The organism is Desulfopila sp. IMCC35006 (assembly GCF_005116645.1).
Lineage (GTDB): Bacteria > Desulfobacterota > Desulfobulbia > Desulfobulbales > Desulfocapsaceae > Desulforhopalus_A.
On record NZ_SWCM01000025.1, the window covers coordinates 1 to 42335 of the forward strand.

Sequence of the window (42335 nt, forward strand, 5' to 3'; positions counted from 1 at the left end):
AATAGCTCAAAGAGTAATTATGGCACTACAATTGAATCCTAACACAACTGAATTTGAAATTATTGAATATTTTTTGCGCAAGGGAGCAAAAAAAGATGGGTTTTGCACTGATCTTGTTAAACATGGGTTAGTGAGAAAGTGATAGATTTTAGCTGTTTCTGGGTCTTTATACGTGACTAATCTGAGATTGGTTGTCATCCCTTTTAGCCTGATTCTTTTGTCAGATTCGACGTTGTCACATTGACTGTTCCGCCATTTGCCGAGGTGTTCGACAACTGCATTTCGCTTTAAACGAGTGACAAACGTAATCTTTTTTTTCGCCAGCGTTTGATACCAGGAGTAGTCGTTGTATCCTCTGTCAAAGACAACACAGGACCCTGGAGGTAGGGTGAGTGCTCGAGCCCATTGCATTTCGTGGCTTTTGCCACTACTCAGGTTCATGATGGTTGGTAAATAGCCGTCAGCATCCAGACCAAAGTGTAATTTAATTGCACCTTTGGCCTTTCTGAATTCAGCCCAGGGAAAAACCTTGAGGCATAAATCTATGGTGGTGGCATCAAGGAGGTAGACTTTTCCTTTGAAAGAGAATTTGTGTTTTGGAGCATATCCTTTACATTTGTTAAAAACCTGGAAATACAATCGTTTGTACATTTGATAGGGCTGCTGATCATTTACTCTAGCCAATGTTGCTCTACTGGTTTTCCTCATACCCAGATGGTAGATACGATGCCCCTGAGCTTTGATGTTTGTGGTAATATCCCGAAGACTTTTTCTTCCGGATAGCTGCGCAATTGTCATAGCAAGAAACTGACTCCAACGACTAAATGACCTGAATTTTGTCCTGTGTGATGGCTTTTTGCTAATTTCTCAAAATCATGTCTCGGGAAAAATGCAGCGATTTGACTGAGTATTGTGTTAGAATGCGCCATGGCTCGGATCTCCTTGTGATTATGTGTTATTTCGCAATTTCAATATAACACAAAGAGCTCTCCGGGCCTGCATTTATTTGATATTCTTCACATAGTTATGAGACAGCAGTGATCTTAAACGAAGGTTCCTACTTTGATAACTTTTGCAGTCAATGCACCTCCGATTCCGAAGAGTCAATTAAACTTGCTGAGGATTGGTCGTAATCGGATCTTATCATTTGAGCCTAAAATAATCCCGCTTGATACTAATGCCCAAAAAAGATATTTCAATTGGGGACTAAACATTGAAACAGTAAGCATTCCAAGACTAAAAACTAAACATCCGGTCAGTACCCCCACAACTAGAGGTCCTTCCTTTGTCTCTCTAGATTTTTTAATTGCCTCCAATAATGTTTTGTATATTGAAAGATGTAAAATTAGCTCTAATGATAATCCAACCCAGCCGTATTGTACCAGGTGTGAAGCCCAGGCACTATCCCAACTAGAAAAACCTTGACTCATCACTTGCCCACCACGTTCTTTTTCAAAATAACTCGAGATATCCATTAAGGAAGTCGATTGACCACCGTATCCTAAGAGAAACCTTTCGGAAGATTCATTTGTTTTTGCGAAAGCTACTTTCCATAAAATAATTCGATATTCGGCAGAAGCGTCTTCTTTTCCTTCGTGAGGCAATACAGTATTCAAGTATTCGACAATGGTAGTTCTTACACCTGGATTGAAAACTAGAGCAAATGATAGGATAAGTCCTAATGCAAGTAGCCTCTTCTTGGTTTGCTTGTCACTCAGAAAAAGTAGAATAAAACCAGTTAAAATAGCCAGTCCCCATGGGCCACGACTGAAAGAAAAATAGCATGAACAAATTTGAAGTGTTGTTAGCAGGAAAAAAAGAAATTTTTCACTTTGTTTCTTTGAATTTAAAATTAATAGAAACGATACCGGAAAAATCATCGCCATTATATAGCCTAAATGAATCTGATGCTGAAAGCTGCCAATAACCGCGCCTGTTCTGTCAATAGCAGCATGTGCAGGAAATAATAAGGTCACATAATTCACACCTTCATAGTATTCAAAAAATGTGAGCAGTGCAACGGCCCCAAGGCCAAGCGAAGCCGAAATCAAAATGTTAATGATATCAGATTTATTATGTATCGTATTAATAATTATGATAAATAATAGAAAATTTTCGAAAAAAGTAGCTAACAGATCTTTAATACTTAACCCTGGGTCGATCGAAAAAATCCCCGATAACAAATTGGAAAAAAATATAAGAATTATTAAACGAAAAAAGGGAGTGTTTAATTGGATCTTTCTTAAAATATTTTTTTGTATTGCGATAGAAAATAAAATCAATATAACTATCCGATGAATTGTCATCTCTGGCAATACACCTGGTAATTCAATTCTTATGCAATGAGGCAAGGACACAAGGAAAAAAGTGGCAAAAGCCATGCCTTTTGCGTAATTTTTGTTCGCAACAGCAAATAGTAGTATTGAAACGATTGTTATTACAAAATAATTCATCAAAAAGTCTTTCTTATTACTCCTGAAATTCAGTAAAACCAAAAAATCATAGGGTAGTCACTGTGTGATACCCTTGGTGTGTCATAAGATCCCAGTGTTATTTGAATGTATTAGTAAAAAGAGGAGGCCTCCTCATGGCGGACAGCTCATAATAAGCGATAAGCCTAAATAAATCGCCACAAGTCAGATCCTAAAGGATGTGAGTGTGCCCTGACACTGGGGGATTTTGGACACGCATAACCACTGGGCCATTGATACTTAAACAACTTTTCCCGGCAATTTTCTTCAGAGCCATATGCTCTTAGGAATTTAGGCAGGCTGTACCCTTTTTGAAACTGAACCGAATTCTTTACCATGTCATCTCCTCATTTTTTTTCACAAGCTGAGTTTTTTCAGGAGTAATCAGAAGTAGTTTTGCGGAGGCAAGTGTAAGACAGCACTGTTTCGATTTAATGATCCTTTCAGCATGGGTGTCAGGGTTAACTCAATATTGATCATGCAGTAGTTACACTGCCTCTTCCACAGCTTTGGTCGAATCTTGCTGAGGAATATCGAGGGATGTTCAGATAAATAATTTGATTTTCGTAAACACGTTCTTTGCTGCATAGATTGTAGTCGAACTAATAGATTCACTTTCAATCTTCACATTTACCTAACAACCTTTTCAAAAAAATTCAGAACTGACTGAATCACGGCTGGCATCGTTGCCTGTAGCTTTTCTTGCAAAATCTGACGATTTAAAAAATGCTGATCTATGATTTTTATAATTTGATCACATTCAAGTAAGCGAAGATCAGCCACCGGCAATGACTCATCAATCGTTTGGAATACCCCTATAAACTTACGGCTATAAGCAAGACCAATCGTTGGTACATTTTGTGAAATCGCAGCGATACAGGCATGCATACGAGACCCTAAAAAGAAATCACACTGTCCTATGATACCTTTCAGCTGGTGATGATTAAAAGAAATTTCGAAACGATGGAGCCTTCCATTAAATTCTTGATTAAATTCATTATATAATTTCTCAATGGCAATTGAATCACCCTCGGATTTTTCCCCTTTACCGTAAACATGAGGTATGAGTAGCAAGTGTACACCATCTTGATTCATAAAGTATTTAATCAATTGGTGAATAACTGTAATGTAATCGGATTTCAGTCCAAACATATTTTGTTTCGTATATCCTCCCATATAAAGGAGACCACTGACATTTAGGCCAATCAACTTACCTTTTGTTTTCAGGCCATTGAGATATCGCATAATCTCATCGACAGGTGGAACAGGGGGAAGTGAAAAGCCCATGTCAAACGAAATATTTCCAGGATGCCGAGCTTTCCCCCTAGTTAAGTCTTGGACAAGTAATAGACTTTCTTGGTCTCGTGCATAAATTTGATGCGATCGATTTAATACGAATTTTGCTATTATTTTAGAAATGCCCATATTAAATGGGCCATAGGTTTGGGGCAACTGTATTAGAGGTCGCCGCAATAACATTGTTAATAATTGGGGTAAGGTAATATACAAAAGCCGCCTAAAGCCGTAGATGTCACTAAAACTGTCTCCTCCTGCCATCGATACAACCCAAGTGGCGTCGATAATATTTTTTAAAAATGGGTTTCGTTTAAGAAATCGCACCCGTTTATTTTTGCCTGGGATGCATAAAGCGAATAGTGATATTACAAGAAGTCGAACAATACTATTTTGCAATAATATTTTTTTTGTGAAACGTAAGTTAACGAGTTTTACGATACTTTCACCAGCAGGATGCGGGACTTTATATTCGGCGGGTTCTCTACTAAAATCAACAATATAAATTTTTGCATTAGGAAAGCTATTATAGATGGCGGCAATCGTCCCACTAGCAAGTGCGGCCACCCCCATATTGCCAGTGGTAAAACCAGCTCCTAATAAACAAATAGTTATTTCATCGTCTTTTTTTAAAATAAGCCGGTTTCGAGAATTTAAATCCACTTTTAGACCATCCCTTCCATACTGTTTTAACTGTACATAGTGCCATAACAATTTGTGCCTACTCTTGCAACAATTTGAAAAACCTAAAAAAAAATTAATGGTCAGGAATTCAAGGAAAAATTGCCTTTATTTTACCTTGTAATACTCGTTTAATTGAAGCTAATTGTTCTTTTTTGAGGTAGGACTCAAGTTCTACTGTTGCATCTCGAGGGGCCCTGGTGACCCATAATTTCCCATAAGCAAATAAGCGTATAAAGGCGCTAATTATTCGAGGAGATTGCTGCCAACGCCTGAATGCCTTAAGTACAGCAAAAAGAGGGTACGTTCCAATATGGTATTCAGTCATGCCTGCACGATAGGCAATATGTATTCCCGTGCGAGCATTTGCTGTGTCCACTGGTTTATGGTGATAAACAGGTAGATCTGCAAAAGATCTGGTCTCCCAGCCTCTCATTCGGGCATTCAGTTCCGCTAATGAATCAACACCACCAACAGTTGTTGGTTGATACCCTTCAATAGCCTCAAAACAGCTTCTTCTCCAAAACTGTACAGCACCAACGGCATGGTTTAAGCTGGACAAGGTCCGTTTAAAGCCATAATCTGTCTTGTCCAAGCAGACACCACTTGCAACGCCTAATTGTGGATTACGACCCATTTCTTCAATCATTCTCTCATAGTAATTAGTTTCAAAAGTAACATCACCATCCAAGTTGCCAATGTAATCGTAATCCAAATTTTGAACTACATTATAACCTTTTCTAAACGCTAAGGCTTTAGATCCAAAACTACGTTTCGATTTTTTTTCAAGTCGAACCAACTGAACAAAAGGATGTTGTTTTGTTTTCAAGATGACAATACGTTCTGTGTCATCAGTTGATCCATCGCTTACAATTACCCATTTCATGGGCAAAATGCTTTGCCTTAATACTGAGTCAATTAACTGCCCGATATATTCTTCCTCATTTCGAACTGGTGTAATAAGAACATAGGTTTTCATTTTTGATCCTAAGCAAGTTAATTCGCATTACGGCGTTTTTTCTGTTTCTGATTTTGCACTGCTGAATGTTCCGCAGTTTGTTGTGTAACCTCATTCCGAATTTGATTCCGAAACTGCCGTACACGACGAATAGAAACAGATACTCCGAACCCAACTCGTACTAATTGTTCTAGATGTGTTTATTCCGCCTGTAGTGACATAGAGTAACCTCATAAACCATGTAGTTTTAACTTAACCTTTGTCTAACTATCTTGAAAAGATACTGAGGCATATAAAGCCAATCGTATCCGCCATCTATTTTAGCTTTGAATAAATTGATGTCATCATCCGAATTTATTGGTATACGCTTCATGTAATATCTTGCATCCTTTAAAGAGGTAGATCCCAAGCGGGTACTCACACCAAATTTAAAATGGTTTTCTATAAGAAGACCTTCCAAAAAACTAGTAAATACTTCATCGTTTTCAGGAAACTTGTAAGGGTATGAAAATGAATTAGGTGATTTACCAAGTTGATTCTCAATTTCTTTAGTTGAATATTTTATCTCTTTCCTGACTCGCTCATTATCTAGTAATTTTAACTGAGGATGGGTGGCAGTATGCGAGCCAAAACATATCCCTTCATTGGAAAGAGCTCTCACTTCAGACCATTTCAAAAATTCTTTATCCTTAAATTTTTCACTTCCAATTCCTATAGCCTCTGTAACAAGAAAAACTGTTGCAGTGAATCTATATTTCTTTAATACAGGGAATGCTTGTAAATAAAAATCGCGAAATCCATCGTCGAATGTAATTACCACATATCTTCTTGATTGGTTTAAAGTTTTGTTCTTTTCTTCCTGAAATAGAAGCGGCAACGAATCAAGCCCGACAACGGAATATCCTTTTGAATACAAATACTCCATATGTTGTTCAAATACTTCAGGTGAGGTGTTCACTCGATAGTACGGGTGAACACCACTTTCATCTCCATTGGATATGCTGTGGTACATAAGTATTGGAATTCTTAGCCCCTGCCAATTTTTAATAAATCTCTTGAAGGGGTGAAAAAAATATAATGTTAACAGACGATCAATACGGGGCATTTTCATATAACTATGGATCCACCCAATCAACTACGCTCCAGGCTGTAGTAAAAAAGAGGCAATTTCACGAGAGAACGTATTTATTCCCCTGCGAGCGATTTTACAATTGTCAAATACTCATTTTGTTTGACATTCCAGTTATTCTTTTCAATATATTCCAATCCATTCTTGATAAGCTCATTTCTTCGGGTTTCATCGTCAGCCAGACCCATAATCTTTTCACTTAACTCCTGCACATCTTCCGGCGTGAAAAATTCCACCAAATCATCATTAAAATAATATTGGTCAATGGTGGTTTTCGATACTATCTGCGGTACACCGAGGGCCATAAATTCAAGAATTTTGGTGCTGAACGCTTGGCCACCGAAACTGCCATCCCGCTTAGGCACTAAGCCAAGGTCAGCGTATGCCATCCGTTCCGCCATCTCTTCGATGGAAAGCATCCCTTTAAATAAAACTACATCGGTCACCCCAAGGTGTTCAGCAATTTTTTTCAGGTTTTCTTCCTCGGGACCCTTACCGTATAGATGCAACTGAATTTTTCGTGAAACATTCTTTGCTTTTTTTATGCGGGCAATGGCTTGAATTGCTATATCCAAGCCTTGATGCCAGGCGAAAGTGCCGGGATAGAGTATCACGAACTCAGGTTGATGCGGGTGCAGAGCATTGTCTCTTTTGTGGAAAAGGGAAGGGACAGGGTAATTGAGTATAACCGTACATTTGTCAAGCCGAACCGATCTTTGTACCAGCTTTTTATACCAAATATCGTTAGAGATGATGACATGGTTCGAGAAAAAACATGAAAATCGTTCCATCCAGAGGAGGGCTGTCGATATAAATGTACTATTCCCGGCACTAAATTTTTCTGCATAAAATTCCGGAACTATATCATGAATATCCAGTATGATTTTTGACCCAAAAATTTTCGGTAACAATGCTGCAAACACCTCGAAATCAGGTACCGAGTGTACATGAATCAAATCATAAGGTTTTTTAAAGCAGCTCAGGGATAAAAACAATGTTGATTTCAGTAAAAATTTTACGATACGAAAAAAATAGGAGAATTTCCCTCTTTCATTGATTTCACGATCTTGTATTCGATATAGGGTAACACCTTTTATGATCTCTTTCTTTTTCTGTTTACCCCTGTTCAGAGCTATTGCATCAACATGCCAACCCTTTTCTACCAGTGTTTCCGCATATCGTCTAACGCGATTATCCATCTCGTAAAACGAATAGGCGACCATACATACTCTCATAATGCTCTCTATAGGTGTGGGAAAAACATGCAATCAAATTGCCAACTTCAGTTGGCGAACCACAGTTTAACCAATATTTTCTCGCATAAAACAAGCTATTTCCCGTGGTAATACATGCCAATACTGCCCTTCATATTTCGACTTGATGTATTCCAACAGCTCAGTATAAAAACGTACCGGATACTCTTCCTGGCCAGGGAGCCCCTCACCAAAGTTCATATAATCGGGATGGGTCAAAACCAACGCCATGCCACCCTGTTCAGCGATCCAATCCAATTTCTTTTTCCAGATGGCAATATTTTTTTCCTGCATCAGGACAAAAAGGGTGAAATCCTGCGGCAGGGTATATGGCAATTCTATAAATGCATTACCAAAACCATTCGGCTCAACCCAAAAAGGAAAGATTGTTCTTCTGCTCTCCGGTTTTGGTTCAAAAGGATCGGTGTCAAAGGTTGAGGCATCATATTCGATATGTAATTGTTGTATCCAATCAAGATTACAGTGCATGGAACCTGATCGAAACCCTTTGCTTTCCCATTCTTTGAGATATCTGTTGATTCGCTGCGCTCCTTCAGTAAAAGTCGCTGCAGATTTAAAAAGTTTACCATCATGCTTGAGGTCATGCACGCCTATTTCAAAACCGTTACTTTCAAACTGCTGCCTGAACTCCGGCGACGGGGAATAATCACGCTCGGGAACAAAGTTAAAAGCTGCTCGAAATCCCATCTCCTGGTCAACCTTCATAAGCGCTGCGGCGTTATCAAATCCCTTTCTGGTATCGACATCGTGGGTGAGAACCAGCGCAAATTTCTTGTTATCCGGCCAGCCTGTCCAGTTATCCGGAGGTCTCGCACTCCCGGCATCAATCGGCCATCTGTCAGCACAGTTTTTAAGTATATTGAATGCCAACTTTCTTCTTAAAAAGAGTTGCAGTTTCCTCGGGAAAAAAGGCTTTACTTTATAAAAAGAATCTACAAAGGATTTGTGTATCACAGATGAGTCATCCGATATGTTTGTAGAAGATTTTGCCCATAATTTTCAATATTGGCAAAGGTAATTTTTTAAAAACATTTGTGTGATAGCCGTCAACAGTGGGTACAGTGGTGGTTGATCTTTGGTGTTGAAAAAAATATCGATAGTAATTAATCGTCGTTTCTTTGGCACCCCAGCCGGACTTAAATTGTCTTAATCCTTCATGTCCCTTGTCTGTTCTGCCAAGATTAAAACTGCAAAATCCCTGCTGAGAATAGTAGTCTAATGCTTTCCATAAAATCAGATTATTTGCTCTCAAATTCTGGAATCGTTTATCTGATGCAGCGTACTTATATATTGCTTTATCACCAAACTGAAAGCAGAGTGCACCGGCAACTACTTTTCCCTGGTGCCGGGCGAGCAAAAGGAGCCCATGTTTTTGCTCAATGACGAATTGATGTATATTTTTAAAAAACCAAAAAGGTTGTGGCGGAAGCCCATGCCTCTTTCTTGTTATGACATTCAATCGGTAAAATTCTTTTATTAACTCCAGCGAATCACCTGCGCTTACTTCTACTCCGAGCTTTTGGGCCTTTTTGATATTCCTCTTGTGACTGTCATGAAAATTACTATAAACGTCTTGCGTATCTTGAGAGAGAAAGATGCTGTGTCCATAACACCAGGAAGAGAGCGGAATATTTTTGCTTAAGCCATTTCCGCCTCGAATCTCAATATATTTCCAGCCAGCCTTTTCTCCATACTCCCTGATAGTCTCCCAAATTTTATCAGCCCTAATTGTATCACTGATAATGGGCTGACAAAAATCGGTGAATGGGAGAGACACACCTCTCTTACCGGTCAGAAAACTATCAATTTCCATCAACGGAATGAGGGCTGAGATATTGCCATTGTCTCTTACCGTAAAATAGAGGGGTTTATAGCCATAGGTGGCGTATAAAACCCTTGCCCAATGCGAGGAATGAAAAAAGGTGCTATGTGGTTCTGTTAGTAAAAGTTCATCCCATCCGGTACATTGTAGCGGGTTTATAATTTCGACTGTGCTGGTTTCGCTCAAGGAATCTTTTTGATCTCTGTCTTGTTACCGCCATTTTTCAGGGACGTAGAGGAAGCCTCGAGGATTTGTACCACCCGCAGGCTTTCTTCTGCACCTGATATAGGGGTGTCGCCGGTCTTGATGCAGTCGAGAAAGTGCTGACACTCAATTTTTAATGGTTCATCCTGTTTGATATAGGGGGAATACATGTCGCCATAGTGATAGGAGTGTTGGAATTCGCCGAAGGTGTCATAATGGGGTGGTGTCTCTACCCGCTTATCGTAGATTTTAACCTTCTCGTTTGGTTCGATATCATTATAGACCAGCATTCTCTTGCTGCCTACGAAAGTCATCTCTCGTATCTTGTTGGGATCAAGCCAGCTGCTTTTAATAGTAGCAAAGCCCTTGTCCTGAAAATTAATGGTCATGTTGGTTATATCTTCTATTCCCTCATGCACATTGGCTTTGCCCTGGCAGTTAACCGATACCGGTTCTGATTCCATGATATTGAGGATAATGGAAATATCATGAGGCGCCAGATCCCATGCCACATTGATATCTTTCTGAAATAAACCAAGATTTAAACGACGGGCGCTGATGTAGAGGATCCTGCCGAGATCACCGGCTTTGATAATTTCTTTTATTTTCCGAACCGTTTGCGAGTAGAGAAAGGTATGGCCCACCATCAGGGTAAGTTTGTTCTTCTCAGCCAGTTTTTTTAACTGTACACATTCTTCCACTGAGGAAGCCATGGGCTTTTCAATGAGGATATGTTTTCCTGCTTCCAGACTTTTTTTTGCCAATTCGAAATGCATATGCACCGGCGTTGCAATGGCAACGGCATGAATCTCCGGATCGTTGACAATGACATCAAAATCGGTGACCGTCTCCGACCCAGGGTAGAGACTCTTCATGCGTGCCAATCGGTCTTTGTCGATGTCGCAGATTGTCTTGACCCGGCATTCCTTGAGTGCGTTAAAGTTACGAATGAGATTCGGGCCCCAGTAACCGCAACCCACAATACCAATGTTAAGCATTCCTTCTCCTTATCCTCAAAACAAGGTGTTCATTAAATACTATTGAATTTCAGCATATTAGTGCATTTTTTTTTAACTACTGATTGTTGTTATAGCACAAAATCAGACAACTCTACAAATTATTTTTGTTGTTCTTTTATTGTCTTTATTTCGGTGGCTCTTTTCCCTCTTGCAATTTCATTCCGATTAAAATGGCTCTTCCGCATGCGGCGTGCTTTTGTTATAGTGGTCAAATAGCAAGGTAATGTATTGCATTGAGAAGGACGGTTTCGTCTCCCACCAAAGTATGCTCAATCTTGAAGGAATAATGTTATGGTCATTAATCAACACACCTCGGCAAGCCGGACTCATTTTAGTGCTCATCTGATGGGCATAAGTACCTTCACGCAATTTTGCCTGCTTCTGATTCTCTGTGCTGGTCTTTTCAGCGCTTGCTCCTCGCCGGAAAAAGACAAGAAGATGTATTATAACAATGCCCTTGAGTACATAAAAAAGGGTGACCCGAAAACGGCAATCCTGGAGTTGCGCAATGCCATTCAACTGGATGCAAAGTTCGGCGAGGCTCGATACCAGCTGGGTTTGCTATATTTGAAGGAGGGTGAACCGAAAAAAGCCTTTGACGAGTTGATCAGGGCGGCCGAACTGCTTCCCGATAATCTGGACGCAAGTCTGAAAGTGGCATTCTTTTATCTCATGTCCGGTAAAAAAGAAGAGTGCCGCAAACGACTCGATCATATTCTCACCAAGGATCCCACATACCGCGATGCTCTTGCCTTGTTGGCTCAGCTTGAATTTTCCGAGGGCCATTATGACCAGGCTCTGGCTGCACTAGAAAAAATCGGTGAGGAACTTGATAAATCCGCCGAATTGCAAAATCTTAAAGGCCGCATCCTGGCCGCCCAAAAGCAATGGGAAGGGGCGGAGAAGGCTTTTCAGAAGGCCATTGCCATTGATGATGCTGCTTTTGCCAATTATCAAACACTGGTACTTTTCTATGAGACGAGAGGGGAAAAAGACAAAGTCCAGACGTTGTTGACTGAAATTGCGAAGAAATTCCCGAACGATGCCGGAGCCCACCTCCTGCAGGCCAGTTATTATGGTAAGGCAGGTGAGATAGAAAAAGTTGAGGCAGAGCTGGAAAAAGTTATTGCTCTTGAGCCGAAGGACCTTCGCTTCCGGTTGCAACTCGCCGATTATCTCAAGCAAAGCGGTAAAAATGATCAGGCCGAGAAAGTTCTGATCAAGGCGCGGACTGATATACCAGACAACCCGGATCTGACGGCGGCGCTTGCCACCTATTACTTTGATCGAGGCAAGTTTGACCAGGCCAAATCACTTCTAAAGGAGATGGAGGCAAAGAATTCAGGGCATAGCGGAACTCAACTTCTCCAGGCTCGTTTTTTGTTGAAAGAAGGCAAGGCTAAGGAAAGTATGGTTATTTTACAGGGATTGAATAAGGATTTCCCCAATCTTCCTGAGCCTTTTTTCTATCTTGGTTTGGCCCATTACCGTCTAGGCGAGATTGATTTTGCGCAACAGGCAGTGGCCACCGCAATTCAGAAAAACGGGAAAAATCCCCAATATCATACCTTTATGGCCGAACTTTATCTGGCCAAGGGTGCATTTGAAGATGCCAGAAATGAAGCGGCGACCGCGCTCCAGCTCAATAAGAAGAATGTAGCCGCGGCACTTATCCTCGGGCGCGCCCTGATCGGCACCAAACAGTATGACCAGGCAGTTACCATCCTTACCGATATGAATCGGCAGATTGCCGGCAATAAAGACATTCTTGGGAATCTGGCCCTGGCTTCTCTCGGGGCCAAAGAACCTGAAAAAGCGGTGGAGTTCCTGACCGAACTGCTGGAAATCGATCCAGGTAATGTTCAGAGCGTGGCGTTGCTTATTGGGTTCCGTTACAAGGATGACTATGTAGGTGCCGAAACCTTTGTCCGGCAGCAGATTGCCAAGGCGCCGAAGGACTCTCGTCTCTATATCCTGCTTGGTGAACTTTTGGAAAGGCAGAAAAAAGATGAGGAGGCGCTCGCCGCCTATGACAAGGCCCAGGAACTCAGCCCGGACAACAGCCAGTCACTGCTCGCCGCCGCAAAATTACTGACTCGACTTGGGAAAAACAAGGAAGCGATGGCAAAGTATGAAGCAATGGTTGAAAAAGATCCCAAATCGACAGGTGGTCTCATGGGTATTGCGGCATTGTATGTTGCCGAAGGGAGCAATGACAAAGCTATCGAGCAATATAAAAATATCCTGCAAATTAACGATAAAAACATCCTGGCAGCTAACAATCTAGCCTGGTTGATTGCCTCAAAGCCCGATGGCGATCTCGGCAAGGCACTGATGCTGGCCATGAATGCTAAACGCGCCTTACCCGATGATCCGAGTATCGCTGATACCCTTGGCTGGGTGCATTATCAACGAGGTTCGTACAGTCTGGCCCTGTCTCAGTTTGCATTTGCTCTGCAGCACAAACCGGACGATCCGGTTTTTACCTATCATCTGGCGTTAGCACAAAAAGGGGATGGTAAAAAAGAAGAAGCCACGCAGACTCTTGGTAAACTGCTTGAGCGCAAGGTAGAATTTGCTGATCGCAAGAAAGCTGAGGAGCTGTATAGCGAATTACAGAAGAAGTAAAAGAGGCTTCTTGATCCGTGGACACATCATTAAAGAGTAGTGTGTCCACGGATTATTATCCTTACGGGTTGTATGGAGTAACGGCAATGTAGCCGCCAATTTCGGCAACATGACGTGTTTCTCTATTCGCTGACTGTTCCTCCATGATTGTCATCCCGGTATCGGTGACGGAAAGATCGCTCATGCCGATTATTGCCGTATCCATGCCATTGGCACTCTGCATATCGGCCAGGATGAAGGGGATAGTGGGGAATTGCTGCTTGAACGAAACTGTCGATGTTTTGTCGGTGAGGATCTTTTCGGTTGTTCCTGCCTCGACCATAAGACCATCCACCACGCCTGACCACTTTTCCATAGCAATGTAGCATATTGTTTCTTCAGCATGTTTCCTATCGTTTTTTTCCTGCTCCTGCATGGTGATGTAAGAGCTATTGGAAGTTATTTTTTTGATCCGGAGGATTGCCGCATTGGCCTCATTTTCCGTCACAATCGATGCCAAAACGACCGGTTGGCCGGTAAAGGAATTGGCAAATTTTATTTGTTTGAAGGTGTTGAGACCTGAGAGGTTGGTGCATTCGGCGGCGGCATAAACCTTATCAGCTATCTGATGGCGGCCCCGTTCCATTGCCATAAAGGAGACTGTCTCTTCCGCATGAAAACCACCAACGTAATCCCAGTTGCGGATCCGGATATCGAAACCTTTGCTGGTCAGTTTGCGGATGGACACAATTCCTGCCTCAGCATCGTTCATGGTGTTTAATTTGGCGATCACCGCCGGCGATGTATATTCATTGCTGAAATCGACATGTTGCCAATCTGAAGTGACCAGCAGTTCGCCTAATTCGAAGGCAAGATCATTGGTTGTTTTATTTATGAGGATAGTGAGGGTACCGCTGTTGGAAGCAGCAGTTCCGTCTGTTGCCAAAAAGGTAAACAGGTCTGCACCGGAAGCATCACCGTTCGGGGTATAGGTAAAGGCACCATTGTCGGCAAGAAGAAGAGTACCTTTTGCGGGGGCCGTTGTTATGGAAAAGTGCACGATATCCCCATTTGCATCGGTGGCAATAAGTTGTCCGCTGTACGGAGTACCTTGATCGACTGAAAAACTGTTATTTTGCACGACGGGGGCTATGTTAACATGTTGTATTGTAATATCCACCTGAGCTGTATTTGAAGCAATTCTGCCATCGCTCACCGTGAAAGTAAAAGAGTCGGTACCGTAAAAATTAGGCTGAGGTATGTAGGAAAACGATCCGTCTGGAGTAATACTCACCGTACCTTTTCCAGCTTGCTCTACCAAAGAGTAAAAGAGGTTGCTGTCTTCAACGTCACTTGCCGAGAGCTGTCCGGAATAGGAAGTGTTTTCATTTATGAAAATGCTTGTGTTGTCAGCAACCGGGGGATCGTTAGCCGGGTTCAAATGAATGGCTACGGTAGCAGCTTTTGATGTTCCTCCACTGTTGTCGGCTGTATAGGAAAAGGAGTCGTCGCCCGAGTAATTGAGTGCAGGGGTATAGGTAAAGGAACCAGTATCTTTGTCTACTGTTACCGAACCATGGCCCGGCTGCGAAGCAACCGTGAATGTCAAGTTGGAACCCTCGGAGCTGTCGGCGTTCAGCTGGCCAATCAACACCATGTCTTCGTTACCCTGCAGTGATATATCGCCGGCTATGGGTGGTAGTGGGGGAGTGGTTGTACCACCAGGTACCGTGTAGGCGACCTCAGCGGAGTAGTCGCTCACCTCGGTTGCCGAGTAGGCCGTTGCTGCAAAATAGTATGTATTGCCTTCCTGTAATCCCTGTACCGTCTTGATGATATTGCCATTGACCGCAGCCGGCAGGCCGACATCAATCACCAAATTGTAATTGTGACTGCTTGTTCCGTAATGGATTTTGTAACCGGAAACGGGTTCAGAGTTTGCCGTCCAGCTGAAGGTTGCGTCAGCCGCCTGTGCTGCAACGGTTGTTAAGCAAAGGAGGATAATGGAAAAAATAGGGGGTTGCGTTTTTCGGTAAGTTGCCATGGGTTGTCTCTTTCGGTGACCCCGCTACCGTATATCTCAGGTGAGATACTTAGGCCGGTTAGTTTTGCGTCACGCCCTTTCGGGAAACGTTTTGCCTTTATCGGGAAATATCCCGGTGGGTAAAAATCCTTATTAAAGTTTCGGATTATTGCATATCAGGTTGATAGCAAGTTTAATGCCATGTCGTAAATCGTGTGTTGCGGGATTATTGCGAGGGACCACTTCTGCACCCGTTTCTCGCAGAGACGTCCCCTATTTTTTATCTTCTATTTTAAGATAATTCGTTTGATTATCGGCGCCGGCGTACCCACCGTGTAGACAACCTCGACAGAGTAATCGCTCTCTTCGGTTGCCGTATATGCAGTTGCCGAGAAGTAGTAGGTCTGTCCTTCCTGTAATCCTGATACTGTTGCAACGATGCTGCCGTTGACCGCCTTCGGCAGACCGGCGTCAACTACGAAAGTGTAGTTATGGCTGCTTGTTCCGTAATGGATTTTGTAACCGGAAACGGATTCGGTGTTTGGTGTCCAGCTAAAGGTTGCATCAGCTGCGTGGCTTGAGATGGCGGTAAAAAACAAAAGAAAAACGGAAAGATTAAGGGTTTGAAAAATTTTGTGAAGTGCCAATGGTTACCTCTTGGTATGCTCCCGCTCACCCATTATTGCTCTTTTAGGAAATGGAGGCAGGTAAGTTTGCGTCTCGTTCTTTCGGAAATCGCTTTGCCGTTGTCGGGGAATTCCTCAGTGTATGGACCACTGATAAGAATATTTGATATTGTAATTCGTTTTTAATCAATGCAAGTTTAGTGCCATGCTGTAGGCGCGGAGTCTTGAGGAGTGGGGCTGTAATAATTGCAGTTGTTGCTGATCTTGCGGTTATGCTCCTGCATGGACCAGCAGAGGCTGGCCAGGCGTTCCTTTTCTCCCTCGGGAAGATCGAGTGTGGCTACCTGTTCAATCAGGATATCAAGGGCCCTGGAGTTTTGACCGATAGCATGCAATGATCGGGAAAGCTGGCTGTTGAACGCGTTGATTTTTTGCGCCAGTTCTTGTCCCGCATCCTTTTCGCGCAGGTGGATAGTTTTGTCCAGGTGCCCCTGCTGCATGTGGTCCAGGATCGACTCAAAGCGAAACATCGGGCCGGTTATCTTGTGCGAGAGGAGAAAGGAGCCGGCAATGATCAGCATCCCGCCGCAGAGGCTGAGATACCAGCTCGGTGTCAGTAAATGTCCTAACAGCACCGTAAACAGCAAGCCGCCTCCCCCAATGAGCAGGAAACAGCCGAGGATCTCTCTTGCTTGCAAGCTGTTGTTTCTGAAAAATCTTCGGCGATTTTTTTTATTTTCCATGAGTGTTCCTAACCATCACAAATTTTCGGTTATTACGAGTCTGCCAATTGTGCATTGTATGGAAAAGAGGCGCTGTTGTAAATGGAGCAAATTAACCATATCGCGAAATTTGTTGAAATTGCAAGAATAGGATATGATAATGCATCTGTTGCGGCGATTTTATCCATAATTCGTGCGATTAACCATTTGGCGTGCGTGGCAGTGCGCTTGGGAAAATTATTCCCATGCTGCCGGATTTGGGGTAAGGTGCGCCAGTTTTTCCTTAACCATCTCAACTTGAGGTTTTTACGAGTTCATCATTCATGACTAAAGCCAATTTTCTTATCTCTATTGCTATCGCTGTAGTTTCCATCAGCTTCTGGGGCCTGTTGAACCAGCCCGAGATGGAGCCGCCCTGGCCCAGCCGTATCCAGGGGTTTTCCTTTTCCCCAATGCAGGCCGGACACGATCCGACGAAGAAAAAGCAGCCGACCGAGGCGGAAATCGAGGCCGACCTGAAACTGCTCGCCGACACCACCAACGCGGTGCGGAGTTATACGGTGGAAGGCAGCCAGGCGAAGATCCCTGTTCTTGCCCGGAAATATGGCATAAATGTGACGCTGGGTGCCTGGATCAGCGAAGATCTGAAGGCGAACGAGGAGCAGATTAACACGGTCATTCGTTTAGCCAAGGAGAACTATCGGAATGTTATCAGGGTCATCGTTGGCAATGAGGTCCTGCTGCGCAACGAAATAACGGTCAAACAGCTTGAGGAGTATCTGGATCGGGTCAGAAATGCCCTGGATATACCGGTCAGCACGGCGGAACCATGGCATATCTGGCTTAAAAACCCCGACCTTACCGAGCATGTCGATTTCATCGGCACCCATATGCTGCCCTATTGGGAGGGTATCCATGTCGATCGTGCGGTGGATTTTGTCGTCGAACATATGGCTATGCTCGAAAATGCCTTCCCGGATAAACCGGTGGTTATTGCCGAGGTCGGCTGGCCCAGCAACGGCAGGATTCGCCGCCAGGCTGTCGCTTCCCCTGCCAATGAGGCGACCTTTCTGCGCCGCTTTATCGAGCGGGCCGAGCAGCTCGGCTATATTTATTACGTTATGGAGGCCTTTGATCAACCCTGGAAAAGAGTTACCGAAGGGGCGGTTGGCTCCTATTGGGGCGTCTATGACGTGCAACGGCAACCGAAGTTCCCCTTTACCTCGCCCATTGTCGAGGTCCCGGAGTGGCGTCTTCTGAGCGGTATTTCCATCGCTATTGCCCTGATCACCTTTGCCCTGTTGCTGATCGACAGCAAGACCCTTAAAAAAGGCGGCCGCGGCTTTCTGGCGTCCGTTGCCTTTATTGCCGCAACCGGGGCGGTGTGGATTATTTATAGTTATTCCCGACAGTACCTGACTATTACGGCTATTGTTGTCGGCGGTCTGATGCTTTTGGGGCTGATCGGCGTAGTCATCGTGGTTCTGACGGAGGCGCATGAATGGGCCGAGGCAATCTGGTCCAAAGGCTCGCGGCGGGCCTTTGATCCTGTCCACGTACCGGACGATATGCTGCCCATGGTCTCGGTGCATGTCCCGGCCTATAACGAGCCGCCGGACATGATGATCGAGACCCTCAATGCCCTGGCTGCCCTCGATTATCCCCGGTTTGAAGTTATTGTCATGGACAATAACACCAAGGACCCCGAGGTCTGGCAGCCGGTGGAGCAGCACTGTAAATCGCTCGGTCCGCGGTTTAAATTTTTTCATGAAGACCCGCTGGCCGGCTATAAGGCCGGGGCGCTGAATTACTGCCTGGCGAAAACCGATCCGGCGGTCGAGGTGGTGGCGGTTATCGACAGCGATTATGTGGTGACGTCCAACTGGCTGCGCGATCTGGTTCCCCAGTTCTCCATACCCTCCGTGGCAATTGTCCAGGCCCCGCAGGACTATAGCGATGACGGCGAAAACCTGTTCAAGGCGATGTGCTATGCCGAATATCGCGGTTTTTTCTATATCGGCATGATCACCCGGAACGAGCGCAACGCTATTATTCAGCACGGGACCATGACGATGGTGCGCAAATCGGTGCTGGAAGAGGTTGGCCGCTGGGCGGAATGGTGTATTACCGAAGATGCGGAACTGGGCCTGAAAATTTTTGAGAAAGGCTATGAAGCCCAGTATATCTCCAAGAGCTACGGCAAGGGCGTGATGCCGGATACCTTTATCGATTTCAAGAAACAACGCTACCGCTGGGCCTACGGGGCGATCCAGATTATGCGCCACCATGGCCGCACCCTGCGGCGAGGCGGCCGGAGCAGTCTGACATACGGGCAGCGCTACCATTTTATTGCCGGCTGGCTGCCATGGCTGGCCGACAGCATAAATCTTATTTTTACCCTGGCCGCCTTATGCTGGTCGACGGCCATGATCCATAATGCCGCCAAGTTCGACCCGCCGCTGATCATTCTGTCGTCGGTGCCTCTGACGTTTTTTGTCTTTAAAATAGCCAAGATGTTTTACATCTACCGCAGCCGGGTGAAGGCGACAATGACCCAGACGATTGCCTCGGCCCTGGCCGGGCTGTCATTGTCCCATACCATCGCCAAGGCGGTCATCTTTGGTTTTATGACCAAGAGTCTGCCCTTTTTCCGCACGCCGAAAATAGTCAAGGGCAGAAAGTTCTGGCATGCCCTGCAATCGGCCCGGGAAGAAGGGCTGGTCGGGCTCGCACTCCTGCTTGCCGCATACAGCATTTACAAACAACAGGGTTCCGAGACCCCGGATATCCTGGTATGGGTGATTGTCCTGCTGGTACAGGCGCTGCCCTATGTCGCCGCGGTGATCATGTCGATTATCAGCGCCTTTGCCCCGCAGCCGACCAAGCTTGTCGGCACCATCACGGCCCCGCTGGAGACAGCTTCTTCAGATGAGCCGGAGATCTCGGCACTGAGCGAAGAGATACCTACCGATAGTACCCCCTCCTGACAGGCTTTTCTTCCACCTGGTACCCATGTGCTACATGGGTACCAGGTGGAAACTCGATACCATCGTGTTATGTGCTGGAAATGAAACTTGACTTGGCGATCGTGAAAGCGTACGTTTAATGAAAGCGCATACAGCTTGGAGGTGATATGGGATTTTCAGGTTTTCCGGTGAACGATTGCAGGTGATATTATGAACATAATAAACGCAACAGAAGCAAGGTCAAAATTATACAGTCTTATTGATGAAACTGCCGCATCACATCAACCTATAGTTATTACGGGTAAAAGGTCAAATGCAGTTTTAATATCAGAAGAAGACTGGAACTCTATTTCAGAGACTCTTTATTTGCTTGCAGTTCCCGGAATGAGAAAATCCATTAAGAGAGGACTGGAGCAAGATCCTTCAGAATGTGAAGAGGAGCTTGATTGGTGACTTGGAAAATAGTCTACACAAAACAAGCCCAAAAAGACGCAAAAAGACTGGCCGCAGCCGGGTTAAAACAAAAAGCTCTCAAGCTGCTGGAAATTTTAACCGAAGATCCCTATCAAAACCCCCCGCCTTATGAAAAACTGGTCGGAGACCTGGCCGGTGCTTATTCACGAAGAATAAATCTGCAACACCGGCTTGTTTACCAGATCTACAATACAGAAAAAATTATTAAAGTCATCAGGTTGTGGACACATTATGAATAAAATTTCATGAAACGTTCACCAGCCCCCCATATGCCCACGATCAGACCGCCGTGCATAGGGCACATGGAACCAATTGAACGGTTATTAAGGCACTAATAATGGTAACGGAGCTGAGCGATTAATATTGAATCCTCTTCAGTCTTGTAAACTATCCGATGCTCATCAGTAATTCGGCGGGACCAATATCCGGAGAGACCATGTTTAAGCGGTTCAGGCTTACCTATCCCTTCGTTTGGGGCTCTTTGGATGTCACGGATTAGCAGGTTGATGCGCTTTAAAATCTTTTTGTCAGTTCGTTGCCAGTATAGATAGTCTTGCCAGGAGTTTTCGGAAAATATGAGTTTCAATCAGCCAACTCCTTTTCAAAACCTTTCCCCTTTTCAAGCTGAACTATTGATTCAAGAAGCCTTCGAGCATTTTCAGGGCTTCTTAATAAATATGCTGTCTCTTCAAGCGATTGATAATCTTCAAGGGACATCATAACGACAGGTTTAGCTGTTTTTCGAGTAATGACAACAGGAGAATGGTCGTCACAAACTTTCTTCATCATTTTTGCAAGGTTACCCCTGGCAGAGGTGTATGTAATTGTGTCCATTTGTTCGCCTCCTATATGAACATGTACACTTTACTGTACAATAAAACAAAACGCATGACAAGTCATTCCTCTGGTTCCTAAGTGCCGCCTGGGAACCAGAGGAATGACTTGCCACCATACCATCGAATCGTTCTGCACCTGCCCCTCGTGATACTCCTTTTCCACCTCATCTATCCGATCGCCAAAACCTGCTTACTAAAATAATTTTTTGCATTGTATCATTCCGAAATGTCAATGCTATTTCATTAATCTTAGGCCTGTTTCAGCCACCAGTTGTCTTTGATGATAAAACATTATGAGAAATTTATAGGAGGTGATCGGTACCCTTAATATAGATGGCGTCGTAAAAACGCTTCATCTACTTCGTTGTTGCGAATTTCACGATCATTACGACGTACCCTGGTACGCCGAAACAATAGTGAAATTAACACGCCTCGTGTATGAAGTTTTTTACTTAGCCATCCTGAAATTTGGACTTTTTACGAGGGTAGTTACAAAGATTTTGCAGCCAATAGGTCAGGGATTGAGATGAATGCAAAGATTGGCCAACATGTTGCCAGCATATCGAATTACCAGGTGGATCTTCTGGCTGGTTGCCGGTATCTGGCAGAAAATGGAGGAGAAAGCGCTCTTGCCGCCGCATGTAAGGCTATGGCGGAGAGGGCAGATACCACCAGTCGACAGGACATTCTTAAAAAAGTAATAGAGTCCGCCCGGCAGCAGGGGCTGCGGACCTTGATCCTGCGGCCACAGGAAAAAGACTGGCCGGAAGCAGCCGGTCGTCTGCCGGTTGTCGCTGAACTGCTGACTGGCCGGTACCTTATCATCTCTGCCGTGGATATTGGCGCAGACGGGGTGCCGGTTTCCCTCACCCTGGCAGGGCAGCACGATGAGGCAGGCGATACGCCGTGCAAGATTTCCTTTACCGATTTTCGACAGCACAGCACCGGCGGGCTGCTGCGGTTTGAAAAAATCAACACCGCTTTGGTCTGTTTTTCGCTCGTCGCAAGAGAGCACAATATAGAACTCACCCAGGACCGTCTGCGGCATGAATATAATCTTGGATCTGAGGAAATCCTCAGCGATACGCTGCTGCGCATGGGCAAGGACCAGGGGTTGCGGGCCAAATTGCTGCAACTGGATTGGCTGGGGCTTCTGCATCTGCATAAAGCCTATCCGGCGATCGCCCGTTTGCAGGGCGGCCGCCATGTGGTCGTCGTCGGGGCTATCGGCGCGGAGACTGCCGGGCAGGAACCGGTAATTGGTTGTTATGACCCGCTGAACGGCGCTGGCGGCGGGCATGTGCGGCTGACCAGGGAGGAGTTTGAGTCGCTCTGGACCGGCGAAGTCTATATCTTTAAACGAGTCTATAAGCTCAGTGATGCAACGCAGCCATTCAGCCTGCGCTGGTTTATCCCGGAGATTCTGCGGCAGAAAACGGCTTTTGTCGATATTGCCATTGCGGTACTTTTTATTAACGCCATCGCCCTGATCACACCCATCTTTTTCCAGATTGTCATTGATAAAGTCCTGGTCAATCAGGCCTTCACCACCCTGCATGTGCTGGGGCTTGGCATGACGGTGATGCTGGTTGTCAACGGCTGTCTTGATTTTCTGCGCGACTACCTGCTGCTCCATGCCACCAACAAGATCGATCTGCGGGTCACCTCCCGGACCTTCCGCCATATGCTCAACCTGCCTCTCGACTTCTTTGAGCGGGTTACCGCCGGCGTCCTCACCAAACATATGCAGCAGACTGCCAACATTCGCGGGTTTCTTACCGGCAGTGTCTTTCTCACCATGCTTGAGGCGACGTCTCTGTTTGTTTTTCTGCCCTTTTTATTTTTTTACAGCTTTCAGCTGACCGCCATAGTCCTGGTTTTTACCTTGTTGATTGCCGCGGTGATACTGGTGCTCATCGCCCCTTTCAAACGCCGACTGAACGCCCTGTATGACGCAGAAGGGCACCGACAGGCAATGCTGGTGGAAACGATTAACGGCATGCCGACGGTTAAAGCCATGGCGATTGAACCCTTATTGCGCAGTCAGTGGGAACAGAAGGTGGCCCGGGCGATAAGCATGCAGTTTCGGGTGGGGAAGATTTCCATTACCGCCAAATCGCTGACCCAGCTGCTCGAGCGGTTAATGACGGTCATGCTCATCTGGGTGGGGGCGAACCAGGTCTTTGGCGGCGTGCTGAGCGTTGGTGCACTGATTGCTTTTCAGATGCTCGCCGGGCGGGTGACATCTCCTCTGGTTCGTCTGGTGGGGCTCATTCATCAGTATCAGGAGGCCGCGCTCTCGGTGGAAAAACTCGGGGTGGTGATGAACGCGAAACCGGAGTGGGGTGCCGACCGCCACGGTACCCGGCCGTCGATGAAAGGCGATATTGTTCTGGATCGGGTCAGTTTTCGTTACGCACCGGATCTGCCCAACGCCCTGCAGGAGATCTCCCTTACTATCCCTGCCGGCACGACTTTAGGTATCGTCGGCCCCAGCGGTTCCGGAAAAACGACCCTGACCCGGATGCTCCAGAAAGCGTATTTCCCATCGACCGGTACCATCAGGATCAATAACTGTTACCTCAATGAAATTGACACGGCGCACCTGCGGCGAAAGAGTGGCGTGGTGCTGCAGGAGAGTTTTTTATTCAGGGCCTCCGTGGCCGATAATATTCGGGCGGGCCAGGCAGGCGCGTCGCGGGAGCAGATCATCGAGGCGGCAATCCTGGCCGGGGCCGATGAGTTTATCGTCAAACTGCCCCACGGCTATGATACACAGCTTGAAGAAGGGGCGAGTAATCTGTCGGGTGGACAGCGGCAGCGGCTGGCCATCGCCCGGGCGCTGTTAACCCGCCCGGAAATCCTCATTTTGGATGAAGCCACCAGTTCGCTTGATCCGGAAAGCGAACGAATCGTTCGGGACAATCTGGCTAGAATTTCGCGGGGCCGGACGGTTTTAATCGTCTCCCACCGCTTATCCATGCTGAAAGATGCGGATAATATAATGGTGTTAGAAGGTGGCAATCTCGTCGGCTACGGCGCGCATCAGAGCCTGCTGCAGAATTGCCCTCTTTATAAGAAACTCTGGCAGCAGCAGATGGAGTTTAACTAGCGTATGCGAGGCAAAAAAATATCTCAGGAGGTTCTGGCGTATCAGCCGGATGCGGTCGAAATTGAAGAACGGTCGGTTCCCGGTCGAGTCCGCTGGGTGCTCTATGTTATTCTCGGCAGTCTTGCGGCGGTTGTGGTTGGTGCCGTTGTTTTCAAGGTGGACCGGATTGTCGTTGCCCAGGGCAAGCTTATCACCACTGCACCGACTATTGTTATCCAGTCTTTGCATACCGCGGTCATCAGATCGATCGACGTCCAGGTCGGCGACAGCGTGGAAAAGGGCCAGATCCTGGCAACGCTGGATTCGACCTTTGCCAGTGCCGATCTGACCCAGCTGACCAAAGAGGCGCAGGTCATCGGGACGCAGGTGCGACGGATTCAGGCTGAATTAAAAGGGAAACCTTTTGCGGCGCTCAAGGAAGAGGGTGAAGATGGACTGTTGCAGGAGCAGCTGTTTCGCCAGCGAAAAATTATCTTCAATCGCAACAAGCAGTTCAATGCCGAACGGATTGCCGCCCTGGAGGCGAAGCTTACGTTAAACAAGGTGCAGCATCAGGGCAAGGAGCGCCAGTTGAAGCTGCTGCGTGATGTGGAGGGGACGGTCGCCAGGGATCGACAAAAGGATACCGGGTATCGGCTCAGACTGTTGGACGCCCAGAAGAATAGATTTCAGACGGTCGATGAGATGGCCAGTTTAAGGGCTGAAGAGCAGGTCATTGTCCATGAACTGCAGCAGGCCAGGTCGGAATGGCGCAGATTTATAGAGGAACGCAGCGGCGAGCTGATGGAGCAGCAGGTTACCCTGCGCAATGAATTGGAAAAGGTGGTCGAGGAGATCAATAAGGCCAAACGGTTGCATGAGCTTGTCAGCCTGCGTGCGCCGCAGCCGGGAGTGGTCTTGCAGATGGCGGACCTGGCGGTCGGTTCGATTGCCCGGCAGGCAGAGCCACTGATCACTCTTGTTCCACTCAATAGCCGTATTGAAGTTGAGGTGAACGTCCCTGCCAGGGATATCGCCCGAATCCGCACCAATGATTCAGCCCGGGTCAAGCTTGATGCCTTCCCGTTCCAACGACACGACACCCTGCCGGGGAAAGTGCGGGTCATCAGCGAAGACAGTTTTCGGCTCAATGACCGGGGCGAGTCGCTGGCGCAGTCGCCTTCCGAGGCAGAAGACGCATTTTATCGGACGAGGCTCAGTCTGTTGTCGACGAAGCTGCGCAATGTTCCGCCGGGGTTTCGCCTGATGCCCGGCATGAAGGTCAGAACAGAAATTAAGGTCGGCAGCCGGTCGGTTATTTCGTATTTCCTGTATCCGATCATCCGGGTTTTTGACGAGAGTCTGCGCGAACCGTAAGGTGTCCCGATGCCCCTGTGCCACATGGGACCAGTGGGGACCCAACGCTTAATATTGTGGAGGATTATGCTCGATTTTACTGAGAAAACATCAATCTGTCGTCATGGAATGTATCTACTCTTCAGTGTTGCCCTGCTTCTCCAGCTGGGCGGATGCGGTTCCATAACAGGTATTCCTGCCCATGGCGGCGGCAAGCGTTTCGCCGTGGAACAGGAGTTGGTTGCAGCGGCGACCCGAGCAACGGTAAAGAAAATCGACCTGACAACAATACGCGGTAAAAAGGTCAATCTTTTTGTCAATGCCATCGGCGATACCGGCACTGGAAACATGGTTGGCGGTCGATATTCGCTGGTGTCGCAGCTCCGCGGCGATTATATCCAGACTCCCTCTGTTACAGAAAAATCAATCTATCCCCGTTATACCGCAACATCAACCGGCGGCTCAGGCACCCAGAGCGTGACGGAAACCCTGTTGCCGTCCTCCGAACAAAAAACCAGCCAGCAGAAGGGTGGCGGCGGGGAAGCACAGATCGGCCTGGAATATAAAGGATTAGGGTCCTACCAGAATTCAACGGAAATTTCGTCCGATGACCTCCAGTATCTTTCCGGCTTGCTGGAGAGCTATCTTTTTCTGCAGGGCGTCATCGTTGTGCCGCCCTCCGAGGCGGAGATTGATGTGTATATCACGGTCGATGTTTTCGGTACGGTGCGCACCAGGGTGGAATGGTTCCTGGCCAATAACGAAATATTGCGGGCCAAGACGGCACTCGAGGTCATGGCTGTCGAGCACCTCAGCGGCAAGCTGGTAATGGTGCCGCAGTCCGCAGCCATAGAGGCGGAATACAACGAGCAATATATCCTCTGGGCCGGCCCGGTGAGCATCACCAAATACCTGCGCAATGCGGAACCCTTGCTGGCGGATTTTTCAGAGCTGTCCACGCCGGAAGAGTCAGCGCAAAACGAGTCTCTGGGCATGGCCGCACAGGATGCAGCCATTCCGTATCCTTTCCAGTTTCAGATTGAACGATGGAAGAAGGATAATGAATAATTTCATGAGTAATAACCATGCTCCAAATCATGGCAGCGATGGTTTGGATGTTTGTGGTGTCCGTGACGATAAACGGAATTCTTCTCCCACGAACCTCAGCTCTATGGGAATATGCGGTGACCTTTGCACGGGACGCCGTAAACCCATCCCTGGGGGCTTGACCGCAGCCATCCAGGCTGCGGAACACCCGTGCAAAGGCCACCGCATATTCCCTGAACCTTCTGTGCTGAATATTAGGGGGAATCATAAACGGAAATGGAGGCTTGCTGTATGAAAACCCGGATGAAGAAGCGTTATGTGCTCGTACCTGCTGTAATCCTGGCTCTCCTCTTGCTTGGAAAAACCTTTTTCCCCTATCTGGTTTGGCTGCCGGCGATGAACGTCACTCAAACCTTATTAGGCTGGTGGCCGGCAAGTTGGAAGGAGGAAGTACTGCTGCATGATGGGGGCAAGATCATCGTGAAACGGTCACAGACAAGAGGAGGTCGTCATGAGATCGGTCAGGATGTGCCGGTAAACAAACATACCCTTTCCGTTGTCCTGCCCGAGTCCGGTAAAAAAATTACCTGGCAGACTACCATAGGACCTGATCTTGAGGATACCGAACTGCAGCCCCTGGCTCTCGATATCATAAGCGGAATCCCTTATCTCGTTACCACCCCGATGGGCTGTATCGCATATAACAAATGGAAACGTCCCAACCCGCCCTATGTATTCCTGAAATACAGCGACAATGACTGGCAGCAGATACCGGTTGATGAATTACCGCTGCAAATCACGAAAGCTAATATGGTTATCAGCGGTTTCCAGCTGAGAAGGGAAAGGTTGTTGTCACATCGTTTTGGCGTTGTACCGGCTGAAGAGATTACTCGGATCAATGAAGAGAGCAAACACAAGGAAGTGCAGTATTTGAAGGTTTTTGTTCGGGAACCCTTGGACGCCTCATTTATAGAGAACTTGTGCGAGAAAAGAGTCCTTTATAAAGGTTCGTGGATTCTACCTAATGATATTATTGGTCAAAAATTTATCGATAAGCAAAAGAAATGATAAAGAAATTAGGAGAGGAAAATGGTCACCACAATTGAATATGCTTTACTTGCAGGTTGCTCATACTATTCATCTCGCGATGCAAAAAATCGCTTTCCAGTTCCTAATGGATGGAATGTCTTGTCGAGAATTCCAGAAGATAGTTTGACTGGGTTTGAGGCTTCTGCATATAAAAATTCGCAGACAAACGAAATCGTAATCTCTTTTACTGGAACAAATGATTCGAGGGACTGGGTTACGAATACTTCCCTGGCAAACGGGGACACTTGTTCTCAGTTAAGGCAGGCCGCGCTATACTATTGTGAAGTCAAGGCAGCCAATCCAGATGCCACGATCACTCTCACTGGACATAGCCTGGGAGGCGGTCTGGCGTCCTTGATTGGAGTGTTTTTCAACAAACAGGCGGTAACGTTTAACCAGGCTCCATTTCGCAAGGCGGCTGATCCGGAAGCCGGAGGCTTGGCGGTAGCGGATGATCTTTATGAATATCTACAGGAACACAACGTTAGCGAAACCCTGCTACAACCATTGTTGAACTATAGCTCCCTTTATGACAGAGAGTTTCTTGTTACGAGTTTTAACACGCAGGGTGAGGTTTTGAGTTCTGCACCTGTAACGCTTTTTGACCGGATTGGTCAAGAGACCCAGATTTCGCACGGATCTCCAGATATTAGTGGAATCGACCTTCACTCAATGGCCCTGCTTACCACGTTTCTGCAAAACGAAAAGTTCCGTCAGGTCACCTTGAACTTGCCTGATTTGTTAAAGTTAGCATTTGATGACGAGTTGTACAGTTTCACCACAGACAAATCGAACACAACAAATGTCAATTTTCTGGAAAATCTGGTCCGTCATCAGGAAGGAATAGATGGTTTATCGAGTGATGGGATGCTGACCCGCTTCACCGAAGACATGGAGAAAATTGCCCAGCAGGGCGGTATGACCGTTGAAATCACGGCGGATTTGACCAAGGCGCTTATCGCCTTTGCCATGCAGGCCTATTACGAGGACAAACTTACGGCGAACGAGACGCTGTTCAACATCGATGGTGTGAGCGGTGGCATTCATTTTGATCGGACCAAGGTTTCCGATACCTTTACAGATGCCAAGGGATATACCTTCTTTAACGATTTCCTGCTGCGATATCCGGCCCAGGAACGGGCAGCAATCCTGGAAAAAGTCCCCGACCTTCAAGACTGGTATATCCAGGCTGGCATTCAGCCAATGACTGCCGTAGCCGGAGACAAATCCACCTTTATGCTTGGCGGAACCGGCATGGATAGGCTTACCGGCAGCGACCAGGCAGATATTCTGGTCGGCGGGGACGGAGCCGACATCCTCGATGGAGGCGCCGGTGATGATATCATGATAGGCGGTGCCGGTGTTGATACCTATGTCATAGATGGGCATGACCGGATTATCGACAGTGGCCAAAATAACATAATTTATAACAACGAATTGATCGCCGGCACCTTTGAAAAGGACAACGCGAGCGGTGCATACTGGTTCATCAGCGATACTGGAAATCCCGATGGCACACCCCAATACAGGCTGGAATTTCATTCACCGGGCCAACTCAACCTCAGTGCCGAAGACAGCATCACCTTTGCCAACCAGACCAGCGCGGCGGCATTTGCTGATAATGACTTTGGTTTCACCCTGAAGGAAGAGGACCCACAGGATTTTGACATGACCCTGACGGGTACGGTCAACTCTGATGTGATGGGGATTCTGGATATTGGCACTAATCCGGCAAATTGGCAATTGACGTATACATCGTTTCCGGCTGGAGCCACTTCAGCGACACCATTTTACAGTGAATACTTCACTTCTGCGGCACCTCGTCTCCAGGTAACCGGTGGTGATTCGGGCGATTTTTTGTTCGGTTTTGCCAGGCATGACGAAATTGCCGGCGGTGATGGCGGCGATATCATTTTTGGCTACATGGAGTATTGGAATAATAAAGAGATAACACTGACGGGTGAGCTTGAAGGGGATCTGCTTGACGGTGGGAACGGTGGCGACTGGATCCAGGGCACCGGTGGAGCCGATCAGATTGTCGGTGGTGAAGGTATTGATTTTCTATCAGGGTTTGATGGCGATGACATTATCAGGGGGGATGCGGGCAATGATGTTCTGGCCGGCGGCTCACATGCGGATACCCTCTCTGGCGGAGATGGGGATGACATCCTGCTTGGTGAAGGTTATTTCACAGGCTCGATGGCACTCAGCCTGGATAATCTGTCATACCTTGGCGTCGATTTTACCGCCTCTGAATCCGGATATTACACGGGATATGTCTCCAGGAATTTCACGATCAACAATAATGCCCCCAACGGGGGCGACGATATTCTGTGGGGCCGTGCTGGCCGGGATTGGCTTGACGGCGGGGTGGGAGACGATATGCTCGATGGCGGCACCGAGAGCGATACCCTCCTCGGCGGTGATGGTGACGACTGGTTATACGGTGGAGCCGGCAATGACTGGTTGATAGGTGATAATGGAGATTTGACCGGTTCCGGTAATGATTACCTCTCTGGCGGAGATAACGATGACGTGCTCTATGGTTTGGCTGGGGATGATATTCTTGATGGTGGTTCCGGTCATGACATTCTCTTTGGCTGTGACGGTATAGACGAGCTTTATGGAGGGGATGGAAATGATTGGCTGAGGGGGCAAAACGGTAATGATCTGCTTTATGGTGGCGCGGGGGATGACCTTCTTGGCGGTCAGACTTCTGCAGAGGAAGGCAATGATGTGCTCGTTGGGGGATTGGGCAATGATAGGCTTTCGGGAGGGTTTGGCGATGATATTTATGTGTTTAACATAGGCGACGGCCAGGATCGTATAGATAACCGCGATGTTAATGGAACTAATGATACGATAGCTTTTGGAGCCGGCATTACTCTGAATAGTATAAACAAAGCAAGTAAATACTTTGATGATCTAATTCTTTCAATTGGAACAGCCGGCGATCAGATAACTATAAGCAGCTGGTTTATGAGCCCGGATTACCACGTTGACCATTTCACATTCTCAGATGGCACAGAAAGAAACGCCGACAATATCTTGGCAGGACTGCCATTATATCAAGACGGCACTTCGGGAAACAATCTTTTGGAGGGAACTGATGGCACTGACATCATTAGCGGATTAGCTGGTCGAGACACGCTAAAAGGGTATGGTGGAGATGATATTCTCTCAGGAGATGGAGGTAATGACACCCTTTCTGGCGGTGCCGGGGATGATATCTTTCTATTCAACCTTGGTGACGGTCAAGATGTCATCATGGGTGATGAAGTAGACGGTCTCGACACTATTGCCTTCGGTGCAGATATAACCTCGTCTGATCTGCAATTTTCTTTGACGACAGATAATTATTCTGATTTAACAATTTATGTTGGTGAGGGTGGAGAGCAAATCAGGCTCGCTGATTTTTATATGTTTGATGATTATTCCCCAGTGAGAGCTCATACGGCTTATAGTATTGACCAGTTCAAGTTTACCGATGGTGCGGTGTTGAGCCTTAATGAATTAATGGCACAACAGCCAGTAATCGGTACGGAAAACCCCGATATTTTTTATGGCGCAGGTGTTGATAATGACTGGGTTAAAGGTGAAGCAGGGGATGATTTTTTAAACGGTGGTTACGGCGATGATATTCTTGAAGGAGGTACAGGAAACGACACTCTAAACGGAGGAGCGGGGGATGATATCTTCTGCTTTAACTCTGGTGATGGCCAGGATTCAATCCTGATTGGGGATCTCAATGGGGATGACACTGTTGCCTTTGGACCTGATATTAGCCTGGCCGATATTAATAAGGCCACAAAAGACGGTCATAATTTGGTGCTTTCGGTCGGAGCGGATACTGATCAATTAACCCTGTACGATTGGTTTTACGGTTGCAAGGTAGAGCATTTCACCTTTGCTGATGGCACAAAACGAGATGCCAGCAACATCTTACAGGGAATGCCGTTATATCAAAATGGCATGGGATACCTGGCGGGAGAGGATGATAAGAACGACATCATAACCGGCGGCAGTATTATCGAAGGTTTTGGCGGAGATGATGTACTTGAAGGGGGAATAGGATCGAGCCTTCTTCGAGGTGGAGCGGGTAATGATATAATTGTGTTCAATCTTGGGGATGGTAAACATACCGTAGAGTGTGACGACCCTCTCGGCATTGATACTTTGGCCTTTGGCGAAGGGATCGCTCTGAAAGACCTCAAAATAGAAGAAAATCAAACCAGTACCGGCAATTTAGTGATCAATGTGGGCACTGGGGGAGACCAGGTGATCTTATACTACTGGTATGATACCAGCAGGTTGGCAAATCGATATGATCTTATTAGCTTTGCTGATGGTACGGTATTGACTTTTGATGAATTTTTAGCGCGACAACCAATAGATGGGACGGATGGTGATGATAAAATGTCTGGGGTTGGAACGAACAACGATTGGTTCAATGGGGGAGATGGAAATGATACTTTGTTGGGCAATGACGGCGACGATATTTTAGATGGAGGTGCGGGGAATGACAACCTTCAGGGCGGTGACGGTCTGGACACTATGTATGGTGGTCTCGACAACGATCGTCTTCGAGGTGGTGTTGGTGCCGACACTTTAGATGGAGGTGATGGGGTAGATATTGCGGATTACCGGGATTCGACCACGGCAATTGCCGTTGATCTGGGTACAGGGACGGCCAGTGGTGGAACCGCAGAAGGAGATACCCTGCTGTCGATAGAGAAGGTCTACGGCACCGGATATAACGACACCCTGGTCGGCAATGGTGAAGCCAACACCCTGCTTGGGTATGATGGTGATGATATGCTCTTTGGCAATGATGGTAACGACACCCTTCGCGGCGGCGATGGCCAGGATACCTTATATGGCGATTTGGGTAATGATGTCCTCCGCGGTGGTGACGGCGCAGATGTTCTCGATGGTGGCGATGGCCGGGACAGCGCGGATTATCGTGATTCAGCCACGGCGGTAGCGGTGGATCTGCTTGCCGGGACGGCCGGTGGCGGAACCGCTGAGGGTGATACTCTGTTGTCGATAGAAAATATCTACGGCACCGGATATAACGACACCCTGGTCGGCAATGGTGAAGCCAACACCCTGCTTGGGTATGATGGCGATGATATGCTCTTTGGCAATGATGGTAACGACACCCTTCGCGGCGGCGATGGCCAGGACACCTTATACGGCGGTTTGGGTAACGATGTCCTCCGTGGCGGCACTGGCGGGGATATCCTCGATGGTGGCGATGGCCGTGACAGCGCCGATTATCGTGATTCAGCCACGGCGGTAGGGGTGGATCTGCTTGCCGGGACGGCCAGTGGCGGAACCGCCGAAGGCGATAGCCTGCTGTCAATAGAGAATGTCTATGGTTCAAACTATAAAGACATTCTGGTTGGTGGGGCAGAAAATAATACGCTGCTTGGTTTTGGGGGAAATGATCTGCTGCAAGGCCTTGACGGGAGTGATGTCCTCAAGGGCGGCGATGGTGATGATGAGTTGCGCGGTGGTCTCGGGAAGGATAATTTATCCGGGGGTCTCGGTAACGACACCTTTGTATTTGACAGTGTTTTGAATGCGGGCACCAATAAAGACACGATTGTCGATTTCACCGTTGATCAAGATAAAATATTGTTGGATAAAAGTATCTTTAGTGCCTTTCTCGCGGAAGGCAGCCTTGCTGCTGTCAACTTTCACTCCAGCACAACGGGTATAGCAGCCGATGAAAATGACTTCATCCTCTACAATACAACTACTGGAGCACTGTTGTATGATAACGATGGCAATGGGCAGGGGGTTGCCGTTGAGTTTGCCGTGCTGACCTCCAAACCACTGGTAAATGAAAATAATTTCGTAATCGCCTCGCTGTAATTGACGGACAGAGCAGGGATATAAATAGAGAGTGGTTTTTCCATATAGCCGGGAAAAACACTCTTTATTTTTTGTGATTACCACTAAAGTTCAGCTTGGAACGTTCAGAGGGATATGAGGTGCCCTTTGCACGGGACGCCATAAACCCATCCCTGGGGGCTTGACCGCAGCCATCCAGGCTGCGGAACACCCGTGCAAAGGGCACCTCATATCCCCATGTAGCTGAACTTTAGTGGTAAGCACATTTTTTTTGAGCGTTCCGGTTATGACCAGCAGCAAGTGGCTGAACACCATCGAACGCCTTCCCGCCAGGAACATTGCCTACCTGCCCGCAAAATAACCCTGCAGCGCAGCAATAATCAGCAGTCCCCATCCTGCCATCAGCACGAATCCACCAAGGGGCGTGAGAAAACCAAAGGGTTGGATGGAGATAAAGCTCTTGGTCAGGACCGTTCCCTGGAAAAGGATGGAGCCAAGCAAAAAAGCCCAGCCGGCGTGGTGGTATTTCCCCTCGGGGAAGAGGTGGCAGAGGATGGCTATACCGATCAGCGCCAGGCCGTGGAATAACAGATAATCGGCTGCGAGGTTGAAATTATCGAGTTTGCCGCGAGCCTCCAGCAACTGCAGCAGGGCATGGGCACTGAGTGATCTGGCTACAACCCCTGTAAGAGCCAGGAGGGAACCGAACGCTATAAACAGCTGAGTCATCGTCTTACCTTCATAGTTATAATTTCTGCACCGTCACATTTCCTGGAAAAGAGTAGTCTATTTGCAAAGACCTGTACAAGCAAAAAGGTACAGACCGGCAATCCTCCCTGTCGTCATACTTTACGTAAAAGTCTAATTATTATGGCATGATTTGCAGGGTCGGCGCGAGGGGAAAAGGTCGCTTTCTGGAAATGAATGGGCTCAGCTGTTCTTTTGGGTAACGCGTTGTTATAGTACTATAAAGAATCTTTGCTGAGAGAATTGCCGCCTGGGTTTATGTCATCGTTTACCAAGATGGATGATGTAAAATAACCAACCATTTGATGTTGACTTAAACGTTAAGGTAATGTATACATTCCTGATGAGTGTTACTTAACGTAAACGTTATGCGTGACGTGTCGGTTTGAACAGTTCTTGGGGAGAAAGGAAAGTATGAATATCATGTCCTATCAATCGATCCCGGCAATTCTTAAAGATAATGCCCGCAAGTACGGCAAGAGAACCGCGATCAGCTATAAACAGAAGGGAGTGTATCTGTCCCTGACCTATGAGGAGTTTTATGAGCGGGTCCTGATGCTGGCGCGAGGGCTGCAGAAATACGGCGTATTGCCGGGCGATAAGGTGGCCATCTTTTCGGAGAACCGTCTTGGCTGGGCCATCTCGGATTTCGGCATCCAGAGCGTCGGTGGTATTACCGTACCTATCTATGCAACCAATACCGGCAAGCAGGCGGCCTATGTCCTCAATCACTCTGAGGCGAGTGTTGTCTTCTGCTCAACCAAGGGCCAGTATGAAAAGCTCTATTCCGTAAAGGACCAGATTCCGGATGTCGAGCTGGTTGTTTCCTATGAGCGGTTCCTCGGGCATCGCTCCTTCCCGGTCTATACCCAGTACCAGTTATCCGAGGTGGAAACTCCCCTGTCTCTGGAAGATACGCAGCAGATCGAAAAGCAGATTGATACCATAACCCAGGATGACCTTATCACCATCATCTACACCTCGGGAACAACCGGGGTGCCCAAGGGCGTGCTCCTCAGCCAGCGTAATATCATGATCAATGCCGAGTATGGCGCCAGGCAGCTCGGCATGCCGCTCAAAGATGAAACCACTCTCAGTTTTCTGCCGCTCAGCCATGTTCTTGAACGGACCGGCGGGTATTATTCGACCCTGATGCATGGCAACCATATCGCCTTTGCCGAAAAACCTGCCGCAGTCATGGAGAACATGGTGGAGGTTCGTCCGACATCCATGGTCAGTGTTCCCCGGTTGTTCGAGAAGATCTATGCCAAGGTGTATGAAAGCGTGAACAAGATGCCGCCATGGCGGCAAAAGATTTTTTACAAGGCGGTTGAGGTGGGTCGGGAGTATGTCAATAAAAAATATGTTTCCTGCGAACCCCTTGGTCTGCTGAATATACAGTACAAATTCTTTGATAAGCTGGTCTTTAAGAAAATCCGCGATAAATTTGGCGGCAGGCTGCGTTTTTTTCTTTGTGGCGGGGCGCCGCTTGACAAAACCATCAACGAATTCATGTGGATTATCGGTCTGCCGGTTTTCAGCGGTTATGGCCTGACCGAAACCAGCCCCGTCGTTGCCTTGAGCGGTGTCGGGATGGTGCGCTTCGATTCCGTCGGCAAGGCTGTGCTCGAGACAGAGCTGAAGCTCGCCGAAGATGGAGAGCTGCTGGTCAAGGGACCGCAGGTGATGCTGGGGTATTATAAAAACGATGAAGCCACCATGGAGAGCTTTGAAGATGGCTGGTTCAAGACCGGCGATATTGCCACCATCGATGAGGAGGGCTTTGTCTATATTGTTGATCGTAAAAAAGAGTTGATCATTACTGCCGGCGGCAAAAACATTGCACCCCAGCCGATCGAGAATGAGCTGAAGCTCGACAAATATATCTCCCAGGCCATTGTCTTCGGCGACCGCAAGCCGTATCTGGTTGCCATCATTACACCGAATATCGAACAGGTAATCGATTTTGCCAGGGAGCAGAAGATCAGCTATATCGATGTCGAGGAGCTGGTGGTCAATGCCCAGGTTAAAGAACTTTATGCCAATCGTATCAAGGAGTTGAACAAGAGTTACCCGCCGTATAAGACGATAAAATACTTTGCACTTGTACTGAATGATTTCTCGATCGAAGGCGGAGAGCTGACCCCCACTTTGAAATTGAAACGCAAGTTTATCCTCGACAAATACCGAGGTGTCGTTGAGGACCTGTATCTATCTAAAGGCGAAGGGATTATTGCCCCGCAGATCAAAAATTAATGGAGAGACAACATGAGGCAAATCAATAAAGTAGCCGTACTTGGCGCCGGAGTCATGGGAGCGACCATTGCCGCCCATCTGGCCAATGCGGGATTGGAAATTCTTTTGCTTGATATCGTGCCGAAGGGATTGGACAAACAGGAAGAGGCAAAAGGCTTGACACTGGACAACCCCCTCGTACGCAACCGTATCGCCCGGAATGGTCTGCAGGGTCTGTTGAAGATGCGGCCCGCACCTTTTTACCTGAAGGACTATGCATCACAGATCCAGGTCGGTAATCTGGAGGATGACCTGGAAAAATTAAAGAGCTGTGACTGGATTATCGAGGTCGTCATCGAATATATGCCGATCAAACTCGATCTGCTCAAAAAAATCGTGCCCAATCTGGCACCAGGTGCCATTCTGACGACCAATACCAGTGGTCTCTCTGTAAATGAGATGGCGGCGGTATTGCCCGCTGAGCTGCGCAAAAATTTTCTGGCCACCCATTTTTTCAATCCGCCGCGCTATATGCGTCTGATGGAAATCGTTCCGTGCACGGAGACCGACCCGGTGGTCATGAACGGACTGGCCGATTTTATCAGCAAACGGCTGGGCAAGGGGATCGTTTATGCCAAGGATACCACCAATTTCATCGCCAACAGGATCGGCACCTATGCCATCTATAAAGGCATCCAGCATATGGTCGAGATGGGGATGACGGTGGAGGAAGTCGATTCGGTTGCCGGTCCCGCAACAGCGCGGCCCAAAAGTGCGGCCTTCAGGACGGCGGATCTGGTCGGTCTTGACACCCTCGGTCATGTCGGCACCAACTCCCATGATCTCTTGCCGGACGATGAAGAGCGCGGGGTGTTCAAGATGCCCGATTTCATGAAAAAGATGATCGACGCCGGACAGCTCGGTAACAAAACCAAACAGGGCTTCTACAAAAAGGATGTGGTCGACGGCAAGAAACAGATCTTCTATTACGACTATGTCAGCGGCGAGTACAAACCGCTTGCCAAGCCGAAGTTTGCCTCGGTGCAGATGGTCAAGCAGGTGGACGATCCGGCTCAGAAGGTGAAAATGGTGGTTTCGGCAAAAGATAAAGGCGCCGAATTTGCCTGGAAGAGTCTTCGTGACACCTTGATCTACACCGTCAACCGTATCCCCGAGATAGCCGATGATGTGGTCAATGTCGACAACGCCATGCGCTGGGGTTTTAACTGGGAGATCGGGCCGTTTGAGATGCTTGACGCGATCGGCGTGGCGGCATTTGTCAAACGGGCGGAAAAGGACGGCCTCAAGGTTCCGGAAAGTTTGCAGGGGGTGGAGAGCTTCTATCGCTTCAGCGCAACAGGCCAGAAAGAATACTTTGATTTTGCCACCAGAACCTACCTCCCGGTACCGGTGAAAGAGGGCCAGATCCAGCTGCAGATCCTCAAAAAAGCCGGCAAGGTGGTTGAGAAAAATGCCAACTGCTCGGTGGTCGATCTTGGTGACGGGGTGTTCGGTTTTGAGTTCCACTCGAAGATGAACTCCATCAGCGGCGATATCCTGGCCATGACCCATAAGGCCATCAAACGCGCAGAAGAAGAAGGCGTTGGCCTGGTCATCGGCAACCATGGCACCAATTTTTCGGTGGGCGCCAACCTGATGATGGTCGCCGTCGCTCTGGCCGAAGGCGCTTACGATGATATTGCCATGGCGGTCAAGGCCTTTCAGAAGGCGACCATGGCGGTCAAATACGCCAAGGTGCCGGTGGTCAGCGCACCCTTTGGCATGACGCTTGGAGGCGGAGCGGAGTTTTGCCTGCATTCCGATGGTATCAATGCCCACGCCGAGACCTATATGGGCCTGGTTGAGATTGGCGTCGGGCTGCTTCCCGCTGGCGGCGGCACTAAAGAGATGAGTCTGCGGTCCATTGAGCTTGCGCAAAAGAACAAAACAGACGTACAGCCGTTTATCTTTAAAAACTTCGAGCAGCTCGCCATGGCCAAGGTTTCCATGGGCGCGGCAGAACTGTATGGCATGGACTATATGCGCCACGGTGACTCGATCAGCATGGATATTGACAGACTGATCGGCGATGCCAAGCAAAAGGTCCTGGCGCTGGCGGTCAACTATCGGCCGAAGCGTCCGGCGGAAAACATTCCGGCTCCCGGTCGGGGGATAGCTGCCGCTATCAAGAGCCAGCTGTGGAATATGCAGATGGGTAATTTTATAACCGAATATGAGGCCGAAATGGGCACGATCATTGCCCAGGTAATGTGCGGCGGCGATGTCAATCCCGGCACTCTTATTAGCGAGGAGTATCTGTTGCAGCTCGAGAGGGAAAACTTCCTGAAACTCTGCGGCAATAAAAAGACTGCCGAGCGAATCCAGCATATGCTGAAAACCGGCAAGCCGCTGCGCAACTAAGCCACTACCTTACCCATTATTGGAGAATTGATATGAAAAAAGCATATATACTTGCCAGTTACCGAACTCCTGGCTGCAGGGCAAACAAAGGAAAATTTAAAGATACGCGGCCGGACGAATTAGCGTCACTGGCAATAAAAGGGCTGATTGAACGTACCGGAATCGATCCGGCGTCGGTGAACGATGTCTACCTTGGCTGTGCCTTTCCCGAAGCCGAGCAAGGCATGAACATTGGCCGGGTGGCCTCTATGCGAGCCGGGCTGCCGATAGAGGTTCCGGGCCAGACCATCAATCGTTTCTGTTCTTCCGGCCTGCAGTCCATCTCGCTTGCCGCCGAGCGGGTGATGTGCGGCTTTGCCGACTGCATTGTCGCCGGCGGGGTCGAGTCAATGTCCTGTGTACCCCTTGGCGGTCTCAAGTACAGTGCCAATCCGGGTCTGATGGTTGACTGGCCGGAGGCCTTCTCCTCCATGGGAATCACCGCCGAGCTGGTCGCCGAACGATACGGTATTGATCGACTGGCGATGGACACCTTTGCCGCCGCCAGTAACGCTAAAGCCGCTGCTGCCATCGAAGCGGGACGGTTCACCGATGAGATCATTCCGGTGGAAATCGAAAAGGATATGCTGGTTGACGGCAAGATGAAAAAAGTCAAGGAGCTGGTGACCGTCGATGATGGTGTCAGGGCCGGTTCGACGGTGGAAAGCCTGGGCAAGGTGCGACCGGCCTTTAAGGTGGGCGGCCCGGTTACCGCCGGCAACTCGTCGCAGATGACCGACGGCGCCTCTGTTGCGCTGGTTGTCTCGGAAGAATACCTGGAAAAAATCGGTAAAAGCCCGATGGCCCGTTTTCTCGCCTTTGCCGCCACCGGCTGCGCCCCTGAAGTTATGGGTATCGGTCCGATCACCGCCATCCCGGCCGCTCTGAAGCTGGCTGGAGTGAAGTTGGAAGATATCCAGCTGATCGAATTGAACGAAGCCTTTGCTGCTCAGGCGCTGGCGGTTATCAAAACCCTCGGCCTTAACAAGGACATCATTAATGTGAACGGCGGGGCCATCGCTCTTGGTCATCCCCTGGGATGTACCGGTGCGAAACTGACCACCACCCTGCTGCATGAGATGGGCCGAAGAAAACTGCGCTATGGATTGGTTTCCATGTGTATTGGCGGGGGGATGGGTGCCGCCGGCGTGTTCGAGAAAATGTAGAATTATCCAGCAGCACTCCACCTGTGCACGGTCAGGCTGGTCCACATAGGAGTACTATAGTGATCCAGCCTGCCTGCACGCATCTGGAGCACTGCTGAACAATTTGCCAAATATAAAAAGTTTATAATATTCTGATGAGGTGACAAGAATGGCTGAGAAAATACTCAACGGCGGCGAATATCTGATTGCGGAAACTCCCTGTGAGGATGTCTTTACCCCGGAAGATTTTACCGATGAACAGCGCCAGATGGGCGAGACGACCGAGCAGTTTATTGCAGGCGAGATCGTCCCGCATATTGAAGAGATTGACAAACAGAATTTTGACATCGTCGTCAACGGAATGAAAAAATGCGGCGAGCTGGGGTTGCTTATGATGGATGCCCCGGAGGAATACGGCGGACTCGAGCTGGATAAGGCGTCGACCATGCTGGTGAGCGAGAAGATTTCTTTCGGCGGCTCTTTCTCCGTGGCCTACTCGGCACATACCGGAATAGGAACGCTGCCTCTGGTCTATTACGGGACACCTGCGCAGAAAGACAAATACCTGGGAAAAATCATTTCCGGCGAGTGGTGTGCCGCCTACTGTCTGACCGAGCCCGGTTCGGGCAGTGACGCCCTTGGTGCCCAGGCGACCGCGGTGCTGTCCGAAGACGGCAAGCACTACATCCTGAACGGTACCAAACAGTTTATCACCAATGGCGGTTTTGCTCAGCTCTATACCATTTTTGCCAAGATCGATAAACAGCATTTCACCGCCTTTCTGGTGGAAAAAAGTTTTCCGGGCTTGATCGTCGGACCGGAAGAGAAAAAGCTAGGTATCAAAGGGTCGTCGACCACCCAGATCATTCTCGATAACTGCAAGGTGCCGGTGGAAAACCTGCTGGGTGAAAAAGGTAAAGGTCATAAGATCGCCTTCAACGTCCTCAATATTGGCCGCTTTAAATTGGGCGCGGGCGTTACCGGTGCGTCGAAGATGGCTTTTGCCGAAGGTGTTAAATACGCCAACGAACGTAAACAGTTCAATACCCCGATCAGTCAGTTTGGCGCCATTTCCCAGAAAATTGCCGATCTGACCGCCCATATCTTTGCCTCGGAATCGCTGGTGTATCGCCTTGCCGGACTGCTTGACGAAAAAATAGCCACCATCGAAAAGGGTATCGACAACTATTATGACGAATACCTGAAAGGCATTGAAGAATATGCCTCGGAATGCGGCATCGCCAAGGTGTTCTGCAGTGAAGTCCTGGCCAAAACCGTCGACGAGGTTCTCCAGATCCACGGTGGGTATGGTTTTGTCGCCGATTATCCGGCGGAGCGTTTCTATCGCGACGAACGAATTAACCGTATCTTTGAGGGAACCAACGAGATCAACCGTCTGCTCATTCCCGGCATGATCCTGCGCAAGGCAATGAAGGGCGAGCTGCCATTGCAGGCCAAGGCCATGAAAGCCTTTGAGTCGTTGATGACACCAAGCTTTGAAGAGCTCGATGAGTCCATCCTGTTTGCCAAGGAAAAAGCCCTGATCACCAACCTGAAGACGCTGTTTCTGATCCTCTCCGGCGCCGGGGTACAGAAGTTCATGGATAAGCTGGCCAATGAGCAGGAAATCCTCATGGCTGCCGCCGATATTGCTATCCAGATCTTTGCCCTGGAGAGCACGGTCCTGCGCGCAGAGAAGAACTATGGAAAAGTGAGCGCGGCAAAACAGGAACTGCTGCAGGCTGCGGTCAAGATTTTTGCCTTCGACGCCTCCGAGACGGCCGGCAGTGCGGCAAGAAAAGGCGCCTTTTATATCGAGGAAGGCGATACGCTGACCATGATTCTCTCCGGAATCAGACGTTTTGCCAAGTACGATGCAACCGGTCTGCTCGCTGCTAAGCGGACCCTGGCCAAGGCCGCCTGTGAAGCTGAAAAGTATATATTTTAGTGAATTAGAAATTCTTTCCTTGTGCTGTTTACAAGGAAAGAATTTCGTGAATGAACTTATCCCGCAATGCTGTTGGGCGGGGTTAGTGACTAACCACTAATCCTCTTGTGCCGTTTACAAGGAAAGAATTTCGTGAATGAACTTATCCCCGTCAAGCGAGGACTAAACAGAGTCCCGCAATGCTGTTGGGCGGGGTTAGTGACTAACCACTAATCCTCTTGTGCTGTTTACAAGGAAAGAATTTCGTGAATGA

27 protein-coding genes, 1 pseudogene and 1 riboswitch are annotated in these 42335 nt (G+C 47.8%); of the genes and pseudogenes, 13 read left to right on the forward strand and 15 right to left on the reverse strand.

What is annotated here, in order from left to right; all coding sequences use genetic code 11:
• Positions 1 to 6: 6 nt before the first annotated feature.
• From FCL47_RS23365 to FCL47_RS23410, 9 genes and pseudogenes are all read right to left on the reverse strand, one after another.
• A pseudogene (locus FCL47_RS23365) lies at positions 7 to 929 on the reverse strand (IS4 family transposase).
• A gap of 174 nt (positions 930 to 1103) precedes the next feature.
• The gene (locus tag FCL47_RS23375; protein WP_136816143.1) at positions 1104 to 2453 is read right to left on the reverse strand and encodes an O-antigen ligase family protein; all 1350 of its coding nucleotides are present in this window, start codon (positions 2451 to 2453) and stop codon (positions 1104 to 1106) included.
• A 648-nt stretch (positions 2454 to 3101) separates the two neighbouring features.
• Complete coding sequence (locus FCL47_RS23380) at positions 3102 to 4427, reverse strand: polysaccharide pyruvyl transferase family protein (RefSeq protein ID WP_136816144.1); 1326 nt, start codon at positions 4425 to 4427, stop codon at positions 3102 to 3104.
• A gap of 109 nt (positions 4428 to 4536) precedes the next feature.
• Positions 4537 to 5424: a glycosyltransferase family A protein gene (locus FCL47_RS23385; protein WP_136816145.1), complete on the reverse strand. Its 888-nt coding sequence runs from the start codon at positions 5422 to 5424 to the stop codon at positions 4537 to 4539.
• Positions 5425 to 5650: 226 nt separating this feature from the next.
• A complete protein-coding gene (locus FCL47_RS23390) occupies positions 5651 to 6514 on the reverse strand; it encodes a polysaccharide deacetylase family protein (RefSeq protein ID WP_136816146.1) in 864 nt (287 codons plus the stop codon).
• Positions 6515 to 6588: 74 nt separating this feature from the next.
• A complete protein-coding gene (locus tag FCL47_RS23395) occupies positions 6589 to 7755 on the reverse strand; it encodes a glycosyltransferase family 4 protein (protein ID WP_167496618.1) in 1167 nt (388 codons plus the stop codon).
• A 78-nt stretch (positions 7756 to 7833) separates the two neighbouring features.
• Positions 7834 to 8676, reverse strand: a complete 843-nt coding sequence (locus FCL47_RS23400; RefSeq protein ID WP_205747421.1) for a hypothetical protein — start codon at positions 8674 to 8676, stop codon at positions 7834 to 7836.
• 91 nt (positions 8677 to 8767) lie between these two features.
• On the reverse strand, positions 8768 to 9814 hold the full coding sequence (locus FCL47_RS23405; RefSeq protein WP_136816148.1) for a GNAT family N-acetyltransferase: 1047 nt from the start codon (positions 9812 to 9814) through the stop codon (positions 8768 to 8770).
• The gene (locus tag FCL47_RS23410) at positions 9811 to 10830 is read right to left on the reverse strand and encodes a Gfo/Idh/MocA family protein (RefSeq protein ID WP_136816149.1); all 1020 of its coding nucleotides are present in this window, start codon (positions 10828 to 10830) and stop codon (positions 9811 to 9813) included. Before FCL47_RS23410 ends, FCL47_RS23405 begins: the two co-directional genes overlap by 4 nt.
• Before the next feature lie 312 nt (positions 10831 to 11142).
• On the opposite strand from FCL47_RS23410, the gene FCL47_RS23415 reads away from it, so the two are divergent.
• Positions 11143 to 13479, forward strand: a complete 2337-nt coding sequence (locus FCL47_RS23415) for a tetratricopeptide repeat protein (RefSeq protein WP_136816150.1) — start codon at positions 11143 to 11145, stop codon at positions 13477 to 13479.
• A 61-nt stretch (positions 13480 to 13540) separates the two neighbouring features.
• On the opposite strand, the gene FCL47_RS23420 is transcribed toward FCL47_RS23415, so the two are convergent.
• The 3 genes from FCL47_RS23420 to FCL47_RS23430 form a co-directional block, all read right to left on the reverse strand.
• Positions 13541 to 15502, reverse strand: a complete 1962-nt coding sequence (locus FCL47_RS23420) for an Ig-like domain-containing protein (protein ID WP_136816151.1) — start codon at positions 15500 to 15502, stop codon at positions 13541 to 13543.
• 11 nt (positions 15503 to 15513) lie between these two features.
• Positions 15514 to 15608: riboswitch (cyclic di-GMP riboswitch) on the reverse strand.
• A gap of 160 nt (positions 15609 to 15768) precedes the next feature.
• Positions 15769 to 16128, reverse strand: a complete 360-nt coding sequence (locus tag FCL47_RS23425; RefSeq protein WP_136816152.1) for a fibronectin type III domain-containing protein — start codon at positions 16126 to 16128, stop codon at positions 15769 to 15771.
• A gap of 176 nt (positions 16129 to 16304) precedes the next feature.
• Positions 16305 to 16850, reverse strand: a complete 546-nt coding sequence (locus FCL47_RS23430) for a methyl-accepting chemotaxis protein (protein WP_136816153.1) — start codon at positions 16848 to 16850, stop codon at positions 16305 to 16307.
• A 302-nt stretch (positions 16851 to 17152) separates the two neighbouring features.
• Here FCL47_RS23430 and FCL47_RS23435 point away from each other — a divergent pair, with 302 nt between their 5' ends.
• From FCL47_RS23435 to FCL47_RS23445, 3 genes are all read left to right on the forward strand, one after another.
• Complete coding sequence (locus FCL47_RS23435; protein WP_136816154.1) at positions 17153 to 19816, forward strand: glycosyltransferase family 2 protein; 2664 nt, start codon at positions 17153 to 17155, stop codon at positions 19814 to 19816.
• A 189-nt stretch (positions 19817 to 20005) separates the two neighbouring features.
• Positions 20006 to 20248, forward strand: a complete 243-nt coding sequence (locus tag FCL47_RS23440) for a type II toxin-antitoxin system Phd/YefM family antitoxin (protein WP_136816155.1) — start codon at positions 20006 to 20008, stop codon at positions 20246 to 20248.
• A complete protein-coding gene (locus FCL47_RS23445; protein WP_136816156.1) occupies positions 20245 to 20508 on the forward strand; it encodes a Txe/YoeB family addiction module toxin in 264 nt (87 codons plus the stop codon). The genes FCL47_RS23440 and FCL47_RS23445 overlap by 4 nt, the downstream gene beginning before the upstream one ends.
• Positions 20509 to 20600: 92 nt before the next feature.
• On the opposite strand, the gene FCL47_RS23450 is transcribed toward FCL47_RS23445, so the two are convergent.
• On the reverse strand, positions 20601 to 20855 hold the full coding sequence (locus FCL47_RS23450; protein ID WP_136816157.1) for a Txe/YoeB family addiction module toxin: 255 nt from the start codon (positions 20853 to 20855) through the stop codon (positions 20601 to 20603).
• Positions 20852 to 21103, reverse strand: a complete 252-nt coding sequence (locus tag FCL47_RS23455; RefSeq protein WP_136816158.1) for a type II toxin-antitoxin system Phd/YefM family antitoxin — start codon at positions 21101 to 21103, stop codon at positions 20852 to 20854. Before FCL47_RS23455 ends, FCL47_RS23450 begins: the two co-directional genes overlap by 4 nt.
• A gap of 528 nt (positions 21104 to 21631) precedes the next feature.
• On the opposite strand from FCL47_RS23455, the gene FCL47_RS23460 reads away from it, so the two are divergent.
• From FCL47_RS23460 to FCL47_RS25245, 5 genes are all read left to right on the forward strand, one after another.
• The gene (locus FCL47_RS23460; protein ID WP_205747422.1) at positions 21632 to 24217 is read left to right on the forward strand and encodes a peptidase domain-containing ABC transporter; all 2586 of its coding nucleotides are present in this window, start codon (positions 21632 to 21634) and stop codon (positions 24215 to 24217) included.
• A gap of 3 nt (positions 24218 to 24220) precedes the next feature.
• Complete coding sequence (locus tag FCL47_RS23465; RefSeq protein ID WP_136816159.1) at positions 24221 to 25573, forward strand: HlyD family type I secretion periplasmic adaptor subunit; 1353 nt, start codon at positions 24221 to 24223, stop codon at positions 25571 to 25573.
• Between the two features lie 66 nt (positions 25574 to 25639).
• Positions 25640 to 26620: an adhesin gene (locus tag FCL47_RS23470; protein ID WP_136816160.1), complete on the forward strand. Its 981-nt coding sequence runs from the start codon at positions 25640 to 25642 to the stop codon at positions 26618 to 26620.
• Positions 26621 to 26890: 270 nt separating this feature from the next.
• On the forward strand, positions 26891 to 27667 hold the full coding sequence (locus FCL47_RS23475; protein WP_136816161.1) for a hypothetical protein: 777 nt from the start codon (positions 26891 to 26893) through the stop codon (positions 27665 to 27667).
• 21 nt (positions 27668 to 27688) lie between these two features.
• Positions 27689 to 33568, forward strand: a complete 5880-nt coding sequence (locus FCL47_RS25245; protein ID WP_136816162.1) for a calcium-binding protein — start codon at positions 27689 to 27691, stop codon at positions 33566 to 33568.
• Between the two features lie 321 nt (positions 33569 to 33889).
• Here FCL47_RS25245 and FCL47_RS23485 read toward each other — a convergent pair whose 3' ends face one another.
• Positions 33890 to 34276 carry a DUF423 domain-containing protein gene (locus FCL47_RS23485; RefSeq protein ID WP_136816163.1) on the reverse strand — a complete coding sequence of 129 codons (387 nt, stop codon included), beginning with the start codon at positions 34274 to 34276 and terminating at the stop codon, positions 33890 to 33892.
• 432 nt (positions 34277 to 34708) lie between these two features.
• On the opposite strand from FCL47_RS23485, the gene FCL47_RS23490 reads away from it, so the two are divergent.
• From FCL47_RS23490 to FCL47_RS23505, 4 genes are all read left to right on the forward strand, one after another.
• On the forward strand, positions 34709 to 36550 hold the full coding sequence (locus tag FCL47_RS23490) for a long-chain fatty acid--CoA ligase (protein WP_136816164.1): 1842 nt from the start codon (positions 34709 to 34711) through the stop codon (positions 36548 to 36550).
• Between the two features lie 12 nt (positions 36551 to 36562).
• Positions 36563 to 38950 (forward strand): 3-hydroxyacyl-CoA dehydrogenase/enoyl-CoA hydratase family protein, encoded by a 2388-nt coding sequence (locus tag FCL47_RS23495; protein WP_136816165.1) that lies wholly within the window; start codon positions 36563 to 36565, stop codon positions 38948 to 38950.
• 32 nt (positions 38951 to 38982) lie between these two features.
• A complete protein-coding gene (locus tag FCL47_RS23500) occupies positions 38983 to 40155 on the forward strand; it encodes a thiolase family protein (RefSeq protein ID WP_136816166.1) in 1173 nt (390 codons plus the stop codon).
• 148 nt (positions 40156 to 40303) lie between these two features.
• On the forward strand, positions 40304 to 42082 hold the full coding sequence (locus FCL47_RS23505) for an acyl-CoA dehydrogenase family protein (protein WP_136816167.1): 1779 nt from the start codon (positions 40304 to 40306) through the stop codon (positions 42080 to 42082).
• Positions 42083 to 42335 lie beyond the last annotated feature (253 nt).

What these genes read in the sequence shown, in the direction of transcription:
- FCL47_RS23420 (WP_136816151.1), bottom strand. Translation starts at nt 15,502, where the DNA reads ATGGCAACTTACCGAAAAACGCAACCCCCTATTTTTTCCATTATCCTC.
- FCL47_RS23495 (WP_136816165.1), top strand. Translation starts at nt 36,563, where the DNA reads ATGAGGCAAATCAATAAAGTAGCCGTACTTGGCGCCGGAGTCATGGGA.
- FCL47_RS23375 (WP_136816143.1), bottom strand. Translation starts at nt 2,453, where the DNA reads ATGAATTATTTTGTAATAACAATCGTTTCAATACTACTATTTGCTGTT.
- FCL47_RS23460 (WP_205747422.1), top strand. Translation starts at nt 21,632, where the DNA reads ATGAATGCAAAGATTGGCCAACATGTTGCCAGCATATCGAATTACCAG.
- FCL47_RS23415 (WP_136816150.1), top strand. Translation starts at nt 11,143, where the DNA reads ATGGTCATTAATCAACACACCTCGGCAAGCCGGACTCATTTTAGTGCT.
- FCL47_RS23465 (WP_136816159.1), top strand. Translation starts at nt 24,221, where the DNA reads ATGCGAGGCAAAAAAATATCTCAGGAGGTTCTGGCGTATCAGCCGGAT.
- FCL47_RS23485 (WP_136816163.1), bottom strand. Translation starts at nt 34,276, where the DNA reads ATGACTCAGCTGTTTATAGCGTTCGGTTCCCTCCTGGCTCTTACAGGG.
- FCL47_RS25245 (WP_136816162.1), top strand. Translation starts at nt 27,689, where the DNA reads ATGGTCACCACAATTGAATATGCTTTACTTGCAGGTTGCTCATACTAT.
- FCL47_RS23390 (WP_136816146.1), bottom strand. Translation starts at nt 6,514, where the DNA reads ATGAAAATGCCCCGTATTGATCGTCTGTTAACATTATATTTTTTTCAC.
- FCL47_RS23490 (WP_136816164.1), top strand. Translation starts at nt 34,709, where the DNA reads ATGAATATCATGTCCTATCAATCGATCCCGGCAATTCTTAAAGATAAT.
- FCL47_RS23430 (WP_136816153.1), bottom strand. Translation starts at nt 16,850, where the DNA reads ATGGAAAATAAAAAAAATCGCCGAAGATTTTTCAGAAACAACAGCTTG.
- FCL47_RS23505 (WP_136816167.1), top strand. Translation starts at nt 40,304, where the DNA reads ATGGCTGAGAAAATACTCAACGGCGGCGAATATCTGATTGCGGAAACT.
- FCL47_RS23470 (WP_136816160.1), top strand. Translation starts at nt 25,640, where the DNA reads ATGCTCGATTTTACTGAGAAAACATCAATCTGTCGTCATGGAATGTAT.
- FCL47_RS23410 (WP_136816149.1), bottom strand. Translation starts at nt 10,830, where the DNA reads ATGCTTAACATTGGTATTGTGGGTTGCGGTTACTGGGGCCCGAATCTC.
- FCL47_RS23455 (WP_136816158.1), bottom strand. Translation starts at nt 21,103, where the DNA reads ATGGACACAATTACATACACCTCTGCCAGGGGTAACCTTGCAAAAATG.
- FCL47_RS23475 (WP_136816161.1), top strand. Translation starts at nt 26,891, where the DNA reads ATGAAAACCCGGATGAAGAAGCGTTATGTGCTCGTACCTGCTGTAATC.
- FCL47_RS23500 (WP_136816166.1), top strand. Translation starts at nt 38,983, where the DNA reads ATGAAAAAAGCATATATACTTGCCAGTTACCGAACTCCTGGCTGCAGG.
- FCL47_RS23385 (WP_136816145.1), bottom strand. Translation starts at nt 5,424, where the DNA reads ATGAAAACCTATGTTCTTATTACACCAGTTCGAAATGAGGAAGAATAT.
- FCL47_RS23435 (WP_136816154.1), top strand. Translation starts at nt 17,153, where the DNA reads ATGACTAAAGCCAATTTTCTTATCTCTATTGCTATCGCTGTAGTTTCC.
- FCL47_RS23440 (WP_136816155.1), top strand. Translation starts at nt 20,006, where the DNA reads ATGAACATAATAAACGCAACAGAAGCAAGGTCAAAATTATACAGTCTT.
- FCL47_RS23395 (WP_167496618.1), bottom strand. Translation starts at nt 7,755, where the DNA reads ATGGTCGCCTATTCGTTTTACGAGATGGATAATCGCGTTAGACGATAT.